Here is a 57671-nt window from a genome sequence, read left to right as displayed (position 1 = left end):
TTTCGGTAAAGGGAGGAGGCTTGACGGAGGAACATCCGTTTACACTCAGTGCCGCGCCACGCGATGACAGGTCTCTGCGTTTCACGATAAAGGATCTCGGCGACTACACCAGCCGCCTGTACCGCGAGCTGAAGGTAGGTATGGAGGCTACGGTTTCCGGTCCTTATGGCAATTTCTCGATGCCGTCTGGACGGGATCCTCAGGTCTGGATTGCCGCCGGTGTCGGAATAACTCCCTTCCTTGCGTTTGCGCAGACGCTGAAACACCGGGAGAGCGGGCCGATAAAGCTCTACTATTGTGTGCGCGAGCGTGGCGACATTCCATATGTGGCTGACCTTCAGCATTTGGCCGAAGAAACCGGCAAGCTTGAGCTGATGATCGTCAATTCGCTTGAAGGCGTCAGGCTGACGCCCGAACGGATTGTCGAAGACCTGAAGGGCGACCTACGCAATGCCCATGTCTTCTTTTGCGGGCCTGCGTCCCTTCGCAAGACACTGAAGAGCAGCCTCGTGTTGAAGGGCTTGAGAGCCAGCCGTTTTCACTTCGAGGAGTTTCAGATGCGAACCGGTATTGGCCTGGGCAGACTGACGGTCTGGCTTTGGGATCGGGGAATTTACGCCATCGAAAAACGCCGCGCCGAAAAGACACAGCCAGCAGAATAGGGCCTCCGACCTGCGAAAGCCCGCTTCGTGCGGGAAGGGCTTATTGCAGCCAGGGAGCTGTTGCACTCCAGAAGATGATGTCAACTCCAAGATAGTCGGTGGCAAACTTGATAAATTCCGAACGGGTAAAGGTCTTGCCCGTTTCCGGATTGACGTACTCCAAAGTGGGCTCCTGGATCGCCATCGCGATGACCGGCAATTTGTCCCGGTACTGGTGAAAGAAGGGGTAGGAATTCTTCATCTGTGCTTTTCGATGCGGAACGATATCGGGACCGCCCAGACCGATTCCGAGTTCGGCTGCTTTTTCGAAACTGCGCTGCATGTAGCCTTCACTGTTTTCCCACTCGCATGGCCAGAAGTTGACGTATTGAACGACATGGGATGCCTGGAACGCTTTGCGCGCATGGACCATGTTTTCCAATGTCGCGTTGAAATAGGCGTCGCAACTGAAGCCCGTCTCGTCCTTGCGTCTGTCAATGTCGATCGAGCTTTCCGGCAGGTTGAGGCCTTCGATGCGGCCATCGAACTGGTCCGCAAGGGCGGTCAATAGAGCCTGGTAACGGGAGCGAACCGCTTCATTCCATTGAACGGCTACCCAGCCTTCTGGTGTCGGGGTTTCGGCTTCACTGTCGTCCACCTGCCGGGCAAGGCCGCCTGCAGAGAGCGGATCTTTCAGCAAATAGTCCGGCACAAAGCGAGCACCTTCCCAGAAGAAGCGGTCCTGAAGTTGGAGAAAAAACGCCTTGTCGTATTTTTGGGCTACGGCGAGGTCCCGCTCGATTGCGGAAAAGTCATAACGACCTTTTTCCGGTTCAAGCATTCGCCAGTTGTAGAGGATCTGAACGCCCGAAATCGCTGGATTGTGCAATAGCTCACGTGTCTCGGAAAACGCACCTGCACTGGTGTAGAGGTAATGTTTGACGTCGGCCAGGGCGATACCGGGGAACGTCATTATCGAGGCAGCCACTACAAGCGACGGCAAGGGGCGAAGGCTGCGAGCGGAAAATACTTTGCGCAAGGCTGCAATCAGTCTGATCAATTGAAGACCCTCACTATTCAAAAACGAAAACCTGACAGAGGACTGAAGTGAGGCCCTTGTGTGTCTGGATCCGCTTTTGCCCAAGAAACGAATTGACGTGAACGTAAGATGAAATCAGATTATGGATTGAAAAAGAAAGTGGTAGGGGAGGCTACATGACACCGGTTATGACTGAGACCGAAATCATGGAAATGCTGGACAAGGAATTTCCGCAAATCCATGCAGGTGGTCGTGTTTATGCGATCGACAGCGTCTCACCCGGGAAAGCGGTCCTGCGCCTTTCCGCCAACGAGCTGCACCTGCGCCCGGGGGGCACAGTCTCCGGTCCTTCCATGATGGCGCTTGCCGACCTGGCCGCTTACGTCGTGATCCTGGCTCATATTGGCCCGGTTGCGCTTGCCGTGACCACAAATCTCAACATCAACTTTCTGCGGAAACCTGAGGCGGGAGATCTTCTCGCCACGTGCCGCCTGTTGAAACTCGGCAAGCGTCTTGCCGTTGTCGATTGCGAAATTGCAGGTGAGGGACAGGAAGAACTCGTGGCTCATGCCACGGCGACCTATTCCGTTCCTCCCCGCTGATAGTATCCGGACTGGCGGCCTTGATGTCAGGCTGATTGCCTGCCGTCATCCTGCGCAAACAAGTCTTCCAGGTCGGTCGTGTATTCGACGACCTGTCCGCGTCCACGTCTCTTGGCAGCGTAAACCGCCAGATCCGCCCGGTGGATGGCGGTTTTTTCGGTGTCCTGATCTGTGGTCAGATAGGCCCCGACGCTCAGGCTTGGAACATACGACTTGTCTTCATAGACACAGGGTGCTTTTGCCCCTTCCATGACACGACCATAGAGTTTGCGAAAATTTTCCTGCGATATGTTGGAAGCGATGACCACGAATTCGTCGCCGCCGAACCGGCCGACAATGTCGTCCTTGTTACGCGTACTGGCTTGAAGAATGCCGGCAATATGTTTCAACAGGCGGTCACCGCACACATGGCCGAACTGGTCGTTGACTTGCTTGAAGAAGTCGACGTCGACGAAAAGGACACCCAAGCCCGCCGAACTGGCTGGTGTCGCGAATTTCTCCTTCAGGATTTCTGAAATGGAGTTACGGTTAAATACACCGGTCAACTGGTCGTATCTCGTAAGATCCAGAAGCCGCTGGTCTTTTTTCCTGAGCTGGTTCGTTCGATAAACGTAGGCAGAAGCAGGTATCGCGAGCAGTACGGTCGTTCCGATGATCAGCACCCAGCTGATTTGTTGAAATGCATCTTCAAGCGCATCATTCAGCGGGCCGACGTCGACGTAGACTTCTATCGTGCCCAGCAGTCGGCCGTCAGGCGTCACGGCTGGCACATAGGATTCTATTATGGCTTCGTGCTGTTCGTTTTCTTCCTCTGTGTCGTCGTGATGGAGGAAGAATTGAGGTACTCCGGTCTGGAAGGTTTCCAGTGCGGTCTGGCTGAAAGATGTGTTTTCTTCAACGCGTCCATCTGTCGAAAGGAATGTCCGGTGACCCTCGGCATCGAATAGCTCGAAGTGTATGGTGTCGATCATCGCAAAGGAATCGGCCAATCGAGCAAGGTCCTCGGGCACAACGGTATCGGTGTTGAACATCTTTTCTGCATTCGGAATGGTGCGGAAGAAATGTTCAGACCATTTCATGGCCTTGACTTCGGCATTTTGCGTTATCGATCTGTGAACCTGCCAGTCCAGCAGAAAGTGCACCGCCGAAGCGATACCGGCAAGCAGGATCAGGCCGGCAAGAATGGCGGCACTCAGGGGTTTCGTCAGTGTCGTCCTGACTTTGGCAAACGTCATGTGCACAGCTTTTAAGTTTGGTTCTTTGCCGCCCATCATGGCGGTTCAGCTTTAAGCTGGCGTAAAATCGACTACAGAATTTCCGGGGTTTCGCCTTAACCAGCCGTATTTGGCGCGCGTTTGCCAGATCTAATTTACGGTATTATAATACCGTTTTTTTAAGTTATTGAAAAATATAAAGAAATAAGAGGAGTGGTGAAAATATCGTGCTTGACGCTTATTCTGCGTGAGCGTATAAGCGCCCCCGAACGAAATTTCGGTCCGTTCGCTGGCTTGTTACAGGCCGCGCGGGCCTTTTCTTTAACCGACCAGTACGGATCAATCTCATGAAGACCTTCTCTGCCAAGCCGGCTGAGGTCGAGAAAAAGTGGATCTTGATCGACGCAGAAGGAATGGTTGTCGGCCGTCTCGCCGCATTCATCGCCAATCACCTGCGTGGCAAGCATCTGCCGACCTTCACGCCTCACATTGACACTGGTGACAACGTCATCGTCATCAATGCCGACAAGGTTGTGTTCACCGGCCGCAAGTACGACAACAAGAAGTACTACTGGCACACCGGCCACCCGGGCGGCATCAAGGAGCGCACCGCACGTGCAATCCTCGAAGGTCGTTTCCCGGAGCGCGTCCTGGAAAAAGCCGTTCAGCGCATGATGCCGGGCGGTCCTCTGTCCAACAAGCAGCTGAAGAACCTCAAGGTCTACGCTGGTCCGACCCACCCGCATGAAGCTCAGTCGCCGGAACTCGTCGACGTCAAGGGCCTCAACGCAAAGAATGATGGCAAGAGGGCTTAACGATGGCTGAGCTGCAATCCCTGGAAGAACTGGGCGGTGCGGTCGAAACCGCTGCCCCCGAAGCTCCGGTCCATGTCCAGAAGCTGGACGCCAATGGCCGTGCATATGCAACCGGCAAGCGTAAAGACGCTATTGCCCGCGTCTGGATCAAGCCGGGCACCGGCAAGATCGTGATCAACAAGAAGGACTACACCGAGTATTTCGCTCGCCCGGTTCTTCAGATGATCCTTCAGCAGCCGATCATGCTGACCGACCGTGCAGGCCAGTACGACGTTATCGCAACGGTTACCGGTGGTGGTCTGTCCGGTCAGGCTGGCGCTGTGCGTCACGGCCTGTCCAAGGCTCTGACCCACTATGAGCCGGAACTGCGTGCGGTTCTGAAGAAGAACGGCTTCCTGACCCGCGACAGCCGCGTTGTCGAACGTAAGAAGTTCGGTAAGCGCAAGGCACGCCGGTCGTTCCAGTTCTCCAAGCGTTAATCGCTGGATCTGGACGTTACCAGTTCGAAAAACCCGCCGGAGCGATCCGGCGGGTTTTTTGTTGGCATCAATGCCTGCTAGGGCTTTGGCACGTTTGCAGCCACCCATGAGGAGGACAATCCGCTGAGTTCGAATGTGAAAGATCAGGCATCTACAACCCAGGCAAAATTTCTGTCTGGAAGTCTGTTTCGCCATGTGACCGTAATGTCCCTGACCGCGTCTATCGGTCTGATGGCGATCTTTGCTGTCGACTTTGTCGACATGATCTTTATTTCCATGCTGGGCAAGGCGGAACTGGCGGCGGCAGTCGGATACGCCGGCGCGATCCTTTTCTTCACCACCTCGTTTAACATCGGCGTTGCCATTGCCGCCGGTGCGCTGGTGGCCAGAGCACTGGGGGCAGGGGACAAAGAGGAGGCACGGCAACAGGCTTCCAACGCTCTTACGGCGGGGTTCCTTTTCAGCGCGGTCTTTGCACTGGCCGTTTGGATTTCTCTGGGGCCGCTTGTCACGTTGATCGGCGCAACCGGTCAGACCCATGATCTCGCAGTTCATTATCTAGCAATCATCGTTCCGACGTTGCCTCTCCTGTTGCTCGGCATGGCAGGTGGAGCCGTTCTGAGGGCGCATGGCGATGCCCGGTGGGCGATGATGTCGACCATTGTCGGTGGGCTGGTGAATGCAGTGCTTGATCCGATTTTAATCTTCGGCTTCGACCTGGAACTGACAGGGGCAGCAATAGCCAGCGCAGCATCCCGCGTCGCCATTGCCGTATTCGCGCTGGTACCGATCTTTCGCTACCACGGCGGCCTGACATTGCCGCGCCCGAAGGCCTTGTTCAGGGACATGTCGCCAATTGCCGCGATTGCCTGTCCAGCAATTCTCACCCAACTGGCAACACCGGTGGGGCAGGCCTGGGTAACCCGGTCAATGGCCGAATTCGGTGAAGAGGCCGTCGCAGGCATGGCGGTTGTCGCGAGAATGTCGCCATTGGCCTTTGCAACCATCTTTGCGCTGTCCGGAGCCGTGGGGCCCATCGTGGGGCAGAACTATGGGGCGGGACGGTTCGACCGGGTGCGTGACACGCTGCGCGAAGCGCTTCTGTTTACGGCACTTGTGGTCGGACTGGCCGCGTTGGTCCTGTTCATGCTTCGTGAACCGATCGCGCATCTGTTCGAGGCCGAAGGTGTTGCCCTGACCCTGATTTTCCTTTTCTGCGGTCCCTTGGCGCTGGCCTTCTTTTTCAACGGCGCCATCTTTGTTGCGAACGCCTGCTTCAACAATCTGGGCCGGCCGTTCTATTCAACCATGCTCAACTGGGGAAGGCACACGGTCGGTACGATTCCCTTCGTCTGGATCGGGGGAGCACTGTATGGGGCGCCTGGTGTCCTGATCGGTCAGGCAGCCGGAGGCGTCTTGTTCGGTGTCGCTGCCATCCTCATCGTGCGTGGTGTCATTCGCTCCGTCGAGGAGCATCATGAGAAGCCGCGAGAACCGGGGCTCTTTCAGCGTCAGGCGCGTCAGGTCATCCTGTTCTTTTCAAGAAGGTAGCCGGTCAATCACATTCGACCCGGTTTGACCGGAGGCAACTTGTGTGTGACGCGCTCACTTCGGCTTCTTCGACCACTGATACGGATCAGTTGCTGGAACTTCGGGCATTCCATGTGTGACGGTGCAGGACAGTCGGCGACGTGACGGATCATGTCGCGAAGTGCTTCCAGCGTGTGGATTTGTCTGTCGAGTTCATCTGCTCTCATGTGAAGGCCGGGCCGTGAGAGGGCAGGGCGGCCGTCGGAGCCGAACATTGACTTGATCTCTTCCAGCGAAAAGCCGCCCGTCTTGCCAAGCGTGATCAGGGCAAGCTGGTCCAGCACCTCCGGTCCGAACAGGCGCTTCAGCCCCCGGCGGCCGACGGACGTGATCAAACCCTTTTCCTCGTAGTGGCGAATTGCCGATGCAGCGATGCCCGTTTGCTTCGATACTTCGGAAATATCCATTAATTTCATCTATTGACCTCAAGTCGACTTGAATTTGTAGGCTGTGCTCCTGGCTTTCAAAAGGCAAGGAAAAACCATTATGTCTTCTCAACCTCGATCAACAGGTCGACCGCTCTGGCTGGAAACAGCAGCAATCGCGCTGCTGATGACGGCAACCTTGAAAATCATGGCGAATGCGACCATCAGCCCGGCGCTTCCGGCGCTCGAGGCAAGCTTTCCGGATGAACCCGCGGCGGCCTATCTGACCCGCTTCCTGGTCGCAGCGCCGTCGCTGTCCGTTGTTCTGATCGCACCGTTCGCCGGGCTGGCGGCAGACAGGTTCGGAAGAGGTCCGCTGCTGCTGGCTGGCGTTCTTCTTTTTGCCTTTGCCGGCAGCGCTGGAGCCTACCTGCCGGACCTGCAGTCGATCCTGGTGAGTCGTCTTTTGCTGGGTGTTGCGGTCGCCATGACCATGACTGCGCAGGTTGCGCTGGTTGGGGACCTGTTTTCCGGTCAGCGCCGAAGTGCCTTTATGGGATGGCAGACGGCGGCGATCAATTTCAGTGGCTTCCTGTTCATCGGCTTTGCCGGTTGGCTTGCAGGCCTGTCTCCACGTTTGCCGTTCCTGGTCTATATGTTGCCTGTTCTGCTGGTGCCGCTGTTGCTGCCGATCCTGCAACAGGAAAGAAACACTCGCCGCGAGAGTGCGGCCAGCACAGCCGCAAATGCAGACCTTGCCCCGCAAAAAGGATGGCTTGTTCCCGCACTGGCTGTTGGCCTGCTGACCATGGTCACCGTTATGTTCTTTTTCCTGATGCCCAGCCAGTTGCCGTATTATCTGGATGAAAACGGCATCGATAGCGCTTCTGGAACGGCAATGGGGCTAGGTGCATTGACACTGACCGGAGGCCTGGTTGCGATTGCCTACAAGAGGATCAGTTCCCTTGTCGGCCTGTCTGCGTCTTTCGGCATCGGCTTTGTGTTGATGGGGCTGGGGTTCGCCATTCTTTCGATAGACGCTCTCTGGCCGCTCATCCTCGGCGGTGCTGCGCTGGTCGGGGCGGGTTATTCTCTTGTGCAGCCGTCGTTTCTGCTGCTTGCGTTGCAAGTCGCACCGGAAGAACGGCGTGGCAGTGTTTCGGGTATCGTGACGACAGCAATGTTTCTGGGCCAGGTCGTTTCGCCGCTGGTCCTGACCATGCCAATTCAGGACTTCGGTTTTGCCACTGTCTACCGGGGAACGGCGCTGGCGTTGTTCCTGTTTGCCGCTGCGGGGTTCAGCTTGTTGCTGTTTCGCCCATTCAAGCCAAGGCACGCTGGCTGAGGCGGCCAAAAGCCGGGACATTTAGGTGTGCCCCGGCCAAGGTGTCAGGACTTCAAGGCTTTACCCGCTGCATAGGTTTCAACGACAGCACGATCATCGCCTAGGGTTTGCAGCACGAAAAGCTCTTCCGACAGACTTTCTGCAGTCTCCATTCGCAAGGCCATAGTTTGCGTTGCGCGCGCATTGAGTACGACCAGGTCTGCGTCGGTGCCCGGCTCCAGTGTGCCGATCCTGTCTTGCAGTGAAAGCGCTTCGGCGTTGCCGAGCGTTATCCAGTGGAAACAGGCGAGCGGGTGGAGGCGCTGGCGCTGGAGCTGCAGAACCTTGTAGCCTTCGTCGAGCGTGCGCAGCATGGAATAGTTTGTGCCACCGCCAACGTCGGTGGCGATGGCCGTGCGAACGCCAGCCTGCTCCAGCCCGGCCTTGTTGAAAAGACCGCTGCCAAGGAACAGGTTTGACGTTGGGCAGAAAACGGCAACGGAGCCGGTTTCCCGCATGACACCCAGTTCCCGGTCGTTCATATGGATGCAGTGACCGAGCAAGGTCTTGCGGCCGAGCAGGCCAAACCCTTCGTAAACGCCAAGATAGTCTGTCGCTTCCGGGTAGAGTTCCAGCGTGTAGGCGATTTCGTTGTGGTTTTCGTTGATGTGGGTCTGCAAATGGCAGTCCGGATATTCCCTCAACAACGTTCCGGCAGCTTCAAGCTGCCCGGGGGTCGACGTGATTGCAAAGCGCGGGGTGACGACATAATGCGCCCGTCCGCGTCCATTCCATTTTTTCAGCAAAGCCTTGCTGTCGTCATAGGCGCTTTGAGCGGTGTCGCAAAGATCGGCAGGCGCGTTCCTGTCCATCATCGTCTTGCCACCCAGCATCAACATGCCGCGCCGTTCCGCCTCCTCGAAATAGGCGTCGACCGAGGCGGGGTGGCTGGAACAATAGGCGGAGGCCGTGGTGGTGCCGTGGGCAACCAGCGCGTCATAAAAGGCCTTGGCGATCCGTTCCCCATGAGCCTTGTCCGCAAACTTCATTTCTGCCGGGAACGTATAGTCGTTCAGCCAGTCCAGAAGTTGGTCCGCCCAGGACGCAATCACCTGTGCTTGGGGGAAATGGATATGGGTATCGATGAAGCCGGGCAGGATCAGATGTGGCCGATGATCGATGATGGCCGTTCCTTCATCTGCGGAAGCAGCAACGTCCGCAAACTCGCCGCAAGCAGCAATTTTGCCGCCACGAAGCAGAAGGGCACCATTCTCGATATAGCTGTAAGCGTCCGTGTCATCCGGCCCTTTGGGGGCGGTGGAGAAAGAAAGCAACCTGCCGCGCAGGATCTTCGGGGTCATGTCTGCCAAGGCAGGAATTCCTCATGGAGATGGACCGGCAATTGCCAGTTTGTTCCTCGTTTTAGTCCCGGAGGCGCAAGGCGACAACGGTCCCGTGACGGTATCCCGTGGATCGCCGCGCAATCCAAAGAAAGACGGGAAATAATCCCGAGGACAAAATCTGTGTGTGAGGCAAGCCGACTTTATTGCCCGGATCCTGTCAGGGAAAATAGCGCTCCACCCAGGGCTGCCAGCGTGGCGAGAATGGCAAGACAGGTATAAAACGTGAAAATCGTGGCCGCACCTTCCGGAGGTGCGGTGTTTTCGTTTCTGGCGTTCCAGGCCGTTGGTGCCGAGTCCTGCGCCGAATTTTTATCATAGCCAGCCATCCTGACTTCAGGCTAACCGGCAAGAGATAATCTCGCGTAAACGGTTGGGGACTTCAAAACAGCGGCAATGATCGGGAAGGGTGTCCTCAGAAATCTCAGAAACTCAGGAGCCTTCAGTTACCTCGATCGTCACGTGGCCGATGCCATGCCTTGTCTTCAACCGCTCTCGGATTTGCTGCAAAACGGCATCCGGACTGTCTTCCGGTTTCAAGATGGCATGCATGGTGGCATTCACCTTGCCTTCGGCCAGCGACCAGAGATGGATGTGATAAACGTCGGCAAGGCCAGGGACTTCATGCAACAGATCGGTTTTCAGGGTGTCCCTGTCGATGTCTGCCGGTGCGCCTTCCAGCAGGATATGCGCGGACTGGCGCATTACCGCGACCGCAGAACGAACAATCAGCACAGCGACGAAAACCGACAGGATCGGGTCAATCGGGTACCAACCCGTGAAATAGATGACGATAGCGGCCGCGATCGCCGCAACGGAGCCGAGTAGATCGCCGAGCACGTGCAGGATCGCAGAGCGCATGTTGAGCGATCCGTCACCGCCACGCTGCAGAATGAAAAAGGCGCCGATATTCACCAGAAGGCCGATTACGGCAATGATGAACATCGGGCCTGCAAGCACGGTCTCCGGCTCCATGAAGCGCCCGGCAGCTTCCACGCAGATCCAGCCTGTCACCACCAGCAGGAATATGGAATTGGCGAAGGCAATCAATACCGGCAACCGGTCGCGGCCATATGTTAGCCGAGCATCTGCAGGTTTCTTGGATTGCTGAAAGGCCCACCAGGCCAACCCCAGCGATGCGGCATCCGTAACCATGTGGACGGCGTCCGCCATCAGCGCCAGAGACCCTGAAAGCCAGCCGCCGATCAGCTCCGCAAACATGAAGGCAGCAATCAAAAGACCTGCCCACGCAACAGCGCGGGCGTTCTTGTCCGTCACTTCAGGGGTGTGATCATGGTCATGCCCTTGACCATGATCATGGTCGTGAGAATGGCGCTGCGCACCGCCGCCGGCATGGTCGTGATGGCCGCTGTCGCTCATGGCTGTGATCCTTCCTTTACACGGAGAGGTGGGCGACCCGATCTTTCGACATATCCCCACGGTTGACAAGAAGCGGAACAGGAACAGCACCAAAGAGACGGGGGACAAGTGCTGGTTCAACACTCTGTAGCGGGCCTTGCGGCTCGGGATTGGCGGGACGATCCATCACTGGTAAAACCTGAAAGACCGTCCTCGGGTGTCCGGTAAATGACACACCCGGCAGTCCGTGCCGCTTGATCCGGAGCGGCGCAAAAATCCTGCCACACCAGACTTCAAGGAAATTGTCATGTCAGCAGAATTGCCGCGGGAAACCGACAACGCATTTCTGGGTAAATCGGTCAAGGGCGGTTCGCATGAACCGACCTATGCAGGCGCGCTGTCCTTCATGCGCCGCCGCTACAGCCGCGATCTGACCGGGATTGACCTGGCGGTTTGGGGCATCCCGTTTGATGCCTCTGTTTCCAACCGTCCGGGGGCTCGGTTCGGTCCTCAGGGGGTGCGCCGCGCATCCGCCATTTTCGACGGCGACCCGCAATATCCGTTCGAAATGGACCCTTTCGAGGTTCTTGCCTGCGTGGACTACGGCGACTGTGTTTTCGACTATGGCCGCAACGCTGATATTCCCGGACACATCCAGTCTCAGGCCTCTGATATTCTGGCTTCCGGGGCGCATCTGTTTTCCATCGGTGGCGATCATTTCGTCACCTATCCGCTTCTCAAGGCGCATGTGGCCAAACATGGCCCGCTCGCCCTGGTGCAATTCGATGCCCATCAGGACACCTGGAACGATGAAGGCGACCGGATCGACCACGGCACCTTCACTGGACGCGCCGTGCGAGAAGGCCTTATCGACCCAGACCGTTCGATCCAGATCGGCATCCGTACCCATGCTCCCGAAACTTGCGGGCTGGAAATCATTCATGGCTATGAGATGGACGAATTGGGTATCGGCGGCGTGACCGACAGGATCAAGGCCCGGGTGGGCAATGGCCCGGCCTATATGACATTCGACATCGATTGCCTTGACCCGGCGTTTGCTCCCGGTACCGGTACGCCTGTTTCCGGCGGCCTGTCCTCTCGCGAGGCATTGTCGGTCCTGCGTGGGCTGGGGTCATTGAACTTCGTCGGCGGTGATGTCGTCGAAGTCGCACCGGCTTACGACCATGCCGATATCACCTCGATTGCCGGCGCTAGCGTCGCGCTGACCTACATTGGCCTGCTTGCCGAAAAGCGGAAACAGGCAGGCTGAGGCCAGAGCAGGGGCAAGATGGAAACGAACCTCAGCTTCCGATTTGTCAAGACGCCGGGCAGCATGCCGCTGCCGCCCGGTGTCGCTAGGCAGTTCAAGGTGTTTGGCACCGGGCAAAGTCTGGAGGAAGCACCTGCCATGGTGTTCGAACTGGACAAGCCGCACATGAGAGGCGTCACAAGCATTCGCATCGGCCCACAGACTGCCTGGGCACTCGAGTGCAGATCCAGGTCCGGTACTGGCAGCTGGGAACTGAGGACCGATGCCGATGTCAGTATCGGACAAATCGGGGGACGAGGACCTTTGAAGCAGGGCTGGCAACTGGAAGTGCCTGGAAGCAATGTTCAGTTCAGCCTTGCCAACCCTGACAGTGTTGCCAAACAAGCCGTCCGCACGATGCTTGGTGGCGACACGGAAGCTCTGGTGCTGTTGGCAGACGGCAATCCAGTGGGGACGCTGGTCCGCAAACATCGGGATCAGGCAGAAGGCAAGAAAGCCGGTTTGCTGTCAGGTTTGAAGAGATTCGTGACGGGCAGGGATTGGGTGCTCGACATTCACGAGCCGGATTTGCGCAGCAAGATCGCGGGGCAGGAGCAGCAAGTTGCGCTTGCCGCACTTGGTCTGGTCGCCATCGTGAGTCTGGAGTTGAGCACAGCCGACTGAACAGCGACCCGCTTCAAGGAGACATTCAAAGGAAATCAGCCGTGTTTGCTGCGCACTGCCTTCCCGGGAAGGTTGTCGTTGTGCGGAACAGCAGTCCAGAAACGGTAGAGCGGGGTTTTGTCCTTCATGGTCTGGTAAAGCTGGATCAACTTGCCGAAGCTGACGAACTGGGCCGCATACGCAACGGCCAGACCTGTCAGCGACAGGATTGGCGATGACAGGAAGCCGCCGAGCAACGCAATCAGCCCACCCATCCAGAAAACGAGATAAAGCGTTGTAATCCGGGCACTGTCGGTGGCGGGAACGGGGAGGAACAATCTGTTGAGCCAGATCTTTTCTCCAAAGCTCACGCGTTTGGCCCAACTGGAGGCCTTGCCGGTTTCCCCGACAAGCCTGGGGACAGCGATCACGCCTGCCAGTACCGCAAAAGCGAGCAGAAGTGCGCCCCAGACACCAAGCCAGGCTTGCGTCCACAAGGCACCGGTCAACATGCCAGGTGCGAGTATCTTCATGAAAGTTGCCAGCGCAGGCGCTGGCTTGCCGGTCGCTGCTTTGGGCAGAAGAACGGGAGCTCTCAGGCCATTGGCATCTTTCAATGCCGGACGGGCAAGGGGGCTCGGGTGACGTTGCGTGGTTTGCATATGCTGAAGCCAGCCTTTCGGATATCCGGCAATCTTACCCGGCGAAACGGGGATTTGGCAAACAACATTCTGTCGCAAGCAACAGTAAAGATCGTGAAAAGTACCTAGGTCAGAGATCGGTGTCACTAAGTATTTGAATCGATATCTCCTGGAGATTTTGGTGTAGTTTCAATGTGTTTGCCCGGATTGGCTAGTTCGTTCGATGAATAATAAAATACTAATGAGTAAAAAGGCCTGCGTTCTGTTCAGTTCATTGTTTTTTAGTTTGAAATCGGCAAAAATAGCCAAATACTTGAGAGTGATAAATCCAATCAATTGGACTGGAGCATGGTCTTACAAACAAGCCAGGATGATGGGGACGCGGAAAATAGCGAAATAGTTTCGTCCCTGGCCTCCGAGCTGGATCGGCTTAACCACATCACGAAGCTGTCAAGAAGTGACGAACTTCGCCTCAGCGGCGACTGGCTTCATACACTGCTTAACGAGGTTTCCGATTATCTCTATGTGAAGGACCGCAGCTCGCGCTTCGTCATGGCGAACTTGCAGGTCGCGCTTGATGTCGGTCTCGATGATGCTTCGCAATTGATCGGCAAGACCGATCTGGAGCTGCATCCGGAAGAGACCGGGTCCAAGTTCCATGCGATCGAGCAGGAGATCATGGCCTCGAATATTCCGCGTATCGATTTCGAGGAGCCGTCAATTCTGGCGAACGGCAAGCGGAAATGGTTCTCTTCGTCCAAGTACCCGGTCACAAACAGCAAGGGTGAAGTCGTCGGCATTGTTGGCCTCTCGCGGGACATCACAGAGCGCAAACGGGCGTTACTGCTGCAGCAGGGGCAGAACAAGGTCCTTCAGGAAATTGCTGCGGGCAGACCCTTGAACGAGGTGTTGACGACACTCGTATTGACCATTGAAGACCAACTCGATGGAGTGATGGGGTCGATCATGCTTGTGGATGACACAGGCGAGCATCTTCTGGCGACTGTCGGTCCCAACCTGCCGCAAGACTACCTGGACATCACCGATGGCATACCCGTGAGCCCGAAAATGGGTTCATGCGGAACCGCTGTGTTCCGCCGCGAGAGTGTCATCGTCGAAGATATCCAGAAGGACCGACTGTGGGAGGATGTACGCGACCTTGTTGCTCCTTTCGAATTGCGGTCCTGCTGGTCGGTGCCGTTTTTCGGCAAGGACAGCAAGGTTCTGGGCACGTTTGGGCTCTACACCAAGTCAACGCGCAGCCCGACGGATCACGAGCTGAAGCTTGCACTGGAAGCTGCCCGGCTTGCGTCCGTAGCGGTCGAGCGTGACCGAGCCGAGCGCAAGATCCGCTATCTGGCCAATCATGACGTCCTGACCGGCCTGCCCAATCGGCAGGAGTTCAAGACCAAGCTGGAAGAAAAGGTGTCCGAAAGTGACAGGACCGGCGTGCCTGTTGCCGTCGTTTTTGTTGATCTCGACAATTTCAAGTTCGTCAACGACAGCTTCGGACATGCGATAGGCGACCAGGTGCTGATGATTGTCGCGGAACGGATCATGGCCGTCCACGACGGTGCACATCAGGCCATCCGTTTCGGGGGCGACGAATTTGTCCTGATTGTCGACCGTGACACGGCAGAGAAAGCCGCCCTCAACGAATTCATGGCAAGGCTCCGGGACGAGATCACCAAAACGATCCAGATCGATGACCTGTCGTTCCATGTTACCTGCAGCATTGGTGCTGCCTGTTACCCGCAGGATGCAGACAGTGCGGCACAGCTTTTACGGAATGCCGACAAGGCGATGTTCGAAGCAAAGTCCGCAGGACGTGACAGCTTCAAGGTCTATGAGCAGACCCGTCCGGAACGTTCGGTCAACAAGCTGACACTTCTGGAGGAAATGCGGACCGGCATCGAGAACGGCGAGTTTTTCCTGGAATACCAGCCGCAATACAATCTGGTCAGCGGCCGTATCGTCGGTGCGGAAGCGCTGGTGCGCTGGCAACATCCGGCACTTGGTCGCATGATGCCGGGCGAATTCATCACCCTGGCGGAAGAAAGTGGCCTGATCGTGCCTCTGGGCAGATGGGTGACACGCGAAGCCTGCCGGCAGAACAAGGAATGGCAGGAAAGTGGCCTGATGCCGATTACGGTTGGCGTCAATGTTTCCGCCCGTCAGTTCCGGGACGACGGTTTGATTTCGGATGTTCGCGATGCACTCGAGGAAACCGGACTTGCCGCGACCTACCTTGAGCTGGAGCTGACCGAAAGCCTGCTGATCAAGAATGCGGATCAGGCCGTTGGACTGATGGACGATTTTCGCCGGCTGGGCGTGAAGCTCGCCATAGATGATTTCGGCACCGGATATTCAAGTCTCGCCGCGCTGAAAAGCTTTCCGCTGACAAGGCTCAAGATCGACCGCAGCTTCATCAGCGATCTGGATTTCGACGAAAGCGACCGGTGTATCGCAAAGGCCATCATTTCCCTCGGGCGGGAACTTGGGCTTTGTGTCGTGGCTGAGGGCGTGGAAACCGCAAAGCAGCAGGCCTTTCTTGCCAGCTGCCGTTGTGAAGTCGTCCAGGGCTATCATTTCGGCCGCCCGATGGCCGCCCGCAAGTTCGGCAAGCTGCTGGCCATGACATTGACGTCTCTGGACGCACATTTCGGGTAGGAAATTTCAAGGCCTACAGAATCTGAGTGTCAAAATCGCCCGTTAATGCCCAAAAATTCGGTTAGAATGTCCGCACGAATTTCTGGCGTATGCCGGCTGCCGGTGAATACCGACCAGATTGCTTTCGCGTGATCGTGAGAGTTCTTTCGAAGACGTAGCCCGTCTCCACCACAGCGAAATTTATGCCAGCGATGCACAATTCGACTCTTACCTGGGTCGTCTGAGGATGGAGCTGCAGCATTCACATTCATCGGCCTAGGAAACCAAAGTTTGTCCAGAACGACGGTGTATCCTTCGCCAGTTTGTATCTCGGGCTCCGGGCCTGTGCTGCGTTTGTTTGGATTGAACGGATATTGAAACGCAATGACTCGGACGTCTCCTTCGGAAAAAGATCCAATAAAAGAATAGGTTATCCGGAACGATAAGGTTTGCTCAAAGTAACCGTCTTCAAGGGCGATGATTGGCCCCGCCGCAAGTAATTCGCCTCTGAACACAAACTCTGAACGCAGCACACTTCGCAGTTCTGGTCCCCGACCTGACACGCAAGCCTCGGAGGGTTCGGAAATCAACCAAGCTGCTAGAAACGCGGTCAAAAACTTGAACAAAGGCAAAGCGGTTCTCGTTGATGTCGGGATTTCTATATATTTTGAAGAACCGACTATGGTCGTTAGTTATGCATTGCACGCGCTACCAAATGAACTTCGCGCAGGAGCGCTTTTGCTAGTTAACTAGACCTTGGTCATCACATAAGAGCCGGGCGCATCCTCAAGGATCTTGACCCGGTTTGCACCCGGTTTGCGGGCCTTGACCTTGGCGTCGTCATGCGAACGGATCCACTGATCCCAGTAAGGCCACCAGGACCCAGGGTGTTCCTCGGCATTCTTGAGCCAGTTCTCCAGCGTTCCCTTGGCCTCCGCGCCTGTCCAGAACTGGTATTTCTTCTTTGCAGGCGGGTTGACCACACCGGCAATATGCCCGGAACCGGCCAGCACATAATCGACCGGGCCACCGAAACAGCCTGACCCCAGAAAGACCGATTTCGGCGGTGCGATGTGGTCTTCACGCGTTGCCAGGTTGAAGATCGGAATGGTCACCTTGGAGAGATCCAGGTGCTCGCCCGCGATTTCCATTTCGCCCTTGGACAGTTTGTTGTCCAGATAACAATTGCGCAGATAGAACGAATGGTTCGCGGCGGGCATGCGCGTGGAATCCGAGTTCCAGTAGAGCAGGTCAAACGGGAAGGGGTCCTGGCCCTTCAGGTAGTTGTTGACCACATAGGACCAGATCAGATCGTTGGAGCGCAGCATGTTGAAGGCGGACGACATCTTGGAGCCGTCCAGGTAGCCGTGCTCGGCCATCCTCTTTTCAAGGACCGAGATCTGTTCTTCATCGACGAACACCTTCAGGTCCCCTGCGAAAGTGAAGTCGACCTGTGTGGTGAAGAAGGTCGCGGTCTTGATGCGGTCGTCGCCGATCTTTGCCATATAGGCAAGCGTGACCGCCAGCAATGTGCCGCCGACGCAGTAACCGATGGAATTGACCTCTTCCTGGCGCGTTGCCCGCTTGATGACGTCGAGCGTATTGAGGATGCCTTCCTTCATATAATGCTCGAAGCTCTTTTGAGCCTGGCGTTCGTCCGGGTTGACCCAGGAAATGACAAACACCGTGTGGCCCTGGTCGACCGCCCACTTGATGAAGGATTTTTCCGGATTGAGGTCGAGAATGTAGAACTTGTTGATCCACGGCGGAACGATCAGGAGAGGACGCTTCAGGACCTCGTTGGTAGATGGCGAATACTGGATTACCTGGCAGACGTCGTTCTGCGAGATCACCTTGCCCGGCGTGGTGCCGAGGTTCTCGCCGAGCTTGAATTTTGTCGGGTCGGTCTGGCGGATCTTCAGCTCGCCCTTGCCGGTTTTCAGATCCTCGACCAGGTGCCGCATACCCTTGACCAGGTTTTCGCCGTTGCTTTCCAGTGTCAGACGTAACAGCTCGGGGTTTGTAAGCACGAAATTGGACGGGGAGACAGCATTGGCGATCTGGGTGACGTAGAATTCGGCCTTGTGGCGTGTGTGCTCATCCAGCCCCTGGGCGTCGTGGACCATGTCCTCCGCCCATTTGCTGGTGATCAGGTAGAGCTGCTTGATGAAATCGAAGAACTGGTTTTTTTCCCAGTCAGGATCGGCAAAGCGCTTGTCACGTGCCGGAGTTTCGATCGCCGGTGTAGACGGTTCGCCCATCATCCGTTTCAGCGAGGAATTCCAGAGATCGATATAGCCGCTCCACAAGCGCGACTGGGCCTCGACGGCGCGCTGCGGATCGGAAGCCCAGTATTCGCCAACCTGAGCGAGGGTCTTTACGACACCAGTCAGCTCGTCGGTCGAATCGTGGGTGATCTTGCCCTGTTCCCGGGGCTCGATATAGGCCGCCAGTGCCTTGCCTGCCTGCTCGAGCGTCTTTGCAAGATTCTGTGCAAAGGCTTCCGGGTTGTTGATGATATACTGCAACATGGGATGGTCGCGGTCATCAGCCATAGGCAGGGATTTCCTCCGGTTGTCTTGCCCCATTCAGCCCACGAAAGGCCTGTGAGCCCTTGTTGTTCAATCGCGTTATCTTGTTATTTTTTCGCCGATATTTTGAACTATCGGCTATTTATGACACAAGGTAACGTCTCCGTCGATTGGATTTCAATCCACGTTCAGGCCCTCTGGCTAGTGGAAATTTGTGACGATCGGATGGACGAGGAAACAAAGTGGTGGAGGATCGGTTGAGCTGCATGCGGAACGTGCTGGCACTGGGTGGGTGCCTGCTTCTCGCCTTTGGATTGTCGGCATGCGCCGTCGGGCCAGGGACACCCTTGCTTGATGCGCTGAAAACCGAACCCGGGCAGGGGAGAGGCAACGTCCCGGCACCGAAAGGCTATGGTGCAATCGTCAATCCCGGCGAGTCTTCCGGCCTCATCAATCCGAAGGAGAGGCAAGAGACGCAGGCCTATCTGGAAACACTTGCGTCTGAGTGACGCAGGGGACGATGCCCAATACATATGCGGATGATGTGAGGTGGCTAAAGAAGATAAAATATTGATAAATATACGGATTAAATCTTTCCTTTACGACTGGCGGTCTAGGCTGCAAGCCTTGATCGCAAGGCCTTTGTTTTCATGACGCTCGATACACCGACACTGTTTACCTGCATTATGATTGCCGAGTTTGCCGGTAGCGTCATCCTGTTCCTTTTTTACATGTTCTGGCCCGGACGGAGCGTTGCCTGTTCGAGAAGCCTCGCCCTGTGGTCTGCAGGAATGTTTCTGGCGGCTTGCGGGACGGTTCTCCTGGCATTTCGCGGGACAATTCCGGACCTTTTCAGTATCGTTGCCGCTAATTTCCTGGTCATTCTCGGGACCGGCCTGAGGCGAAGCGGCTTCGCCGTGTTCCTGGGCCGCAGCGGTCATGTCTGGGTGTTCGCAACGATAGCGTTTGCCTGGCTCGTTCTATGCCAGTTTCCCGAATTTCAGGACAACTTCCTCACCCGGGTGAATTATGTTCAGTCGGTGCTCATCCTGAGTGGTCTCTGGGTCGTTTGGATGGCGTTCTTCGAAAATCGGGAGAAACTCTATTCAGCACGTATGCTTGGCATGACAACGCTGGTCGAAACCGCGGGATTCATGTGGTTTACCTTTCACCAGAACATACTGCTGTTCCCGTCCTTCCAGTCGACGTTCACGGAAGGGTTCATGAGCACCTACCTGATCACCGTTCTGTTTTCGATCATCATGACGATCGTCCTGCCGGCTTCCATGGTCATCGAACGATCCTTGCACGGTTTCAGGGAGCAGGCTCTTCAGGACGACCTGACAGCTCTGCCGAACCGCGGGGCGTTTCTCAACGATGCGGAGGACTGGATCGCTTCGAACTCCTCCCCAAAGGGCATTTACAGCCTCATCCTGTTTGACATGGACCAGTTCAAATCGGTGAACGAGCGTTTCGGTCAGGCGATGGGAGATGCGCTCCTGCAGCTATTCGCGCGCATCTTGAAGGATACCCTGGTCGAAAACGCCATTTCAGGGCGGGTAGGCGGCGCCGGATTCGCCGTGTTCCTGCCGGAGGGCAACAAGGAACTCGCCCATTTGACTGCTCAGAGAATCTGCAGGCGTTTCGGGCTGGAATGTCAGGAAGCGTCTGGCGGCCGGCTGATGGTGACAGCGAGCGTCGGTCTGGTGAGTGCCAGCGTTTCCACGCCGCTGGAGCGTGCGATGGAAGCTGCCGAAGGTGGCCTGCACAGGGCAAAGAAACAGGGCCGCGCACAAATCGTCACGATGGATCTTGCGCCCAATGGCCGGCTTATCAAGGACGCAAAAAGAACCGGTTTTTCCGTGCTTCGGAAAAAGGCGGCCTGACTTCTTCCTTTCTTTGATCGCCGCGACACGCCCGGCACAATGGATTGATGGATCCGGCTCCGGAAGGCGGTCCGCTTACTGCTCCCTTGCCATTCACTCCTCGCCAGATTTTTGCTCCTGCACACCACGATTTGTAGGACATTTAAGCCGTTAGTGGAGCTCGGGCAGACGAGGACTACTGCCAAAGCAATCATGTTCTAAAAAACGCTACAAATTTAGTCGGCTAGCGACGCAAAGACGGGTGCGTATTTTTATCCGGACTGCTAAAAGAGCCCCGCTGCGCCGTCGCCGCGCCCGGCAAGGGAGCGCAGCTGATACTGTCAACTCGCAAGGATTCGCGTCATGGAGGAATTCCATAAGATCAAGCGGCTGCCGCCGTATGTGTTCGAACAGGTGAACCGTTTGAAGGCGAAGGCGCGCGCGGCGGGAGCGGACATTATCGATCTTGGCATGGGCAACCCTGACCTGCCGACACCGAAGCACATTGTCGACAAGCTGACCGAAGTCGTGCAGGATCCACGCACGCACCGCTATTCCGCATCCAAGGGCATCGGAGGCCTGCGCAAGGCACAAGCGGCTTATTACGGTCGCCGGTTTGGCGTGAAACTCGATCCCGATACCCAGGTGATCGCGACACTCGGCTCCAAGGAAGGCTTCGCCAACATGGCGCAGGCCATCTCCGCACCCGGGGATGTGATTCTGAGCCCCAATCCCAGCTATCCGATTCACACCTTCGGCTTCTTGATGGCTGGCGCCTCGATCCGCAACATTCCGGCGGAACCGGGCCCGGCGTTCTTCGATGCGCTTGAACGCGCGGTGATCCATTCCGTGCCGAAGCCGATCGCAATCATTCTTTGCTACCCGGCAAACCCGACGTCCTATTGCGCGGATCTCGACTTCTACAAGGACGTGGTCGCATTCGCTCGCAAGCACAACATCTTCATCCTGTCTGACCTGGCTTACTCCGAAATCTATTTCGGTGCGACACCGCCGCCATCGGTTCTGCAGGTGCCGGGTGCCATGGATGTCACCGTCGAATTCACGTCACTTTCGAAGACCTTCTCCATGCCGGGGTGGCGCATGGGTTTTGCTGTCGGCAACGAGCGGCTGATTGCTGCGTTGTCGCGGGTGAAATCCTATCTCGATTACGGCGCCTTCACACCCATTCAGGTTGCAGCAACCGCGGCCCTGAACGGATCGGATGACTGCATCCGTGAAACCCGCGAAATCTACAAGAAGCGCCGCGATGTGGTGGTCGACAGTTTCGGCAGGGCCGGCTGGGATATTCCGGCACCGGAAGCCAGCATGTTCTGCTGGGCACCGATCCCTGAGAAGTTCCGGGCGCTCGGCAGTCTGGAATACTCCAAGCTGCTACTGGAAAAGGCGGAAGTTGCCGTCGCACCAGGTATCGGTTTCGGTGAACACGGAGACGAGTACGTCCGCATCGGACTGGTGGAAAACGAACAAAGACTGCGTCAGGCAGCCAGAAATATCCGCCGCTTCCTTGAAACTGCGGATCAAAAGCTGCACAACGTCATCCCGCTCGGGACCAAAGGTTGATAAGAACTGGACTCATTTCCGTATGGCAGACGCATTGAAGGTAGGCATCGCTGGCCTTGGCACCGTGGGGGCGGCCGTGGTGCAGCTCCTTTCAAAACACGGCGGACAGATTGCAACGAAAACCGGGCGAGCAGTGACCGTGACAGCGGTCAGTGCACGTGATCGGACCCGTGACCGGGGCATCGATGTCTCGGCATTCGAATGGTTCACCGATCCGGTGGAAATGGCCCGGACGGCAGATGTCGATATTTTTGTCGAACTGATCGGCGGCGACAACGGCCCGGCTGAGGAAAGCGTGCGCGCTGCTCTGGCGCGTGGCATTCATGTCGTGACAGCAAACAAGGCGCTGCTTGCGCGCCATGGCGTTGAGCTGGCAGTGCTGGCGGAGGCCAACGACGCCTGCCTCAACTACGAGGCAGCCGTTGCCGGAGGCATTCCGATCGTCAAGACGCTGCGCGAATCCATGGCCAGCAACGATATCAGCCGCATCTACGGTATCCTGAACGGCACCTGCAATTACATCCTGACCCGGATGGAGGCAGAAGGCATCAGCTTTCAGGATTGTCTGTCGGATGCACAGCGCCTCGGTTATGCGGAGGCGGATCCGACCTTCGACATCGAAGGTAATGACACCGCCCACAAACTTGCCATCCTCACCAGTCTTGCCTTTGGCACGGAAATCTCGAGCGACGACATCTACGTCGAGGGCATCACCTCGATCACGACCGCCGATATTCAGGCCGCGGACGAACTCGGTTTTCGCATCAAGCTGCTGGGCGTTGCCCAACGCACTGATACGGGCATCGAGCAACGTGTTCATCCGACCATGGTGCCGAAGTCCTCTGCGATTGCTCGGATCGACGGCGTCCTGAATGCTGTGGCTGTCGACGGTGACTTCGTTGGTGAAATCGTGCTCGTCGGACCGGGTGCCGGCGGCAATGCGACGGCGTCATCCGTCGTGGCCGATCTCGCCGATATTGCCCGGGGCGACGAAACGCCCGTTCTTGGCATGCCCGCTGCCGAACTTAACAGCTATCAACGTGCCCGCATGCGGCTTCATGAAGGCGGATATTACATCCGCCTGTCCGTATTCGATCGGCCGGGTGCTTTCGCCGAAATCGCCAGATGCATGGGCGATGCCGGCATTTCACTGGAATCGATTGTCCAGAAACGTCATGCAAATAAGGACGTTCCTGTGAAATTTGATGCGGACCTGCCTCAACCTGTCATCCTCATCACGTATGAAACGACTGAAGTGGCAATCAAAGAGGCATTGGACGTGATCATGTCCAAGGGGGTAGTTTCCGAACAGCCTCAGATGATCCGCATTGAAAAACTGAACTGACGAGTGAGTGCCCGCCGAGGCGTCCTGCGGAGGGAGAGACTGGAGATGTTGATGTCCAATACTGATAAACAACCGTCGAGCGGCCTGGACCGTATTCTGACGCTCGAGCTGGCCCGCGTCAGTGAAAGAGCGGCTGTGTCGGCAGCCCGGTTGCGCGGTCACGGCGACGAGATGGCCGCGGACCAGGCGGCAGTGGACGCAATGCGGCGCGAACTGAACCGCCTGCCTATCGACGGTACTGTGGTTATCGGTGAGGGGGAACGCGACGAAGCTCCGATGCTCTACATCGGTGAAAACGTCGGCACGAAGCAGGGACCGAAAGTCGACATCGCTCTCGACCCGCTGGAAGGCACGACCATCTGCGCCAAGAACCTGCCGAACTCCCTGGCGGTTATCGCATTGGCGCCGGCGGGCGATCTTCTGAACGCTCCGGACAGCTATATGGACAAGATTGCCATCGGGCCGGGTTACAAGGCCGGATTGATCGATCTGGACGCACCGATTGCCGAAAATATTGCTGCTGTTGCCAAGGAAAAAGGCGTCAAGGTCAGTGAAGTCACCGCCTGCGTGCTCGACCGTCCGCGCCACGCCCGCCTGATTGAAGAAATCCGGGCGACCGGTGCTGCAATCCGCCTGATCGGAGATGGTGACGTCGCCGGCGTTATTCACACGACCGATCCGGACGAAACCGGCATCGATATCTACGCAGGTATCGGCGGTGCCCCGGAAGGTGTGCTTGCAGCGGCCGCTCTTCGTTGTATCGGTGGCCAGATGCAGTCTCGTCTTGTGATCACGCGCGACGAGCAGGTCGAGCGTGCGCATCGCATGGGCATCGAGGACATCAAGAAGAAGTACACGCTTGAAGAAATGGCCGGGCCGGACGTGCTTTTTGCCGCAACGGGTGTAACCGACGGCAACTTCCTGCAGGGCGTCCGCTTCGGCCGTCATCACATCACCACGCACACCGTTGTCATGCGGTCCTCCACTGGGACGGTGCGCTACATCAAGGCCCAGCATACGGATCTTGAGAAGTTTCATCTGGACTAAGCGCGGCTGAATGCTGGGACAATCCGGGGAAGACGAAAGGCGGCTCGTACTTGGGGTCGCCCGTTCCGCAAACGACAACGCCTGGCGCGAGCGCCTGAGTGGTGCTGACCTGCGAACCGCGATGGCGATTTCGCAGGTTCACGGACTGCCGGACGTGCTGGCGCGAGTCATGGCTGCGCGCGGCGTTCAGGCCGACGAGGCAACCGGCTTCCTGGAACCTTCACTCAAGCTGCTGATGCCCGATCCTTCCGGTCTGGTCGATATGGACGCCGCCGTGGCAAGGGTCGCGGATGCCGTCCAGGCTGGTCGAAAGATTGCGATCTTCGGCGACTATGATGTCGACGGGGCGACATCGTCGGCGATATTCGCCAAATACTTGCAGTGGCTCGGCCTTGACCCTGTGATCCATATTCCGGATCGGATCATCGAAGGATACGGACCGAACGGTCCGGCCATCGAACATCTTCGCCATGGCGGGGCTGATCTGCTGGTGACGCTCGACTGCGGCAGCACGTCGTTTGAAGCTTTTGAAACTGCCCGGCAACTCGATCTCGACGTCGTGGTCATCGATCACCACCAGGTTGGCGAAACGCTTCCGGCGGTTGCGGCGCTCGTCAACCCGAACCGGCAGGATGATCTGTCGGGGCAGGGGCATCTGGCAGCTGTCGGCGTCACGTTCCTGTTTCTTGTCGGCCTGAACCGCGAGTTGCGACGCCGCGGGGTTTTCCAGGGCAGGCAGGAGCCGGATCTCATGGCGCTGCTCGATCTGGTGGCGCTTGGTACCGTGTGCGACGTCGTTCCGTTGCAGGGCCTGAACAGGGCCTATGTGACACGTGGCCTTGCGGTGATGCACCAACGCCGCAATTACGGGCTGACTGCGCTTGCGGACACAGCGCGTGTGAGCGGAAAGCCGGCGCCTTATCATCTGGGTTTCTTGATAGGCCCGCGGATCAACGCGGGAGGACGTATTGGCGACGCTGCACTGGGCGCGCGCCTTCTGACGACGGAAGATCCGCACGAAGCACGGGCAATCGCCGAGCGGCTGGACCAGCTCAATACCGAACGTCAGTCCATGGAAGCAGTGATGCTGGAACAGGCCGGCGCAGAAGCCGCAATGGCGATCCAGGCACGTGATCCGGCGGTTCTCCTGACCGGTTCCGACGATTGGCACCCCGGGATTGTTGGACTGATTGCCTCTCGGCTCAAGGAAGCTCACCGCAGGCCTTCCTTTGCGGTCGCCTTTGATGAAACCGGCAAGGGGACAGGTTCAGGGCGCTCCATCCCCGGTGTTGACCTTGGCAAGGCCGTTCGCAGAGCGGTTGACGAAGGTTTGCTCGAAAAGGGTGGTGGGCACGCCATGGCGGCAGGGCTCACGGTTCTGCGGGAGAAGACCGCCGACCTGGAAGCGTTTTTCAACGATGTGCTGAAGGACGACGTCGAGGCGGCAAGTGCGAACCGGGAACTGAAGATTGATGCCGCGCTGACGGCAACGGGCGCAAATCTCGATCTTCTGGAATTGCTGGAAAAGGCGGGGCCCTATGGTGCCGGTCATGCTGAACCGGTGTTTGCCTTTCCCGCCCACCGGATTTCCTTCGCCGATGTGGTCGGGAAGGGACATGTCCGGGCCTCGATCACTTCTGGTGACGGGACTGCGTTAAAGGCAATCTGCTTCAAGGCGGACGACAAACCGCACGGTCAGATGCTTTTGCAGGGCCGGGGACAGTCGCTGCATGTGGCAGGTACGCTGTCAATCGACACCTGGCAGGGGACACCCAAGGTGCAACTGCGCATCCTCGATGTCGCGGATCCGCAGAAAACCCGCCTTTGATGCGGCGCAGGTAAACGTGAATTAACCAAACGCTAAGTCTCCGGGCATAAGGTTTGAACCCACGAAGGAATCGTGAGGATCAGGCATGCGTGCTCAGAATGAGCTTTCGCCCTATTTCGAAGAAATAGACAGGCGTACGGACCGGGCCCTGAAAGGGATTCGGGAAGTCAGACGTTCAGCAAAACTCACCGCCCTGCCGCAAGAGCCGAAAGCAGCCCTTGTCGGAACAGGATTTCTGATGGTTCTGGTAGCATTTCTCGGACTGTTCATCGATTGAACCTTCCGGAAATACCGGACGAGCCACGTTCAGGTGAACGAAAGACAGACAAGGGCTTGAAACGCTCTGCGTGCTGCCTTTAAGTCTTGCGTCTTAGTTATCGAGACGTCGGGCACCATGACAGATTATCCCATTGCACTTTGGTCCTTTAACCTGAGCCGCGCTCCAGCTTCGGTGGCAGCTTTTGCTGCACAGATAGAAGAGGGAATGCAGCGCGCCGCGGGAGAGGGTGCAAAGCTCCTGATGCTTCCTGAATATCTTGTGGAATGTTGCCTGGCGTTCAAACCCGAAGGTCTGCTGCCTGACCAGGAAATGGCGTTCCTGGCGGACGTGGGCACCGACTTGCTCGCGATACTTGCTCCACTACCTGCCAGGTATGGTGTGTCGCTGTTGGCTGGATCGATGCCTGTTCAGGCGCCTGCGGGTTTCACCAACACAGCCGTTTTGCTGACAGCCGACGGGCGCGAGATCCGTCAGGACAAATTGTGCCTCACACCGTTTGAGCAGGATCCGGAGATCTGGCATCTGGTGCCGGGAGCTGATCTGAAGACGTTCGAGCTCGACGGATTGAAGATGGCGATCCTGATCTGTCTGGATGTCGAAATGCCGGCGCTCAGCAGCCTGCTGGCGAAGCTGGATCTCGATCTTCTGCTAGTGCCTTCAATGACGGAAAAACTCTCCGGCTATCACCGTGTCTTCGGCTGTGCCAAGGCACGTGCGGTTGAGCTCATGTGCGCGGTCGCCGTTTGCGGTCTTGTCGGCACATCAAAGGGCACAACGCAGAACGACACCAACGTTTCCGGGGCGGCGCTGTATTTGCCGTGTGAAGAGGAATTCGGTTTTACAGGTGTTGCCGCAGAGGTAGCCGCGACCTCCGGAAGCAACGGAGAAGAACCGTTCCTTGTCGTTTCGGTGCCCCTCAACGAACTTCGAGACCTGAAGTCCGGCAAGGCGGAAGTTTGGCCGGGAGCCTGGACTGCCGATCACGTTTCCGTTTCGGCGGCCTGAAGCGGACTTGTAATATTTGTAATAAAAATGTGCGCGCACCGAGTGCACTTTTCTCTAGACGTCCCTAAGGGAACTCCCTATACACCTGCTGTTCCAGAACAACAGGTGTGGAGATGGGATTCGCTAAGGCACTGACAGCGCGGGATGCATCGTGGCTGCACGGTATTGCAGGTTTGTTTGTCAAACCGCTCCGTCTGCAGATCGCGGCTCTTTGCGTGCGTCCGGGCGAGGCGGAGCCTGAAATTCTCCTGGTCTCGACCCGCGAGACCGGCCGGTTGATCTTGCCGAAAGGCTGGCCTGAAAAGGACAAGCCCGCGTTTGAAACGGCGTTGATCGAAGCCTATGAGGAAGCGGGTATTGTCGGCACGGCCGACCCGCGGGCCATTGGCAGCTTCCGGTCCTACAAGGGCCTTGCGGACGGATTGAAGATCCGTACCAAGGTGATTGTCTTCAAGATCCGTTTTGAAAAACAGTTGAAAGACTTTCCTGAACTCGGGCAACGCAAAAGGGTCTGGCTGCCCTTCTCGAAGGCAATCGAGGCCGCCGAAGAGCCGGCGCTGAGACGGTTTTTGCGGCAGCACAAATCGCAAATTTGCTAGACATTTCCTGAGGGATAGCGAGGCGTGTTCGGGTGCTCACCAACAAGGACCTGAAAAAGAAGGCTCTGGACAAGGATCTCGACAAGTTCAGCTTTGTCAGTGAGGCGGCGGAGGCTATGGGCCGGCGTCTTGTCGGACCGGGTCTTGCCCTGGTGTTCCTGGTGATCTGCGCCTGCGTGGCCGCATTCCAGGTGTCTTCCAGCGGTTTTTCCAACATGCTCATCCTTGTGGCCGCCAGTGCAATTGGCGGCTACATGGCGCTCAATATCGGCGCTAACGACGTTGCCAACAATGTCGGTCCTGCCGTGGGCGCGCGTGTCGTCAGCCTCACCGGCGCCTTGCTGATTGCGGCCGTTTGCGAAAGCGCGGGCGCATTGCTTGCCGGAGCGGATGTCGTCTCGACCGTTTCCGGAGATATCCTGAGCCCCAGCGATGTCCGAAACAGTTCGGAATTCACGCTGGCAATGCTGACGGCCATGGCAGCCTCAGCTTTGTGGATCAATTTCGCGACTGTGATCGGCGCACCTGTTTCGACCACCCATTCGATCATTGGCGGTGTTGTCGGCGCCGGGATCGCGGCAAGCGGCTTTGCAGCCATCAACTGGACAACCATTTCGACAATTGCTGCTTCCTGGGTTCTGTCTCCGGTGCTCGGCGGTCTTGTCGGGGCCGGGATCATGGCCTTTATCAATTCAAGGGTCGTCTATACGCCGGACCGGCTGAAAGCTGCCAGATATTGGTTGCCGATACTGCTGGGCCTCATGGGGGCGACCTTCACCGGCTACATTCTGCTGAAAACGTCCGATCGGCTCATCTCTGTTCCTGAATGGCTTGCGATCGTGCTGTCGCTCACCGTCGGCTTCGTTGTCTGGCGGATCTATTGCCGGGTAATCCACGCCCAAACGCTTACGCTGGAAAACAGTGCGCGCGCCTTGCGCAACCTTTTTGCAGTACCGCTCATGGTCGCGGCAGGTTTGCTGTCATTTGCCCATGGCGCCAACGACGTTGCAAACGCCATCGGGCCGCTGGCAGCCATCGTTCTCAGCCAATCGAATGATTTTCCGGATCTCGTATTTTGGTATCTGGGGGCGCTCAATCCCGAAGTGCCGATCTGGGTGAGCGCAGTCGGCGCATGCGGGATTTCCGCCGGCCTTCTGCTGTTCGGCAGACGGCTTGTCACTGTAGTCGGCAAGAAGATCACCAAACTTAGCCCCGTACGTGCCTTTTGCATCACCCTGGCAACCGCCGCGACCGTGCTGACGGCTTCTGGTGCGGGGCTGCCGGTATCGTCCACCCATATTGCGGTTGGTGCGCTGTTCGGTGTGGGTTTTTACCGGGAATGGTATCGCAACAAGTATGTTGCGGAAGGCGGGGTCATGAAACCGCGCAAGATGATGAAAAACAGGGAAGAGCGTCGCAGACGCCTCCTGGTGCGTCGATCAAGCCTGATCACCATCATCGCAGCCTGGGTTGTCACTGTTCCCGCCTCAGCCTTGCTGGCCGCCGGCCTATTCACGGCGCTCAAGCTCGTTCTCTCCTGAGAACTCCGTTCTACCCTAACAAGTTCGACGGATAACAAACAGCACACAGTGCGCATTTTCTGGACAAGCCCGAGTTCCGGCCTTATCTTCCGAGTGTCACCAACATTTCGGAAAGGGCACCATGGCGCAGCTTTATTCAGCAATCGACACCCGGACTTCCTGGTTTCAGAACCTGCTTCTGTTGTTCCGGCGCCCTTCGAGATTGCAGATCGCAGCGTTGTGCCATCGTTTGCGCGACGGGGAGCGGGAAGTCCTGCTTGTGACGACCAAATCCACGCATCGCTGGATTCTTCCCAAAGGCTGGCCGATCATGTCGTTGAAAGCACACCACACCGCAGCGGTGGAGGCTTTCGAAGAGGCAGGCGTTATTGGAAATGCGCAGAAGAAACCCTTTGCCAGTTTTCAGTCACACAAAGGCGGCGAAGGCGGCTTACAGCTCAGGACGGAAGTTCTTGTGTTCCTTGTCGACGTGGAAAGCACGACAAGCAGTTTTCCCGACAAGGACGAGCGCGACGTCCGGTGGCTTCCGATACAGGAAGCCATGCGGCTTGCCGGCGATCCGGGCCTCGTGAAGGTGCTTCGCAAACTGGAAAATTTACCCAACTAAGAAATTTTGGCCAATGAGGGCCGTTTTGGTTGACCTTTTCGGACGATTGTTTAAGGCAGGCGCCAGATGACGCTTGGCTTGCAAGACTTGCCTTCAAAGGACTTCCCGACAGGAACGCCCATGCCGAATTTGAAAAAGCCGACCCTCGACAAGGATCTCGACAAGCTGAGCTACATGGAAGAGGCCGCCGGGTCTCTTGGACGTGGCTTGATTGCGCCGGGCATCGCGCTGGTCTTTATTGTCTTGTGTGCCCTTGGCGCCGGTGCCTCCATGTCGGGAGCACCGGGAACGGTCATCATCGTCGCTGCGGCAGCCATCGGCGCCTATATGGCACTCAATATTGGTGCCAACGATGTTGCCAACAATGTTGGCCCCGCCGTCGGTTCGCGGGCGATGACACTGCTGACGGCGCTGATCATTGCGGCCGTCTTTGAAAGTGCAGGGGCCCTGATCGCAGGTGGGGACGTCGTCAGCACCATCTCCAAGGGCATCATTGATCCCGCTTCGGTGGCCGATGCCAATGTCTTCATGGCAGCGATGATGGCGGCTCTGGTGTCGTCAGCACTCTGGATCAACCTTGCCACCTGGATCGGTGCGCCGGTTTCGACAACGCATTCCATCGTTGGCGGCGTCATGGGAGCTGGCATTGCGGCGGCAGGCTTCAGCGCGGTCAATTGGGCGACAATGGGCGGTATCGCAGCAAGCTGGGTCATCTCGCCGTTCCTCGGCGGTCTGGTTGCTGCAGGTTTCCTGGCCTTCATCAAGACCTTCATCATCTATCAGGACGACAAAATCGCCGCTGCCCGCAAATGGGTTCCGGTTCTGATCGGTGTCATGTCGGGAACCTTTGCCAGCTACCTGGCACTGAAGGGCCTGAAGAAGATCGTGCATATCGACATGCCGATGTCATTGTTGCTTGGGGTTGTTGTCGGGCTTGGGGTCTGGGCGATCGTGCGACCGCTGATCAGGCGTCAGTCTGAAGGGCTGGAAAATCGCAACCAGTCTCTCCGTATCCTGTTTTCCGTGCCGCTTGTCTGCTCGGCGGCTCTTCTGTCCTTCGCCCACGGAGCGAACGACGTTGCAAATGCTGTGGGCCCACTTGCCGCCATCGTTCACACGGCGGAACTCGGAGACGTCGCCGCCAAGGTGAGCATTCCGCTCTGGGTCATGGCAGTCGGTGCCTTCGGCATTTCATTCGGCCTATTGTTGTTCGGCCCGCGCCTGATCGAAATGGTCGGCCAACAGATTACCAAGCTCAACCCGATGCGGGCCTACTGCGTTTCGCTGTCAGCTGCCATCACGGTGATTGTTGCCTCGGGTTTCGGACTGCCCGTGAGTTCCACGCACATAGCCGTGGGAGCTGTCTTCGGTGTTGGGTTCTTCCGGGAGTGGTATACGGAACGTTCAAAGCGCCGCCTGGATTTCGTGAACCAGAAACAAGGCAATGGCAACGTGGTACGGCCTGTCCGCAATCGCGAGGAGCAGGCACGCCGTCACTTGGTACGCCGGGCGCATTTCATGACCATCGTTGCCGCATGGGTCGTCACCGTTCCGGCTGCTGCCGTCCTGTCCGCCGGGCTTTACTTCGTCATGGTCAAGCTGATTGCCTGATAAAGGCGATTTCTAACCGGCTAGATGTCCGGCCGGCTCCAGGGTGAGGTTGGCCCAGACCGGCAAATGGTCCGAAGCAACGCGTGCCGTCTTCGATTTATGGACGCCTGCCTGCCTGACGACGAATTCCGGGCTGGTTATGATCCGGTCCAAGCTGCCGACGGGAAGGGGACTGGGAAAGCTCCGTCCCGGCGTCGTCACCTCATAGCGTTCTTCAAACAGCTTGATGCTGCCTGCCGTGTCTCGCCATTCGTTCAGGTCTCCGATCAGCACTGTCGGCAGATAATCCAGATGCTCGTGCAGCTGATGCATCAGCGAGGTTATCTGCTTTTTTCGAAAGTGACCGATCAGGCTCAGGTGCATGGCTGCCACACGAATTTTTTCACCGGCAACTTCAAGGTCGACAGCAACCGCACCACGCGGTTCCAGCGTCGGCAGATCTAGCCGGCGATGGTCGAGAATTCCGATCGAGTTTCGAACAAGAATAGCGTTGCCGTGCCAGCCCAGGCTCTTGTCGCCCGTCGCGAACGGAACGGGGCGGTAATCCGTTTCCTGAAGAATCGTGTCTCTGTCGAGAGTACTTTCCCGTGGTCCGAAGCGCTTGTCTGCTTCCTGCAAGGCTAGGATGTCGCAGTCCAGTTCCTGGATAACCTTGAGTGTCCGGTCAGGCCGCCTGCGCGCATCGACGCCTATTGATTTTTGTATGTTGTAAGAACCGATTTTCAGCATGGGCGCAGAGTGAAGGCCTCACGTTAAAAGTTGCAAGGGGAATAGGTTGATTTGGCCGCCTTTGCGACCAATTTAGGCAGCCTTGGTCTGCTCCATGCGCTCCGTCGCCCGTTTGAGCGCAGCAAGACATTTTGCATCCAGGGCTGTGCCGGCTTCGCTTTCCATGATGCCGAGTGCCTTGGGCAACGGCATCGGTCCACGATAAGGCCGTTCTGCGGTCAATGCGTCGAAAATATCCGCCGTCGTGACAATGCGCGTTTCCATCGAAATCCTGCTTGTGGTCAGCCCGTCCGGATATCCGCGGCCGTCCAGTTTTTCATGATGCCCCCTCGCGATCGGCGACAGGTCCTTGAACGTATCGATCCTGGAGAGGATCTCGTCGGAGTAAACGGGATGCATGCGGATTTGTTCCCACTCCAGGTCATCGAGCTTTCCGGGCTTGTCGAGGACTGAGTTGCTGACGCCGAGTTTGCCGATGTCGTGCAGGAGAGCCGCCCGTCTCAGCAGCTGCCGGTCACGCATTCCGTAACCCAACTCTTCTGCGATCATGTCGGTGTAAAGCGTTACGCGCTCGCTGTGTCCGGCGGTGTAGGGACTTTTGGAGTCGATCACGAGCGCAAAGCCGTGGGCTATGTCGTCGAGCTGCTCCTCATCTGCAAAACGAATGTTCTGCGCGGGCTCGAGGCCGTAGACGATCTTGTCGAGGTTGTCCGATTTCAAGGCGTTCCAGAACTGGGGACTACTTGCGACGGTTTCTGCTGCGGCCACCAAGGCGGGGTCGAACCAGCTGCCGGCCCGTTCCTTCAATTCCTGCAAGGCCCCCTGTACGCCTGCATTGATCTGAAAGACATCCATGACCTGTGCCAGCAAGGCGATTTGGGAAAATACCGGGATGGTGGAGCCCACGATGCCATGCGGCCGTCCTTTGCCGTCCCAATGTTCATCCAGACTGTAAATTCCGGATACGACAGTTTCCGAGAAATGCATCTGGCGGGCAATGTCGCCACCGCGTGTGCAGCGTGTTTCGATCATCTCGTTTGCAATGTCGCCACCATTTTGAAGAATGTTGACGATGGCGCGCACACGTTCTGCAAAGCCGTGCTTCAACCCGGTGTGAGAAAGCACGAAACGCAGGGCCGCAGGCAGGCTGTCGCTGATCGTCTTGAAGTCGTGTTTGAAAGTCAGGTCGTCGGTGAGATAAAGCTCGCAGATCCTCGCTGCATTGCTTGAACAGCCAAGGTCCTTCAAAAGCAGCGTGTAATAGAGATCGCTGAGTTGCGCTTCAGTCAGCCCGACTTGTCGTCCGATATGAATGCCGATCCAGCAACAGCGAACGCAGTGACCACGCGGCTGGCCTTCCGTGATGTCCAAAGCGTGACTGAGTGCGCCGAGCAGCTCCGCCAGCCGGAGTTTTCTGGAAACCTGTTCGGACATAAAAGCGAGCCTCGCGCAACGATGTGTTCCGCGAGGCTCGCAAAGTTTCGTTAAAATCAGGTGTTTTCACCGACCCCGGTCAGGCTGCTTCCAGCTCTTTAGCCGATTGGACAAGCAGACCTGCCACGTAGTCCATGAAGGAAACCCAGGCTTCCACCACAAATGTGTCCGCACCTGTCCGCCAGATCATCACCGGAGACTTGTGAAACAGGGTCCTTGTCACTGTGCCGACCGGAAAGACCTCAAGCGAGAAATCGATGAAGACCCCGGTGTTGAGCAACCAGGCAGCCTTGTCGCCACTGACGATGATCGCTTCCGACCGGTCGGAGATATCAACCAGGGCATGAGGATGCGTTGAGAGCTTTTCTTCGATGTCGTCGAACACCGCCCTGAGGTCTTCTTCAGGTGCAAGCAATGTCCACTCGTCCGGCCCCATCCAGAGCGCTGCCCGCTTGGCGGAAGTGGAGTTCGACAAGGGAGAAAGCGGCAGTGAGGCGCCAAATGCCGTGCCGGCTTCCTTTTGCGCAGCTTCACGGCAACGCAGGGAAAGTCGCGTCATGGGCGCAGCTTTCAGGATGGAGACCGACGGTAGGCTCAGGAGCGGTGTTTCACCCGCGTCCGGCGTGATCAGATCGCTTGCCAGAAGTTCAGACATTGATCCGTGCTCCTTCCTTGTCATAGAACACCGTGCTCGTCACCTCGACCGGAATGCTTCCGGTCGGCATCGGCACATAGAGCGTTTTGCCTTCCAGCGCGTGGCCGTTCTTCACGATCGCGAGGGCAATCGTACGGTCGAGCGCCGGACTGTAGTAGGACGAGGTGACATGACCTTCCGCAGGCGTGCCGGTGGCGGGGTTCTCGGCTGTCGTGATCTGGGCACCTTCTTCCAGCTTCACTTTCGGGTCCTTCGTCAGAAGGCCCACGAATTGCTTCCGACCGTCAGCAACAAGGTCAGTACGGGCCAGGCCACGCTTCCCGACGAAGTCAAACTTGTTCTTGCCGATCGCCCAGCTCATGCCGGCATCCTGCGGGGTAACGGTACCGTCCGTGTCCTGACCGACGATGATGTAACCCTTCTCGGCACGCAGAACGTGCATGGATTCCGTTCCGTAAACGGTGCCGTTGTGCTTCTCGATTTCCTTGGCGAGCGTTTCCCACATCATCTTGCCATGACGACGGGGAACGTTGATTTCGAAGCCGAGTTCACCGGTGAAGGAAATCCGGAAAAGCCTGCAGGGAACGCCGCAGAAGGTCGCTTCCTTCACGCTCATGTGCGGGAAGGCATCGGCGGAAAGATCGACACCTTCGATAAAGGGCGCAATCACTTCCCGAGCCTTCGGTCCCTGAACCGCGGCGACCGCAAACTGTTCGGTGGTTGACGTGATCCAAACATCGAGGTCCGGCCATTCTGTTTGCAGGTAGTCTTCCATGGTCGCAAACACACTCGGCGCGCCGCCGGTCGTGGTGGTTACATGGAAACGGTCTTCCGCAAGGCGTCCGATAACACCATCGTCGGTGATGAAACCGGCGTCATTGAGCAGCAGGCCATAGCGGCAGCGGCCGGGCGCCAGCTTCTTCCACGGGTTGGTGTACATCCGCTCCAGGAATTCGGCCGCATCCGGTCCGACAATTTCGATCTTGCCGAGCGTGGAGGCATCGAACAGCCCGACACTTTCGCGGACGGTCTTGCATTCGCGAGCAACCGCCGCATGCATGTCTTCACCGTTCTTCGGGAAGTACCAAGTGCGCTTCCACTGGCTAACGTCCTCATAGACGCCGCCGTTCTCCACCACCCAGTCATGGGAAGGTGTCTTGCGAACCGGGTCGAAGAAGTCGCCACGCGATACACCGGCAAAGAGACCGAATGTCGTTGGAGTGTAGGGCTGGCGGAATGTGGTGAGCCCGACATCCGTTACCGGCTTCTGCAAGGCCCCTGATGCGATCTCCAGGGCGTTCATGTTCGAAAGACGACCCTGGTCGGTGGCCATGCCGGTGGTGGTATAGCGCTTGATATGCTCGATGGACTGCATGCCTTCGCGTACGGCCAGCTTGACGTCCTTGGCGGTAACGTCGTTCTGATAATCGACGAACGCCTTGACCCGTGAAGCGTTCCGATCGTGGGGCAGGGCGCCGAGGATGCCGCCTGATCCGGCTTCTCCACCTGTTGCCGTGACATAGGTCACCTTGGCGGACTTGCCGGTTGCAGCCCTGGCTGCTTCTTCACCGGCCGCATAGCCGTCGTGAAGCGTTGCCTGCAGGCCGTAGAGGCCTTTGGAGCCGCCTGCCGAACGTTCCTTCTGAACGGAAATACCGGGAACATAGGCCCCCTTGTCCGCGTCCCAGACGACCTTGCCGCGAGACTGGGAATACAGGCTGACGGTCGGAGTCCAGCCGCCTGACATCAAAAGCGCATCGCACGCAATCTGGCCACCGGAGGCAACCTGTCCCGATGTCATCATCCGGCCGAGCAAGGCGCCTTTGACACGCTTGCGACCGAGAGTTCCTGTTACAACGCATCCTGCCTCGACACGAATGCCCCTGGCTTCAGCGATTGCAACCAGGCTTTCAGGCGGTGTTTCGCGCATGTCCACGATGGCAGCTACGTCGACACCATGGTCTGCAAGGTCGAATGCCGCCTGCCACGCACTGTCGCAGGCTGTTGCCGCCAGAACCTTGTGGCCGACTTTGACTCCATAGCGGTTGAGGTAGGTTCTTCCAGCTTCCGCGAGCAGAATGCCCGGTCGGTCATTCTCCGGAAACACCATCGGACGTTCGATCGCACCGGCTGCAATCACCACTTCCTTGGCGCGCACCTGCCACAGTCGTTCACGCGGCAGTTTGGGATCCGGGTTGGGCAAATGTTCGGTGATGCGCTCTGCCAGCGAAATGAAGTTATGCGCAAAATAACCGAAGGCCGTTGTCCGCGGCAGGAGAGTGACATTGTCCATCGCGGCAAGCTTGGCGATGGTTTCCGAAACGAACTCCGCAGGATCCTTTCCGTCGATGCTTGCGCTGACTTCAGAAAGCAGCGAACCGCCGAATTCAGCCTGCTCGTCGACCAACATCACCTTCGCACCGGTCTCTGCCGCAGCCAGAGCCGCTGCAAGTCCGGTTGGTCCGGAGCCGACGACAAGAACGTCGCAGTGGGCGTAAATGTTACCGTAGAAGTCGTGATCCGGGTTTTTCGGCGGTTTGCCGAGGCCGGCCGCCGAACGGATGATCGGCTCGTAGACCTTGTCCCAGAAGGCATGCGGCCACATGAAGGTCTTGTAGTAGAACCCGGCCGGAAACAGCGGCGAAAGCAGATCGTTCACGGCGCCGATGTCAAACCCGAGCGAGGGAAAACGATTCTGTGAAACGGCTTCAAGGCCCTGATAGAGCTCAACCTGTGTAGCGCGCAGGTTCGGCGTCTGATCGCCGTTGCGGTAAACCCCGACCAGCGCGTTCGGTTCTTCCGAACCGGCAGTCAGAATGCCGCGCGGACGGTGATACTTGAACGAACGACCGACCAGGTGAACACCATTGGCAAGCAGCGCGGAGGCAAGGGTATCGCCCTTGTGGCCTTGCATTTCCTCGCCGTCAAAGGTGAAGGTGAGTTGCTCGGCGCGGTCGATCCGGCCGCCTTTTTCAGTACGGAATGGCTGGCTCATTTGCCGGCCTCCTTGGCAAGCGCTTCAAGATCCGGTTTCGGTTCGCCGGTCTTGTAGATTTTCAGGAACTTGTCGCTGACGGTATCGCGGACAGCGTTGAAGAACCGTCCGCAGCCGTGGATATGGCGCCAGCGCTCGGCGGCTACACCCTTGGTATTGTCGCGCATATACAAAAACTCCACCCAGTCCTCGTCCGTGGCCTGGCTCGGATCGGCCGGTCGGGCGATATGGGCTTCACCGCGGCAGGCAAATTCCGTTTCTGCACGCTCGACATGGCAGTAGGGGCAATAAATCAGCAGCATTCTTGTGATCTCCCCTAGTGGGCCACGGCCGCTGCAGCGGCTTCGTCGATGAGGCGGCCGGTCCGGAACCGGTCGATGGTGAAAGGTGCGTTGATCGGGTGCGGCTCATCCTTGGCAATCGTATGCGCGAAGACATGGCCGGATCCGGGTGTCGCCTTGAAGCCGCCTGTGCCCCAGCCACAGTTGACGTAGAGCCCCTGAACCGGGGTTTTCGACAGGATGGGCGAACGGTCAGGCGTCGTGTCGACGATACCACCCCAGTTGCGAAGCATGCGCATGCGCCGGAAATGCGGGAAAAGTTCGCAGATCGCGTCGATTGTGTGGTTGGTGATGTGAATGCCGCCAGCCTGCGAATAGGACACGAACTGGTCAGTGCCCGCACCGATCACAAGCTCACCCTTGTCGGACTGCGAAATGTAGGCATGGATCGTGTTTGACATGACCACGCACGGGAAGGCGGGTTTCACGGGTTCGGAGACCAGTGCCTGCAGGGGGAAGGATTCCAGTGGCAGCCGGACGCCGGCCATGTCCATGACGACAGACGTGTGACCGGCTGCGACGACACCGACCTTCTTGGCCTTGATGAAACCTTTGACCGTTTCCACACCCTCGACGGCCCCATTCTGGCCGCGGCGGATGCCGGTGACGGCGCAGTTCTGGATAATGTCGACACCCAGGGCATCGGCACCGCGGGCATAGCCCCAGGCGACCGCATCGTGACGGGCGGTGCCGCCAACGCGCTGCAAGGCTGCGCCCATGACCGGATAACGGATGTTCTTTGAAATGTTCAGAGGCGGGCAATATTCCTTTGCCTCTTCCGGCGTCAGCCACTCATTTTGAACGCCTGCCAGACGGTTGGCGTGAATATGGCGTTGTGCCACCTGAACGTCGTGAACCGTGTGCGCGAGCATCATCACGCCACGTGCAGAATACATGACGTTGTAGTTCAGTTCCTGGGACAGGTTCTGCCACAAGCCCATTGCGTGATTGTAGAGCCCGGCGCTTTCCTCCCACAGATAGTTGGAGCGCACGATGGTCGTATTGCGACCGGTGTTGCCACCGCCGAGCCAACCTTTTTCGATGACCGCGACGTTGCGGATGCCGTGTTCCTTGGCAAGGTAATAGGCAGTTGCCAGACCGTGCCCGCCGGCGCCGACAATCACGACGTCATATTCGGCCTTGGGTTCCGGAGCGCGCCACTGGCGGCCCCAGTTCTGGTGCGCGGAAAAGGCGTTTTTCGCCAGTTCCAGAAAGGAATATCGCTTCATGAAGCAGCGGCTCCGCACGTTGCCGGCAAGCAAATCGGATAAATCCGCTCGGCCGGCCGTCAGGGTCAATACGCAATTGAACGACGACTTTAGCGACACGGCCGGAGTCTCGTCCATTGGGAGGCATATTCGCGATTGGGGTCGAGGTTGCGTATAAGGTTTCAGTCGCATGCTTGTCTGAATGCGACATGGGTGTCTTACGGCCTGCGATGAATTGTGCCAGACTAACCAAACCCTCGGAGAAACAATGGATTTCAGCGCTTCCTGCAAGGTGTCAGGCGGGGTAGATTTCATCGAATAGCGCAATCCCGACAGCGGATGCCGCATCGGTTCTTGCATTTGCAGATATGGACGTTAACTCTCCCCGGGAAACACACATCAGGAGATCCTTCATGGAAGTTCGCGCCGCTGTGGCCGTTGGGGCCGGAAAACCGCTTGAAGTCACCACTGTAAGGCTTGAAGGCCCGCGCGCTTTTGAAGTGCTGGTGGAAATCAAGGCAACCGGCATCTGCCATACCGATGAATTCACCCTGTCGGGTGCGGATCCGGAAGGTCTGTTTCCCGCGATTCTGGGTCACGAAGGGGCAGGTGTCGTTGTCGAGGTTGGCCCGGGTGTGACTACCCTGAAGCCGGGCGACCATGTCATTCCGCTCTACACGCCGGAGTGCCGGACCTGCGAATATTGCCTCAATCCGAAAACAAACCTCTGCCAGTCGATCCGCGCGACACAGGGGCAGGGCCTGATGCCGGACGGCTCGTCCCGATTCTCGACCCTCGATGGTGACCCGATCCTGCACTACATGGGCACATCGACGTTCTCCAACTACACGGTCGTACCGGAAATCGCTCTGGCGAAGATCCGTCCGGACGCGCCATTCGACAAGGTCTGCTACATCGGCTGTGGTGTTACGACCGGCATCGGTGCGGTGATCAACACCGCAAAGGTGGAAATCGGTTCGCGTGCGATTGTCTTCGGCCTCGGCGGCATCGGTCTGAACGTTCTCCAGGGTCTGCGTCTTGCCGGTGCCGACCAGATTGTCGGCGTTGACCTGAACCCGGAAAAGAAAGAGATGGCCGAGCGTTTCGGCATGACCGATTTCGTCAATCCGAGTGAAGTAGACGGCGACCTTGTTCCGTATCTTGTGAACCTCACCAAAGGTGGGGCCGACTATACCTTCGATGCGACCGGCAACGTGAATGTCATGCGTACGGCGCTTGAATCAGCCCACAAGGGCTGGGGCGAGAGCATCATCATCGGTGTTGCTCCGGCTGGTGCTGAGATCTCGACCCGTCCGTTCCAGCTTGTGACCGGCCGCGTCTGGAAAGGCACCGCATTTGGTGGCGCGCGTGGCCGCACGGACGTTCCGAAGATCGTTGACTGGTACATGGACGGCAAGATCGAGATCGATCCAATGATCACCCACACGATGCCTCTCGAAGACATCAACAAGGGGTTCGATCTGATGCACTCCGGTGAATCGATCCGCTCTGTGGTGGTTTACTGATCGAACGTCTGGCGTAACCCGCCGACATTTTGCCAAGGCGTCGTCCCTGCGAAAGCGGGGACGCGCATGCTGCGTCTCTCCGGTCTGGCAAGGCAAGGCCGGAGAAGTCCTTTTGGATAGGCGGCTATTCAGAGATTGGAATTGACTGACAATGAAAACCCTTTCCGAAAACAAGTCTTTTGGCGGCACCCAAGGTGTCTATAGCCACATGTCGGAAGCCTGTGGTTGTGAAATGACTTTTGCGGTCTACATTCCGCCGCAGGCCAAGGACGGCCCCGTGCCATGTCTTTGGTATTTGTCGGGTCTGACGTGCACCCATGAAAACGCCATGACCAAAGCCGGGCTGCAGGCCCATGCCGCAGAGTTTGGTATTGCCGTCGTCTTTCCGGACACCAGCCCGCGTGGCGAGGGCATTGCCAATGATGAGGCTTATGATCTGGGGCAAGGGGCGGGCTTCTACGTCAACGCGACAGAGATTCCATGGGCGCCGCATTTCCAGATGGAGACCTACATTGCCAGCGAATTGCGCGATCTGGTAACCGAGAACTTCCCAGTCTCCGTGCATCACGGGATCACCGGGCATTCCATGGGCGGGCACGGCGCGTTGACGCTGGCAATGAAATATCCCGGGCATTATCAGTCCTTGTCAGCCTTTGCGCCGATCGCAAACCCCACGGCTTCCGACTGGGGCCGCAAACAGCTTGGGGCCTATCTCGGAGCTGATGAGACACTCTGGACAGCGCATGACGCGACGGTTCTGGTCAAGGAAAAGGGCTGGGCCGGTGATGTTCTGATTGATCAGGGTGCAGGCGATCAATTCTACGAACTGCTCAAACCCGCTGCGCTCATCGATGCATTGACCGAAACGAAGACGGCTCATACCTACCGCTTGCAGGCAGGCTACGACCATTCCTATTATTTCGTGTCAACGTTCGCGCGCGACCACGTCTCCTGGCATGCCGAGCGACTGAAGGGTTAATCTACCACTTTCGGACTTGGTTCTTTTCGCTCAAGGCTTTCGCGTAGGCGCTTTGGGCGAATTTTCTGGGCAATCTCAATTCGCCCAACATGTACCATTCTTCGATGTGTTCGAGCACGATCGGTTCGAACACATCGTTCATGGCCCGGATTGTTTCGTGTAGATCATAGCCGGTGGTTTCTTCAGGTCTTTCCAGAGGCGGCAGAAGGACCATCCTGAAACGGGCCGGTCCCAGTCGCACAAGATATGTCGGGATAATTGTGCCGCCGCAGGAATTGGCGATCTTCACCGCGACGGTCGCATTTCCTTTTTTCGGTAATGGTCGACCGAAACTGGGCAGATGGACCTGCTTGTCGCGAACTTCGTCCACGAAAATGGTCATGGAATACTGCCCGTTGTTCATCAACCGGTGCAGCCGATACGCGCTTCTTTGACCCGGTGGGAAAAGATACTGGTTTCGCTCCTTGCGGATCGCATGAACAATGCGGTTCTTGAACCGGTTGGGTTCAGGTTGAAATGGACCGATGCTCGGTCCGGCGAGCCCCTCGTGTATCGCCACGAAAAGTGCTTCCCAGGTGCCAAGATGCATGGATGTGAAGATCACTGGTGCGCCTTTGGCCTGCGCCGCTTTCAGATGTCCCAGCCCTTCAACTTCAATACGAGCACTTTTCCATAACTTGTTGACGATGCAGAACTCGGACATCGTTCGGCCGATGTTGTGCCACCATCGTTTCAGTCCCGCTTTCTGGCCCGTGTCGGTGTTCCAGCGGTTGACGGTCAGCGTTTCAAAATTACGGCTGATGCGCTGCGGAAACAGTTTGTCTCGATATGACCAGCGCATTACCGGCACGAGCAAATTGCCGAAACCTGATGCGAATGCTGGTGGGCACAGCTTCAGCGAATGATGAAAAAGGGTGTTCAGGACACCGTCCTTGACGTGAACGAACCAGTGAAGCCGAGCTGCCTCCCGCTCTGCCCCCTGTTGAGAAAAGAGATTCCGTAGACGAGGAGCGGCGGGCTCTACTGCAAGAGTTTCAGCGAAGGGAATATCTTCCAGCCGCGTCTGTTTGGTCATGAATGGCGCGGGTGCAGCGTCATTGGCAGGTTTTCACCAGGGCGCAAGGTCAACCGCGCTACCGGCTGGACGTCCGTACCGTCTTTCAGCTTGAGTTCGAAATCCTGGGCGAGAATGGCCAGGCTGAGAATTGCTTCTGTCATGCCGAATTGCAGTCCGGCGCAAATGCGCGGGCCGATGCTGAAGGGGACATACCCGTATTTATTGGGTTTCTTCGATTTTGGATTGAGAAAACGGCCGGGATCAAAAACGTCCGGTTTCGACCATAGCACCGGATTGCGATGCATAAGCCATGGCACCACCATAACCAGCGAACCTTTTGGCACTGACTTGCCACCGATGCTTGTGTCCGCCATTGCCTCTCGCGCAAGGATCGGGACCGGCGGATACAGCCGCAAGGTTTCCTCGATGACAGCCTTGGTGTAGGGCAAGTTGGGAACGTCCTGGAATGTCGGTGACCGGCCGGCGAGGACCGTGTCGAGTTCGGCCTGCAATTTAGCCCTGCTCTTGTCGCATTGGGACAGCAGGAACCAGGCCCAGGCCAGTGTGTTGGCGGTTGTTTCATGGCCGGCCATGAAAATCACGGCAGCTTCGCTGATGATTGCCTCACGGCTCAGTGGTTCGCCGTTCTCGTCTCTCGCTTCCAGCAAACCGCCAATGACGGATGCTTCGCCTTTTTCCTTCTGCGCTTCGTAGTTGGCGATGATCTTGTCGAGCACCGTCATAATGCGCTCGACAGGTTTCTTGATCGCACGGCCACGAAAACGTGGCAGCCATTCGGGCAGTCCGAAGAGGGAGAGGATGTCGACCTGGTCGATATGGCGCTGATAATCCGAAAAACCCTGAACGACTTCGGCAGCATGATCCTTGCCCAGCTGGCGCCCAAAAATGGTCCGGCAAATGATCTCTGCTGTCAGGTGTGCCATATCGGCGAGCGCATCGACCTCAGCGCCTTCGCCCTGCGATGCCCAGTCGGCTCGCTGTTCCTCGATGGTTTCGATCATGATCGGCGCGAATCCTTTGACGCGCGAGCCGTGTATGATCGGTGCTACCACCTTGCGGCGTTTCGCCCAGGTTTCGGTATCACTGATAAAAAGACCGTCGCCGAGAAGAGGCTGCAAGGCATGACGCATTTGCGGGCTTTTGCGCTGCAAGACCTCGTGATTGGTCTGGAACGCTTCACGAACCACGTCTGGCCGGTTGCAGATCACCAGTTCACGAGTGAAGATCTTTTTGCTTCTGAGGCGGCTTTGAAAATCATCAACGCCCCAAATAGATAGAAAATTGCGCTTGGCCATGCCGATCAGGCTCCAGACCGGCGGCATCTTTTCATAGCGGAACGGGTAGGGCGGCACGAAGTCTTCAGCCTTGGTGGCTGTCGGTTCGGCCTTTTGGGTGTCGCCTGAAATTTGTGCGGAAACAGTCACTAAAAATAATCCGAATTGGTTCTGGTTTTACCGGAATAACCTGTCAGATGGCTTTTAGTCACTTGGGCCGAACACGTAAAGCACAGAGCGCGAGCATCAGCCATCCGAGGATCACCATCATGCCTCCGATTGGCGCCGACATCGCAAACAGGCGCCTTTCCAGAAAAGCCCGCATCAACAGGTCACCACAGAACAGGGACAGTCCTGCGGCAAGGAATATCAAAACGACGGGAAGGAGCGGCACTCTCCGCAATTGGGCGAGAAGGCCGATGCCCAGGAACACAGGCGCGTGAAACAAAAGCATGTGTGCAGCGGTTTCTATCAGGCTTGACGCGCTGGCGTGCGCGGACAATGCCAGACTTACGACGCCGGCTGCACCTGAGACACCGGCCATGGCCATGCCCGTTCTGAGAAGAGGAGCGGTCGGGGTCGCCTGAGGCTGCATGTGGGTCATCCGGTTGTCCTGGAAACGTTTGACCCGCCGGCGCAAGCCGGCAGGCCTGGAGAAGGGGTCGGATCAGGCAGCAAAGCCGCGCTTTTCAAGAAGAGCATCGATCCGTGGCGCACGCCCCCGGAATGCGAGATACGCGGCTTCCGGGTCCTGCCGGCCACCGGCTGAATAGATGTAGGTCAACAGTTTTCCAGCCGTTTCCGGATCAAATACGTTGCCCTTCTCTTCAAATGCCTCAAACGCGTCCGCATCCATCACTTCCGACCACATGTAGCTGTAATATCCAGCCGCGTAGCCGTCGCCCGAAAAGACATGCTGGAAATGCGGGATACGGTGACGCATCGTGATGGCTTGCGGCATGCCGATCTTGCCGAGTTCTTCCTTTTCGAAGGCTGCAACATCTAGTTCTGCCGGATCTTCCAATTGATGGAGTTCGAGATCGATCAGTGCGGAAGCCGTATACTCTACCGTCGCAAATCCCTGATTGAAATTGGCGGCAGCAAGCAGCTTGTCGAGAAGTGCCTCGGGCATCGGTTCGCCGGTCTTGTAGTGAACGGCGTATTTAGAAAGCACTTCGGGTTGAGACAACCAGTGCTCATACAGCTGAGAGGGCAACTCGACGAAGTCACGCGAGACGCTGGTGCCCGAGATCATGGGGTAGGTCACATTCGAAAGAAGACCGTGCAGGCCATGGCCAAACTCGTGGAACAGGGTCCGGGCATCGTCGAACGTCAGCAGCGTGGCCTCACCCTTGGCACCCTTGGAGAAATTCATCACATTGACGATGATAGGCGTTACGTCGCCTTCCAGCCTGTGTTGCGACCGGAATGCACTCATCCAGGCGCCGGATCTTTTTGACGACCGTGCGAAATAGTCTCCCAGAAAGAGACCGACGTGATTGCCATCCTTGCCGAGTACTTCAAACACCCGGACATCCGGATGGTAGACCGGCATGTCCTTGAGTTCTTTGAAAGTTAGCCCGAAGAGACGTGTTGCCGTGTCAAAGGCAGCCTGGATGATGTTTTCAAGCTGCAGGTAAGGCTTCAGCTCCGTTTCATCCAGATCGTGTTCGGCCTTGCGGACTTTTTCGGAATAAAAGCGCCAATCCCATGCCTCGATAGAATGGTTCTCGCCGGCATTGCGCGCCATGTCCGCCAGCTTGGCTTCTTCTTCCCGCGCCTGAGCGACCGCCGGTTCCCAGACCTTCACAAGCAGGCCTCTGACGTTGTCAGGCGTCTTGGCCATCGTGTCGTCGAGCTTGAATTCCGCAAAGTTCTTGAAACCGAGCATCCGGGCTTTCTCGTCCCGCAGTTTGAGGGTTTCGCTGATGATTGCCCGGTTGTCTGTCTGGTCGCCGTTTTCTCCCCGGGCGGACCATGCCTTGAAGGCTTCTTCACGCAAGCGCCGGTTCGTGGAAAATTGAAGGAAAGGCTCAATCGAGGAACGGGAAAGCGTGATGACGTGCTTTCCGTCAAGCCCTCGTTCGTTTGCAGCTTCGGCAGCCGAGGTCAGCAGGAAGTCAGGCAGGCCGGCACGGTCTTCCTCGGTTTCCAGAACAAGCTGATAATCCGACTCATCCTTGAGTACGTTCTGGGAAAAGCTGGTGCCGAGGGTGGCAAGTCTTTGCGAAATATCAGCCATCCGCGCCTTGCCGGCATCGTCAAGGCCTGCACCGGCCCGCTGGAACATTTTCTGATACCGTTCGAGCACGCGTGCGTCTTCGGAATTGAGATCAAGGGAATCCCTTTGATCCCACAACGCAGCAATCCTGCCGTAAAGCTTGGAATTCAGCAGCATTTCCGAGGAATGTTTTGCAAGCTTCGGCGCCACGTCGCGCTCGATCTTTTGCAGGGCCTCATTGGTATGGGCACCGGTCAGGTTGAAAAACGTCCTTGCAACCTTGGTGAGCGTCTTTCCTGACGTCTCCAGGGCAACAATCGTGTTTTCAAAAGTCGGCGCCACCTCTTGATCGGCGATCCTGTCAGTGTCCGCCTTGGCTTCCGCCATGGCGGCGTCGAATGCTTCCTCGAAATGCTCGGGAGAGATCGTCTCGAAGGGAGGCAGGTCGAACGGCGTGGTCCAGTCGGAAAGAAGCGGATTGACGGTCATTTGTGCCTCGGAAGGTATCTTGAAGTATGTCAGCGACATATGGCGCAGATTGGGATCGGTTCCAAGCACTCTGCGGCTAAATAGCGCCTTGAAGCCGGTCAGGCCGCAGAGCGCGATATGGCAACCGGTGTTTCTGTTTGGCGGGTAAGGAAGGCAACGGCAATCGCTTGCCTCATGATGTCTTGTATCGGTCGTTCGATGTCATTGGCATCCCTTGGAGGCCGCTTACCACATCGAAGTCTTGGCACGCTCCGGCCATTCGCGGTCATAGGTTTCACCATCGAAACTTGCCTTGATTTCCTTCATGATTTCACCTGGTGACGGCAAGTCGCCCTTGCCGGTCCTGTTCTCGGTTTCCCAGAGGCCGGCACGCATGATGGCGCGCGCGCACTGGAAGTAGACCGAACCGATCGTGACCACGATCACCGAACGAGGCAAATGCCCCTCTTTCTCGAAGCTGGCAATAAGGTCCTGCTCGACGGAAAGTACTGCCTTGCCGTTGATCCTCAGAACGTTGTTCCAGCCGGGAATCATGAACATGAGCGAGACACGCGGGTCGCGAACAATATTGCGCAGCGAGTCGATCCTGTTGTTGCCCCGCCGGTCGGGCATCAGCAACGTCTGGTCATCCTGTATCCTGACAACCATGCCGTCGTCGCCGCGTGGAGAGCAGTCGAGCCCTTCTGGTCCGCAGGTTGCAAGTGTGCAGAAGTTGGAAGCCTCGACAATCCTGCGATACGCAGGGCTCAGATGATCGATTTCCTTGATCAAGGACGCTTCTCCGGCAGTGCCGTAGTGTGCGTGAAGGTCCTCAAGGGAAGTGAGGATGCTCATTGAAATGATTCCGGGCGGGTGTACGGGGACGAAGGCGAGAGCCGCAGCTTATCCGCCCGTATCCGTCTCCGTCAATTTCGCCGCGGACGTCCTTTGAGCTCCGTCCGATCTTGCACTTTGGTCTAACGCTTTGAAATTCCGGATTTTTGAACCTTTACGTCAAGGTAACTTCGCGTTGCGGTATACGTGAGAAGTAAGTGACTGAAAATCAAAAAGAAACAAAATGACGCAACGCAATAAAAATCGCGAGAAAATTCGAAGATTAGCCGTGATTACTTCGAAAGTATAATGAGTTGGTGAGGGTGAGCGATCCGATAGTCGTATTGCTGTTTTGCAGATGATTTTTTTACAGTCGTTGCAGCTTGCAGTTTTGGTGCGGAGGAGCCGGGATCCCGGACGGGGAACAAGCCGGAATTGCTTGCAGCTGTACAGCTATTGCAGGCGTGCCCGAGGTGGGTACGCGACGCCTTTCTGGGAGGAAAGTATGAGCTTAATTCGTAAACCCCTCAATCGTCGTTCCATTTTGCGCGCTGGCGCATTGGGCGGTGCCGCATTGGCAACGCCGACCATTTTCACCAGCCGCGCATGGTCTGCCGGTTATCTCAACGAACCGACAGGCGCTGAAGTCGTTCTGGGCTTCAACGTGCCGCAGACCGGCGCATATGCCGACGAAGGGGCAGACGAACTGCGCGCCTATCAGCTTGCCGTCAAGCACCTGAACGGTGAAGGCGACGGCGGTCTGTTGAACACCTTCTCGTCGAAGGAACTCAAGGGCAACGGCGTCAACGGCAAGAAGGTCGCCTTCGTGACCGGTGACACGCAGACCAAGTCTGATGCAGCCCGTGCATCCGCAAAGCGCATGATCGAAAAAGACGGCGCTATCATGATTACCGGTGGTTCGTCCTCCGGTGTGGCGATCGCCGTGCAGTCGCTCTGCCAGGAAGCCGGCGTCATCTTCATGGCGGGTCTGACCCACTCCAACGACACCACCGGCAAGGACAAGCGCAAGAACGGTTTCCGTCACTTCTTCAACACCGAAATGTCCGGCGCTGCGCTGGCTCCGGTTCTGAAGAACAACTACGGCACCGATCGCAAGGCCTATCACCTTACCGCCGACTACACCTGGGGCTGGTCTCAGGAAGAATCCATCAAGAAGTACACCGAAGGCATGGGCTGGGAGACAACAGCTGCTGTTCGTACGCCGCTTGGCGCTGGTGACTTCTCGCAGTACATCACGCCGGTTCTGAACTCCGGTGCTGACGTTCTTGTTCTGAACCACTATGGCAAGGACATGGTGAACTCCCTGACCCAGGCTGTTCAGTTCGGTCTGCGCGACAAGCAGGTCAACGGCAAGGACTTCGTGATCGTCGTTCCGCTGTATTCTCGTCTGATGGCACAGGGTGCCGGTGAGAACGTGAAGGGTATCTTCGGCTCCACCAACTGGCACTGGTCGCTGCAGGACGAAGGCTCCAAGGCTTTCGTCAAGTCCTTCGGTCAGGAATACGGCTTCCCGCCGAGCCAGGCTGCGCACACCTGCTACGTCCAGACCCTGCTTTATGCTGATGCCGCACAGCGGGCTGGCACGTTCGATCCTTGCGCGATCGCCGCAGCTCTCGAAGGCTTCGAGTTCGACGGCATGGGCAATGGTCCAACCCTCTATCGTGCAGATGACCACCAGTGCTTCAAGGACGTTCTGGTCGTGAAGGGTAAAGAAAACCCGAGCTCCCAGTTCGACCTTCTCGAAGTGGTGGAAGTCACTCCGCGTTCGCAGGTCGAATACCCGGCAGACATGCTGGGTGGCGAACTCGGCGCGTGCAACAACGGCGCATAAGCTCTTGAACGTCGGCAGCCGCCGGAGGATCTCCGCCGGCGGCTGCTGCTTATCAGGACGCAAGTGACGCAGCAAATAGCGGCAAGACCATGGATGTGATTATTCTTCAACTGCTGAACGGGTTGGACAAGGGCGGAGCTTACGCGCTGATCGCCTTGGGACTGACCCTGATTTTCGGGACCCTTGGGGTCGTCAACTTCGCGCATGGTGCCTTGTTCATGCTCGGTGCGTTCTGCGCGGTGTCGTTCAACAAGCTTCTCAGCCTGGAGATCGTGACGACGGATCCGACCAAGACGACGGCGTGGGGAACTCCCCTCGAAATCCGTACACCCTACATCGAGGCATACCTCGGAGACTTCGGTCACTGGGTGCTCAACTATTCGGTGCCGGTTTCCATCCTGCTTGCCATTCCGGTCATGCTGCTTTTCGGTTTCATCATGGAACGCGGCCTGATCAAGCACTTCTACAACCGGGCGCACGCCGACCAGATCCTCGTCACCTTCGGCCTCGCTATCGTTCTTCAGGAAATCATCAAGTCGATCTTCGGCGCCAACCCGATCCCGCAAACCGCGCCAGATGCCGTACGCGGAGCAGCCGACATCGGAGCTGCCCTCGGCTTGGATCCTGGCGTGATCGTCTATCCGTACTGGCGCATGGTCTACCTTGCCTTCGCAGGCGCCATCATCGCAGCCGTCTTCGCCTTCCTGCAATTCACCACCTTCGGCATGGTTGTTCGGGCCGGCATGGCAGACCGTCATACGGTCGGGCTGCTGGGCATCAACATCGAGCGCCGTTTCACCATCGTTTTCGCGATCGCCGCAGTGGTCGCCGGTCTAGCCGGGGTCATGTACACGCCGATCCTGCCACCCGACTATCACATGGGCATGGACTTCCTCGTGCTCAGCTTCGTCGTGGTGGTTGTTGGCGGCATGGGGTCGCTGCCTGGAGCCGTCGCGGCAGGTTTCCTGCTCGGCATCCTGCAGTCCTTCGCATCGATGAATGAAATCAAGGCCATTCTTCCAGGCATCGACCAGATCATCATCTATCTCGTTGCTGTGGTCATCCTTCTCGTGCGTCCGCGCGGGCTGATGGGCCGCAAGGGCGTCATGGAGAACTAAAAAAATGTCTACAAAAACATCTCCTGCACGCGACTACATCTTCTTCGCGATCTTTGCTGTCGCGGTGCTTACGATGCCGATCTGGCTTGAGCCGATTGGTGCCGGTTATCCCGACCTTCTGCAGAAGTTTGCAATCTTTGGTCTCTTTGCGACCGGTTTCAACATTCTGTTCGGTCTGACTGGATACCTGTCATTCGGACATGCCGCGTTTCTGGGTGTCGGTTCCTACACCGCAGTCTGGACGTTCAAGCTGCTTGGCATGAACCCGATCCCCGCCGCGATCATGGCAATCATCGCCTCCGGCATCTTCGCGCTTGCCATCGGCTATGTGTCGCTGCGCCGGTCGGGCATCTATTTCTCGATCCTGACGCTCGCTTTCGCTCAGATGTCCTATAACCTGGCCTATTCGGTTCTGACGCCAATCACCAACGGGGAGACCGGCTTGCGTGTTCTGCGCAGCGACCCGCGTCTGTTCGATGGCAATGGTGGTCAGGAAGGCCCGCTGATCGCGAACCTGTTCGGCATTGAAATGACCGGGTGGGGCGGGTTCTACTTCTGTGCGGTCATCCTTCTGATCGGCTTCTTCGTTGCACAGCGGATCTTCCGGTCGCCTTTCGGCATCATGTTGCGCGCCGTCAAGACCAACCAGAACCGTATGACCTACACCGGCCTCAATCCGCGTCCCTACACACTGGCGGCGTTCGTGATCTCGGGCATGTATGCAGGTCTGGCTGGTGCTTTGATGTGCATCACCGATCCGCTGGCAGGTGCGGAGCGCATGCAATGGACTGCATCGGGAGAGGTCGTTCTCATGACCATTCTCGGCGGCGCAGGCACCTTGCTCGGCCCGATCTTCGGTGCGGCGCTGATCAAGTATTTCGAGAACATCTTCTCTGCCTTCAATGAGCAGACCCTGCATGAGATTTTCGGTTTCCTTCCGGACTTTATCGAAGGCCCCGTCATCTCCGTTGCCGGCCTGTTCGTCGGTGAAGGCTGGCATCTTACGCTGGGTGTTCTCTTCATGCTGATCGTTATCTTCCTGCCTGGTGGCATCATGGAAGGCGTGTCCCGGATCGGTAAGCTGTTCAAGCGGTCGTCCGGCAAGTCTGAACCGAACCGTGCAACTGCCCCTGCAGAGTAAGGAACAAGAATATGGAAATCCTACGTGTAGAGGGCGTCAACAAGTCGTTCGGCGGTCTGAGAGCCCTCAACAATGTCAACTTCTCGGTGGAGCAGGGCACTGTTCACGCGATCATCGGGCCTAACGGAGCGGGCAAGTCGACCTTCCTGAACTGCATGATCGGCCGGTTGATCCCGGATACCGGCACGGTGAAGTTCGGTGATATCTCGCTCACAGGCATGAAGCCTTACGAGATCAACCAGGTCGGCGTTTCTCGGGTGTTCCAGACCCCTGAAATTTTCGCAGAACTCACCCTGCTGGAAAACGTCATCATCCCCACCATGGCAAAGCGCGACGGACAGTTCTCACTGCGTCCGTTCAAGCGGCTCGATAGGGATGCAGAAATCCAGGACAAGGCACTTCACATGCTGGAGGACGTCGGCCTGGCGGAGAAAAAAGACGTTATTTCCGGTTCCCTGTCACGTGGTGACAAGCGCCGGCTTGAGCTGGCCATGTGCCTCTCGCAGGATCCGAAGCTGCTGCTTCTCGATGAACCGACCGCGGGCATGTCCCGCGCCGATACCAACAACACGATCGATCTTCTGAAACGGATTGCCGGACGCGGTATCACCAAGGTGGTCATCGAACATGACATGCATGTCGTGTTCTCGCTTGCCGACAAGGTCACCGTGCTCGCACAGGGAACGATCATCGCGGAAGGCAAGCCCGAAGAGATCAAGGGCGACCCACGCGTACAGGAAGCTTATCTCGGAGGAGCGCATCTGTGACCCTACTTGACGATCAGTTCAGCGGCCGGTCCGCTCCCGGCGTCCCGCCGCGCAAATCTCAAGGCGGCGCTCCCGCATTTTTCTCTGCGTGGGACCTGCATGCCTATTACGGCGAAAGCTATATCGTTCAGGGTGTCAGTTTTGACATTCGTGAAGGCGAGATCCTTGCACTTCTGGGCCGCAATGGCGCAGGCAAGACATCGACGTTGCGGGCAATCGCCCGAATGGAAGATCCGCAGCTGAAACATGGCGAGGTGTGGCTCGATCACAAGCCGCTTCACACCATGAAGAGCTTTCAGGCAGCCCGTCAGGGCGTCGGCCTCGTTCCGGAAGACAGACGCATCATTCCGGGACTGACGGTTCAGGAGAACCTGGAGCTTTCGCAGATTGCCGAGCCGGTCGGATGGTCGATCGAGCGTATCTACGAGCATTTCCCGAGGTTGGCCGAACGACGGTCGCAGGACGCCATCACCATGTCCGGCGGCGAACAGCAGATGCTGGCTGTTGCACGTATCCTCGCGCGCGACATCAAACTGCTGTTGCTGGACGAGCCCTATGAAGGCCTCGCACCAGTGATCGTTCAGGAGATCGAGCGCATCCTCGAAGGCGTGAAGGATCTCGGCATCACGACCATCATTGTTGAACAGAACGCAATCGCGGCGCTTCACCTTGCCGACAGGGCGGTCATTCTGGACATGGGAGAGGTCGTGTTCGACGGATCGGCACAGGAAGTCCTCGACAATCCGCAACTGCGTCAGGAATACTTGGCGATCTGACCCTGCGGACATTTCAGAAGCTGAAGGCCGGTGCCAAGCACCGGCCTTTTTTGTCTGCCGGCATTGGTTGAAGGCGGCGGCGGCGGCCTATAGTCTGTCCAGACTGTTTTCATTTTTTATCGGGTTTCTTTGTGACCAGCCTCAAATCGGAATTGCCGAGCTTTACTGGATTTGCGGTCTTTGCCGCCTTCACCTTCGCGGGTGATGCCTTGAAACCGGAAACGATCGGGATTGTCCCGTCGCTGTTGCTACTGGCAGTCATATTCGTCACGGTTATGTGGTGCGCCTTTTCGGTCGTCCGGCACGCGGAATGCCTGGCAACCCTGCTTGGCGAACCCTTCGGTACCTTGATCCTGACCCTGGCGGTCATCGGGATCGAAGTTGCGCTGATTGTTGCGATCATGCTGTCGGGCGACGCCATTCCGACGATGGCACGTAACACGATGTTCTCGGTCGTGATGATTGTCCTGAACGGGCTGGTTGGCCTGTGTCTTTTGGCTGGCGGACTGCGCCACAAGAACCAGACCTATAATCTGCAAGGCGCGAATGCGTTCCTGTCGGTGCTTGTGCCTCTGGCAATCTTTGCACTCGTGTTGCCGCGCATCACCCATTCGGCTCCAGGCGGAGAGCTGTCTCCGCTACAGTCGGCGTTCGATGTCGTTATGTGCCTGCTGCTGTATGGCGTGTTTCTGGCGATTCAGACGGTAACGCACAGTGATATCTTTCGTCAGCCCGATGACGACGGCCATGACGACGGGCATCATGGTGTGGTCGTCCGGTCGATGCCGTTTCACATCATCGGCCTGTTTGGGGCACTTCTTCCGATCATTCTCCTGTCGAAGAAGCTCGCGCTCTATGTGGAATTCGGTATCGAGGGGCTGGGAGCACCGCTGGCCTTGAGCGGGTTCATTGTTGCGGCACTTGTGCTGATGCCCGAGGGGCTCAGCGCTTTGCAGGCCGCACGTGATAACAAGCTTCAGCGCGCTGTAAATATTTGCCTTGGATCTGCGGTGGCGACCATAGGTCTGACAGTGCCGGCCGTCCTTCTCGTAAGTTGGGTGACGGGACTCAAGATTGAACTCGGCCTGGAACCTGCCGACATCATCATGCTCGTGCTGACCCTGTTCATAAGCCTGTTGACGTTCGGCAGCAGGGCGACGAACTATCTCCAGGGCGCAGTTCATCTGGCACTGTTCGCCGCCTATGTAATGATGATCTTCGACTTGTCCTGAAAATTACGCTCTCCTGGAATTTTTCGTCCGAGCAAATGCTTGGACTGCTCCGGGGAATATGATTTGTATCAATAAAGTTAACACTTAACAGATTGGCCCAACATGCTGCTTTTGACCGAAGACCAGACCCGCGATGCATTGCCATATCCTGATCTGATAGACGCTTTGGCAAAGATGTTCCGGTCTGGCTGCGTGATGCCAACCCGCCACCATCATGACATGGAAATACCCGGTGAGCCCGATGCGACTGTGCTGCTGATGCCGGCCTGGGTGCCGGGCGGATATGCGGGCGTGAAGGTGGTCAATGTGGTTCCGGGCAATTCGGAGCGCAATCTTCCCGCAATTTCTGCGCAATACCTTTTGTCGGATGCACGAACCGGAGAGATGCTCGCGCTAATCGACGGTGGCGAATTGACAGCCAGGCGCACCGCAGCGGCCTCCGCACTTGCGGCCAGCTACCTGGCTCGCTCCGACGCGCGGCATCTGCTGGTACTCGGCACCGGGCGCCTTGCTCCCAATCTGATCGCCGCGCATATGGCCGTTCGTTCCATTGACGAAGTCACCATCTGGGGGCGGTCCAGGGAAAAGACGGAAGAAGTCGTGCGCTCGCTTGCCGACCAGTTTCCGGTGAAACTGAAGTCAGCAACAAGTTTGAAGGAAGCGCTTGGGGAAGCGGATATCGTCAGCGCCGCAACTCTCTCTTCCGAACCCTTGATCAAGGGTGCCTTGCTGAAGCCGGGAACGCATGTGGATCTTGTGGGGGCCTTCAAGCCCAGCATGCGCGAGAGTGACGACGATCTTGTCAAGCGGGCAGAGATCTTCGTGGACACCCGCGACGGGTGCCTTTCCGAAGGTGGAGATATCGTTCAGCCAATCAAGGCCGGGGTATTGTCGCCAGGCGAAATCAAGGCAGATCTTTATGAGCTTTGCCGGGGCGAACATCCCGGCCGGCAGAGTGAGGAAGCCATCACCATGTTCAAGTCGGTGGGGGCTGCGTTGGAAGACCTTGCCGGCGCCATTCTTGCCTACCAGTCAGTCGAGCATTGATTGGAAACACACAGGGCGCGGGGCGGTCTGCCGCCTCAGCCCAATTCGAATGTTGTGATGCCGTAGAGCTGGTCCAAAGGCAGATCGGGTGCCAGGCCGCGATACATGCGGAAGGTTTCGAATTCCGGTGACAGCTCGTATTTTTCCGCCATTAGCAATGCTGCCGCATTTGGTTCGGGCGTGTCGAGGATAATGGTCTGCCCTTTGACCTGTCCGGCAAGTGTGCGGAACAAGGTATCGGCAATTTCCGGCTCATCCGCGAAAAGGGGCCCGATCTTGTAGCCTTCGTGGCACTGGCGGATAATGCCGTAGCCCCTGACATGACCATCTTCGACAAAGGCAAAGCCGCGGCGTGTTTCCAGCATGGGGGCGGCCCAGGTCTTCAGGAATTGCGTGCGTTCAGCCGGAAAGAAGCGCTGGTCATAGTCACGTATGCCGGGAAAAAGGCCATGACCAAGTGGTGCAAGGCGCGGGTCCATGGGCGTATCGCACATTGAGATGCCGGCATGCCGGATGTTCCGGTAGACTGATTTGAACCCGTGCTGGGCATAACTCGCAGTCTGCTCATTTACCGCATCCAGACCGATGACCCGAGACCCCAGATATGCCATTGCATGGTCCCAGATCCGGTGGCCGTATCCCATGGTCCGGAATTCGGGCTTGCAGATATAGAGTCCGATGAAGCCGAATGTATCGCCGTAGCGGACTGCCGAAATAACGTTGATCAACTTTCCGTCTATTTCGCCGGCAAAATACCCGTTCGGATCGGCTGTGAAGAATGCTGGGCCGTCTTCAATCCCGGGGTTCCAACCTTCCTCCATCGCCAATTCGAGTGGAATGTGAATCTCACTTTCCTTCAGCTGGCGAATCCTGAACGCGTCTGTCATCTGACCTCCCGAGCATTTGCAGGCTTTTCAGCAGCGTAGGATGACTCGAAATGAAAAGAAACACTTGCCTGAGATGGCATTCCCCCGGCTTTACCTGAACAGCTGACGGTTGCTGATGTCGTCTCCCTTGCGTCGGAACCACAAGTGTGCATCACTTTCCCTAAGGGTATTTGATCGAAGGGGGCGCCGGACGCTTTGGAGCCGGAAGTGCCTCCGTGTGAGTTCCATCACAGACAGGCAGCAGCTCTAGCGCGATAGTTACACGCGGATTTAAGCGCTGAGGACGTTATGCAGAATCGGGATTATCGACCTCTTGCCACACGAGTTGGCAAATCTATGACCTCCACCAAGCCTGTTGGCCGGTTGAGGAAAGCTGTCAGGATGGGCCTTCTGAGCCTGCCGGTGGGTGCTGCTCTTGCTTTGCCTTCCGCCCAGGTGATGGCACAGACCGAGGACGGGCGCAGGGTTGCGCTGGTCATCGGCAACCAGGAATACCAGTATGTGACCCCGCTGGAAAATCCCGTTACGGACACGACGGAAATCGCCAGGATCCTTCGGGAGGCCGATTTTGATGTGACGATCGGCACGGACCTCAACAAGAAGGATCTGGAGCAGGTCGTACGCCGGTTCCTGCGGGAACTGAACGACGGCGACACGGCGCTGTTCTACTATTCCGGTCATGCGCTTCAGGTTGGCGAATCCAATTTCATTCTTCCTGTCGACGCCAAACTGTCCTCTCAATACGACCTGGAATTCGAAAGCCTCAAGGTGTCCCATCTGTTGGACTACATGAAGGCCGCTTCCAGCCTGCAGATCGTCATGCTTGACGCCTGCCGGGACAACCCGTTTGAAATCGCAAGCCTTTTTTGGGGCGAGGAAGAATATTCGCTCGGAAAGACCAGAGGGCTCCGCAGGATTCCGAACAAGCTCGGCACATTCATCTCCTATGCCACGCGTCCTGGTCAGGTTGCCTATGACGGCAAGGGGCCGATGAGCCCGTTCACCTCTTCTGTGGTCGAAAATGCTCTTGATCCGGCGCTCGAGATCAAGGACCTGATGACCAAGGTTCGCGATGACGTGGTTCGCAAGACCGGCGGCCAGCAGATCCCATATGAGGATTCAACGCTCGTCACCAGCTTCTATTTCGTACCGCCCAAACCGGCTCCGATCGTGACTGCCCATCACAGGGTCAGTGTATCGGCATCGGCTGAATCCGTCCCGATCAGCATCCCCGAACCG

The 57671-nt window shown here is 57.3% G+C and carries 52 protein-coding genes (2 of these 52 cut by a window edge); 31 read left to right on the top strand and 21 right to left on the bottom strand.

The features are described from left to right. Window positions 1-662: the 3' portion of a ferredoxin reductase family protein gene (locus tag Q666_RS52650; protein WP_022999430.1), read on the top strand. It extends 682 nt beyond the left edge of the window; the window shows 662 of its 1344 coding nt (coding positions 683-1344); its start codon lies beyond the left edge, outside the window; the stop codon is at window positions 660-662. A gap of 40 nt (window positions 663-702) precedes the next feature. Here the strand turns inward: Q666_RS52650 and Q666_RS52645 are convergent, their stop codons facing one another. Next, window positions 703-1701 (bottom strand): hypothetical protein, encoded by a 999-nt coding sequence (locus Q666_RS52645; RefSeq protein WP_152533380.1) that lies wholly within the window; start codon window positions 1699-1701, stop codon window positions 703-705. Between the two features lie 155 nt (window positions 1702-1856). Here Q666_RS52645 and Q666_RS52640 point away from each other — a divergent pair, with 155 nt between their 5' ends. Continuing rightward, on the top strand, window positions 1857-2282 hold the full coding sequence (locus tag Q666_RS52640; protein ID WP_022999428.1) for a PaaI family thioesterase: 426 nt from the start codon (window positions 1857-1859) through the stop codon (window positions 2280-2282). 26 nt (window positions 2283-2308) lie between these two features. Here Q666_RS52640 and Q666_RS52635 read toward each other — a convergent pair whose 3' ends face one another. Continuing rightward, window positions 2309-3517 carry a GGDEF domain-containing protein gene (locus Q666_RS52635; RefSeq protein WP_161633222.1) on the bottom strand — a complete coding sequence of 403 codons (1209 nt, stop codon included), beginning with the start codon at window positions 3515-3517 and terminating at the stop codon, window positions 2309-2311. Between the two features lie 326 nt (window positions 3518-3843). Here Q666_RS52635 and rplM point away from each other — a divergent pair, with 326 nt between their 5' ends. From rplM to Q666_RS52620, 3 genes are all read left to right on the top strand, one after another. After that, a complete protein-coding gene (rplM, locus tag Q666_RS52630) occupies window positions 3844-4311 on the top strand; it encodes a 50S ribosomal protein L13 (RefSeq protein WP_006935155.1) in 468 nt (155 codons plus the stop codon). A 2-nt stretch (window positions 4312-4313) separates the two neighbouring features. Beyond that, window positions 4314-4790 carry a 30S ribosomal protein S9 gene (gene rpsI / locus Q666_RS52625; RefSeq protein WP_022999426.1) on the top strand — a complete coding sequence of 159 codons (477 nt, stop codon included), beginning with the start codon at window positions 4314-4316 and terminating at the stop codon, window positions 4788-4790. Between the two features lie 204 nt (window positions 4791-4994). After that, window positions 4995-6341 carry an MATE family efflux transporter gene (locus Q666_RS52620; protein ID WP_022999425.1) on the top strand — a complete coding sequence of 449 codons (1347 nt, stop codon included), beginning with the start codon at window positions 4995-4997 and terminating at the stop codon, window positions 6339-6341. 8 nt (window positions 6342-6349) lie between these two features. Here Q666_RS52620 and Q666_RS52615 read toward each other — a convergent pair whose 3' ends face one another. Continuing rightward, window positions 6350-6796, bottom strand: coding sequence for a helix-turn-helix domain-containing protein (locus tag Q666_RS52615; protein ID WP_051990147.1), 447 nt, complete (start codon window positions 6794-6796; stop codon window positions 6350-6352). A gap of 70 nt (window positions 6797-6866) precedes the next feature. Here Q666_RS52615 and Q666_RS52610 point away from each other — a divergent pair, with 70 nt between their 5' ends. Beyond that, window positions 6867-8090, top strand: coding sequence for an MFS transporter (locus tag Q666_RS52610; protein ID WP_022999423.1), 1224 nt, complete (start codon window positions 6867-6869; stop codon window positions 8088-8090). 44 nt (window positions 8091-8134) lie between these two features. On the opposite strand, the gene guaD is transcribed toward Q666_RS52610, so the two are convergent. From guaD to Q666_RS52595, 3 genes are all read right to left on the bottom strand, one after another. After that, window positions 8135-9430 carry a guanine deaminase gene (gene guaD / locus Q666_RS52605; protein ID WP_022999422.1) on the bottom strand — a complete coding sequence of 432 codons (1296 nt, stop codon included), beginning with the start codon at window positions 9428-9430 and terminating at the stop codon, window positions 8135-8137. Window positions 9431-9612: 182 nt separating this feature from the next. Beyond that, window positions 9613-9798: a hypothetical protein gene (locus Q666_RS52600; protein ID WP_022999421.1), complete on the bottom strand. Its 186-nt coding sequence runs from the start codon at window positions 9796-9798 to the stop codon at window positions 9613-9615. 103 nt (window positions 9799-9901) lie between these two features. After that, window positions 9902-10849, bottom strand: coding sequence for a cation diffusion facilitator family transporter (locus Q666_RS52595; protein ID WP_022999420.1), 948 nt, complete (start codon window positions 10847-10849; stop codon window positions 9902-9904). 286 nt (window positions 10850-11135) lie between these two features. Between Q666_RS52595 and speB the strand changes: the two genes are divergently transcribed. After that, complete coding sequence (gene speB, locus Q666_RS52590; protein ID WP_031268792.1) at window positions 11136-12098, top strand: agmatinase; 963 nt, start codon at window positions 11136-11138, stop codon at window positions 12096-12098. Window positions 12099-12116: 18 nt separating this feature from the next. Then, on the top strand, window positions 12117-12761 hold the full coding sequence (locus Q666_RS52585; RefSeq protein WP_022999418.1) for a hypothetical protein: 645 nt from the start codon (window positions 12117-12119) through the stop codon (window positions 12759-12761). A gap of 35 nt (window positions 12762-12796) precedes the next feature. Here Q666_RS52585 and Q666_RS52580 read toward each other — a convergent pair whose 3' ends face one another. Beyond that, the gene (locus Q666_RS52580; protein WP_077293012.1) at window positions 12797-13402 is read right to left on the bottom strand and encodes a DUF6653 family protein; all 606 of its coding nucleotides are present in this window, start codon (window positions 13400-13402) and stop codon (window positions 12797-12799) included. Window positions 13403-13729: 327 nt separating this feature from the next. On the opposite strand from Q666_RS52580, the gene Q666_RS52575 reads away from it, so the two are divergent. Continuing rightward, the gene (locus tag Q666_RS52575) at window positions 13730-16051 is read left to right on the top strand and encodes an EAL domain-containing protein (protein WP_022999416.1); all 2322 of its coding nucleotides are present in this window, start codon (window positions 13730-13732) and stop codon (window positions 16049-16051) included. 29 nt (window positions 16052-16080) lie between these two features. Here Q666_RS52575 and Q666_RS65980 read toward each other — a convergent pair whose 3' ends face one another. Next, entirely contained in the window at window positions 16081-16662 is a 582-nt protein-coding gene (locus tag Q666_RS65980; RefSeq protein ID WP_152506739.1) for a hypothetical protein, read from the bottom strand. A 117-nt stretch (window positions 16663-16779) separates the two neighbouring features. After that, window positions 16780-18585 carry a class I poly(R)-hydroxyalkanoic acid synthase gene (gene phaC, locus Q666_RS52565; RefSeq protein WP_022999414.1) on the bottom strand — a complete coding sequence of 602 codons (1806 nt, stop codon included), beginning with the start codon at window positions 18583-18585 and terminating at the stop codon, window positions 16780-16782. A 233-nt stretch (window positions 18586-18818) separates the two neighbouring features. On the opposite strand from phaC, the gene Q666_RS52560 reads away from it, so the two are divergent. From Q666_RS52560 to Q666_RS52505, 12 genes are all read left to right on the top strand, one after another. Continuing rightward, on the top strand, window positions 18819-19070 hold the full coding sequence (locus Q666_RS52560) for a hypothetical protein (RefSeq protein WP_152506738.1): 252 nt from the start codon (window positions 18819-18821) through the stop codon (window positions 19068-19070). A gap of 141 nt (window positions 19071-19211) precedes the next feature. After that, the gene (locus Q666_RS52555) at window positions 19212-20447 is read left to right on the top strand and encodes a GGDEF domain-containing protein (protein ID WP_022999412.1); all 1236 of its coding nucleotides are present in this window, start codon (window positions 19212-19214) and stop codon (window positions 20445-20447) included. A gap of 342 nt (window positions 20448-20789) precedes the next feature. Beyond that, a complete protein-coding gene (locus Q666_RS52550) occupies window positions 20790-22007 on the top strand; it encodes an LL-diaminopimelate aminotransferase (protein WP_022999411.1) in 1218 nt (405 codons plus the stop codon). Window positions 22008-22029: 22 nt separating this feature from the next. Continuing rightward, window positions 22030-23352 carry a homoserine dehydrogenase gene (locus Q666_RS52545; protein ID WP_022999410.1) on the top strand — a complete coding sequence of 441 codons (1323 nt, stop codon included), beginning with the start codon at window positions 22030-22032 and terminating at the stop codon, window positions 23350-23352. 51 nt (window positions 23353-23403) lie between these two features. Then, window positions 23404-24399 carry a class II fructose-bisphosphatase gene (gene glpX, locus Q666_RS52540; protein WP_022999409.1) on the top strand — a complete coding sequence of 332 codons (996 nt, stop codon included), beginning with the start codon at window positions 23404-23406 and terminating at the stop codon, window positions 24397-24399. Between the two features lie 10 nt (window positions 24400-24409). After that, window positions 24410-26227: a single-stranded-DNA-specific exonuclease RecJ gene (gene recJ / locus Q666_RS52535; protein ID WP_022999408.1), complete on the top strand. Its 1818-nt coding sequence runs from the start codon at window positions 24410-24412 to the stop codon at window positions 26225-26227. Between the two features lie 85 nt (window positions 26228-26312). Next, complete coding sequence (locus Q666_RS52530; RefSeq protein WP_022999407.1) at window positions 26313-26504, top strand: hypothetical protein; 192 nt, start codon at window positions 26313-26315, stop codon at window positions 26502-26504. Between the two features lie 117 nt (window positions 26505-26621). Beyond that, a complete protein-coding gene (locus Q666_RS52525; protein WP_022999406.1) occupies window positions 26622-27512 on the top strand; it encodes a nitrilase-related carbon-nitrogen hydrolase in 891 nt (296 codons plus the stop codon). Window positions 27513-27625: 113 nt separating this feature from the next. Further along, the gene (locus Q666_RS52520) at window positions 27626-28111 is read left to right on the top strand and encodes an NUDIX hydrolase (RefSeq protein WP_022999405.1); all 486 of its coding nucleotides are present in this window, start codon (window positions 27626-27628) and stop codon (window positions 28109-28111) included. 32 nt (window positions 28112-28143) lie between these two features. After that, a complete protein-coding gene (locus Q666_RS52515) occupies window positions 28144-29652 on the top strand; it encodes an inorganic phosphate transporter (RefSeq protein WP_022999404.1) in 1509 nt (502 codons plus the stop codon). 121 nt (window positions 29653-29773) lie between these two features. Continuing rightward, window positions 29774-30259, top strand: a complete 486-nt coding sequence (locus Q666_RS52510) for an NUDIX hydrolase (RefSeq protein ID WP_022999403.1) — start codon at window positions 29774-29776, stop codon at window positions 30257-30259. A gap of 120 nt (window positions 30260-30379) precedes the next feature. Next, window positions 30380-31870: an inorganic phosphate transporter gene (locus Q666_RS52505; protein WP_031268789.1), complete on the top strand. Its 1491-nt coding sequence runs from the start codon at window positions 30380-30382 to the stop codon at window positions 31868-31870. A 12-nt stretch (window positions 31871-31882) separates the two neighbouring features. On the opposite strand, the gene Q666_RS52500 is transcribed toward Q666_RS52505, so the two are convergent. From Q666_RS52500 to Q666_RS52475, 6 genes are all read right to left on the bottom strand, one after another. After that, window positions 31883-32599 carry an endonuclease/exonuclease/phosphatase family protein gene (locus Q666_RS52500; protein WP_022999401.1) on the bottom strand — a complete coding sequence of 239 codons (717 nt, stop codon included), beginning with the start codon at window positions 32597-32599 and terminating at the stop codon, window positions 31883-31885. A gap of 72 nt (window positions 32600-32671) precedes the next feature. After that, window positions 32672-34033 (bottom strand): HD-GYP domain-containing protein, encoded by a 1362-nt coding sequence (locus Q666_RS52495; RefSeq protein WP_022999400.1) that lies wholly within the window; start codon window positions 34031-34033, stop codon window positions 32672-32674. A gap of 79 nt (window positions 34034-34112) precedes the next feature. Beyond that, entirely contained in the window at window positions 34113-34688 is a 576-nt protein-coding gene (locus tag Q666_RS52490) for a sarcosine oxidase subunit gamma family protein (RefSeq protein WP_022999399.1), read from the bottom strand. Further along, the gene (locus Q666_RS52485; RefSeq protein WP_022999398.1) at window positions 34681-37683 is read right to left on the bottom strand and encodes a sarcosine oxidase subunit alpha family protein; all 3003 of its coding nucleotides are present in this window, start codon (window positions 37681-37683) and stop codon (window positions 34681-34683) included. The genes Q666_RS52490 and Q666_RS52485 overlap by 8 nt, the downstream gene beginning before the upstream one ends. Further along, on the bottom strand, window positions 37680-37985 hold the full coding sequence (locus Q666_RS52480) for a sarcosine oxidase subunit delta (protein ID WP_022999397.1): 306 nt from the start codon (window positions 37983-37985) through the stop codon (window positions 37680-37682). Before Q666_RS52480 ends, Q666_RS52485 begins: the two co-directional genes overlap by 4 nt. A 14-nt stretch (window positions 37986-37999) precedes the next feature. After that, on the bottom strand, window positions 38000-39253 hold the full coding sequence (locus tag Q666_RS52475; RefSeq protein ID WP_031268788.1) for a sarcosine oxidase subunit beta family protein: 1254 nt from the start codon (window positions 39251-39253) through the stop codon (window positions 38000-38002). Window positions 39254-39645: 392 nt separating this feature from the next. Between Q666_RS52475 and Q666_RS52470 the strand changes: the two genes are divergently transcribed. After that, window positions 39646-40758, top strand: coding sequence for an S-(hydroxymethyl)glutathione dehydrogenase/class III alcohol dehydrogenase (locus tag Q666_RS52470; protein WP_022999395.1), 1113 nt, complete (start codon window positions 39646-39648; stop codon window positions 40756-40758). Window positions 40759-40909: 151 nt separating this feature from the next. After that, window positions 40910-41737 (top strand): S-formylglutathione hydrolase, encoded by an 828-nt coding sequence (gene fghA / locus Q666_RS52465; RefSeq protein WP_022999394.1) that lies wholly within the window; start codon window positions 40910-40912, stop codon window positions 41735-41737. A 1-nt stretch (window position 41738) separates the two neighbouring features. Here the strand turns inward: fghA and Q666_RS52460 are convergent, their stop codons facing one another. The 5 genes from Q666_RS52460 to Q666_RS52440 form a co-directional block, all read right to left on the bottom strand. Then, window positions 41739-42812 carry a lysophospholipid acyltransferase family protein gene (locus Q666_RS52460; protein ID WP_022999393.1) on the bottom strand — a complete coding sequence of 358 codons (1074 nt, stop codon included), beginning with the start codon at window positions 42810-42812 and terminating at the stop codon, window positions 41739-41741. Beyond that, on the bottom strand, window positions 42809-44239 hold the full coding sequence (locus tag Q666_RS52455) for a cytochrome P450 (RefSeq protein WP_022999392.1): 1431 nt from the start codon (window positions 44237-44239) through the stop codon (window positions 42809-42811). Before Q666_RS52455 ends, Q666_RS52460 begins: the two co-directional genes overlap by 4 nt. Before the next feature lie 58 nt (window positions 44240-44297). Continuing rightward, window positions 44298-44693 (bottom strand): DUF423 domain-containing protein, encoded by a 396-nt coding sequence (locus tag Q666_RS52450; protein ID WP_031268787.1) that lies wholly within the window; start codon window positions 44691-44693, stop codon window positions 44298-44300. A 63-nt stretch (window positions 44694-44756) separates the two neighbouring features. Next, on the bottom strand, window positions 44757-46799 hold the full coding sequence (locus Q666_RS52445; RefSeq protein ID WP_031268786.1) for a M3 family metallopeptidase: 2043 nt from the start codon (window positions 46797-46799) through the stop codon (window positions 44757-44759). A gap of 225 nt (window positions 46800-47024) precedes the next feature. After that, the gene (locus Q666_RS52440; RefSeq protein WP_022999389.1) at window positions 47025-47633 is read right to left on the bottom strand and encodes a pyridoxamine 5'-phosphate oxidase family protein; all 609 of its coding nucleotides are present in this window, start codon (window positions 47631-47633) and stop codon (window positions 47025-47027) included. Window positions 47634-48117: 484 nt separating this feature from the next. Here Q666_RS52440 and Q666_RS52435 point away from each other — a divergent pair, with 484 nt between their 5' ends. From Q666_RS52435 to Q666_RS52405, 7 genes are all read left to right on the top strand, one after another. After that, window positions 48118-49464 carry a substrate-binding protein gene (locus Q666_RS52435; protein WP_031268785.1) on the top strand — a complete coding sequence of 449 codons (1347 nt, stop codon included), beginning with the start codon at window positions 48118-48120 and terminating at the stop codon, window positions 49462-49464. Between the two features lie 89 nt (window positions 49465-49553). Further along, complete coding sequence (locus Q666_RS52430) at window positions 49554-50582, top strand: branched-chain amino acid ABC transporter permease (protein ID WP_022999387.1); 1029 nt, start codon at window positions 49554-49556, stop codon at window positions 50580-50582. Between the two features lie 73 nt (window positions 50583-50655). Then, complete coding sequence (locus tag Q666_RS52425) at window positions 50656-51723, top strand: branched-chain amino acid ABC transporter permease (protein WP_286133757.1); 1068 nt, start codon at window positions 50656-50658, stop codon at window positions 51721-51723. A gap of 11 nt (window positions 51724-51734) precedes the next feature. Further along, window positions 51735-52490 (top strand): ABC transporter ATP-binding protein, encoded by a 756-nt coding sequence (locus tag Q666_RS52420; RefSeq protein WP_022999385.1) that lies wholly within the window; start codon window positions 51735-51737, stop codon window positions 52488-52490. Continuing rightward, entirely contained in the window at window positions 52487-53266 is a 780-nt protein-coding gene (locus Q666_RS52415) for an ABC transporter ATP-binding protein (protein WP_022999384.1), read from the top strand. Before Q666_RS52420 ends, Q666_RS52415 begins: the two co-directional genes overlap by 4 nt. 131 nt (window positions 53267-53397) lie before the next feature. Beyond that, window positions 53398-54498: a calcium:proton antiporter gene (locus tag Q666_RS52410; RefSeq protein WP_022999383.1), complete on the top strand. Its 1101-nt coding sequence runs from the start codon at window positions 53398-53400 to the stop codon at window positions 54496-54498. Between the two features lie 102 nt (window positions 54499-54600). Beyond that, entirely contained in the window at window positions 54601-55545 is a 945-nt protein-coding gene (locus Q666_RS52405) for an ornithine cyclodeaminase family protein (protein WP_022999382.1), read from the top strand. Between the two features lie 35 nt (window positions 55546-55580). On the opposite strand, the gene Q666_RS52400 is transcribed toward Q666_RS52405, so the two are convergent. Beyond that, complete coding sequence (locus Q666_RS52400) at window positions 55581-56432, bottom strand: GNAT family N-acetyltransferase (protein ID WP_022999381.1); 852 nt, start codon at window positions 56430-56432, stop codon at window positions 55581-55583. A gap of 381 nt (window positions 56433-56813) precedes the next feature. Here Q666_RS52400 and Q666_RS52395 point away from each other — a divergent pair, with 381 nt between their 5' ends. Beyond that, window positions 56814-57671, top strand: the 5' portion of a protein-coding gene (locus Q666_RS52395) for a caspase family protein (RefSeq protein WP_022999380.1). The gene runs 1767 nt beyond the window's last position; 858 of the gene's 2625 nt are visible here — the first part of the coding sequence; the start codon lies at window positions 56814-56816; the stop codon falls past the right edge of the window.

Origin of the sequence: Labrenzia sp. C1B70 (genome assembly GCF_000475395.1) — a bacterium.
Lineage (GTDB): Bacteria > Pseudomonadota > Alphaproteobacteria > Rhizobiales > Stappiaceae > Roseibium > Roseibium algicola.
Note: the sequence above shows the minus strand (reverse complement) of the source record. Positions and strands in the feature narration are given on the sequence as shown.

What these genes read in the sequence shown, in the direction of transcription:
- Q666_RS52440 (WP_022999389.1), bottom strand. Translation starts at nt 47,633, where the DNA reads ATGAGCATCCTCACTTCCCTTGAGGACCTTCACGCACACTACGGCACT.
- Q666_RS52495 (WP_022999400.1), bottom strand. Translation starts at nt 34,033, where the DNA reads ATGTCCGAACAGGTTTCCAGAAAACTCCGGCTGGCGGAGCTGCTCGGC.
- Q666_RS52425 (WP_286133757.1), top strand. Translation starts at nt 50,656, where the DNA reads ATGCCGATCTGGCTTGAGCCGATTGGTGCCGGTTATCCCGACCTTCTG.
- Q666_RS52585 (WP_022999418.1), top strand. Translation starts at nt 12,117, where the DNA reads ATGGAAACGAACCTCAGCTTCCGATTTGTCAAGACGCCGGGCAGCATG.
- glpX (WP_022999409.1), top strand. Translation starts at nt 23,404, where the DNA reads ATGTCCAATACTGATAAACAACCGTCGAGCGGCCTGGACCGTATTCTG.
- Q666_RS52485 (WP_022999398.1), bottom strand. Translation starts at nt 37,683, where the DNA reads ATGAGCCAGCCATTCCGTACTGAAAAAGGCGGCCGGATCGACCGCGCC.
- Q666_RS52595 (WP_022999420.1), bottom strand. Translation starts at nt 10,849, where the DNA reads ATGAGCGACAGCGGCCATCACGACCATGCCGGCGGCGGTGCGCAGCGC.
- Q666_RS52445 (WP_031268786.1), bottom strand. Translation starts at nt 46,799, where the DNA reads ATGACCGTCAATCCGCTTCTTTCCGACTGGACCACGCCGTTCGACCTG.
- Q666_RS52420 (WP_022999385.1), top strand. Translation starts at nt 51,735, where the DNA reads ATGGAAATCCTACGTGTAGAGGGCGTCAACAAGTCGTTCGGCGGTCTG.
- Q666_RS52470 (WP_022999395.1), top strand. Translation starts at nt 39,646, where the DNA reads ATGGAAGTTCGCGCCGCTGTGGCCGTTGGGGCCGGAAAACCGCTTGAA.
- Q666_RS52450 (WP_031268787.1), bottom strand. Translation starts at nt 44,693, where the DNA reads ATGACCCACATGCAGCCTCAGGCGACCCCGACCGCTCCTCTTCTCAGA.
- speB (WP_031268792.1), top strand. Translation starts at nt 11,136, where the DNA reads ATGTCAGCAGAATTGCCGCGGGAAACCGACAACGCATTTCTGGGTAAA.
- Q666_RS52480 (WP_022999397.1), bottom strand. Translation starts at nt 37,985, where the DNA reads ATGCTGCTGATTTATTGCCCCTACTGCCATGTCGAGCGTGCAGAAACG.
- Q666_RS52575 (WP_022999416.1), top strand. Translation starts at nt 13,730, where the DNA reads ATGGTCTTACAAACAAGCCAGGATGATGGGGACGCGGAAAATAGCGAA.
- Q666_RS52530 (WP_022999407.1), top strand. Translation starts at nt 26,313, where the DNA reads ATGCGTGCTCAGAATGAGCTTTCGCCCTATTTCGAAGAAATAGACAGG.
- Q666_RS52580 (WP_077293012.1), bottom strand. Translation starts at nt 13,402, where the DNA reads ATGCAAACCACGCAACGTCACCCGAGCCCCCTTGCCCGTCCGGCATTG.
- Q666_RS52550 (WP_022999411.1), top strand. Translation starts at nt 20,790, where the DNA reads ATGGAGGAATTCCATAAGATCAAGCGGCTGCCGCCGTATGTGTTCGAA.
- rpsI (WP_022999426.1), top strand. Translation starts at nt 4,314, where the DNA reads ATGGCTGAGCTGCAATCCCTGGAAGAACTGGGCGGTGCGGTCGAAACC.
- Q666_RS52620 (WP_022999425.1), top strand. Translation starts at nt 4,995, where the DNA reads ATGTCCCTGACCGCGTCTATCGGTCTGATGGCGATCTTTGCTGTCGAC.
- Q666_RS52555 (WP_022999412.1), top strand. Translation starts at nt 19,212, where the DNA reads ATGACGCTCGATACACCGACACTGTTTACCTGCATTATGATTGCCGAG.
- Q666_RS52500 (WP_022999401.1), bottom strand. Translation starts at nt 32,599, where the DNA reads ATGCTGAAAATCGGTTCTTACAACATACAAAAATCAATAGGCGTCGAT.
- Q666_RS52510 (WP_022999403.1), top strand. Translation starts at nt 29,774, where the DNA reads ATGGCGCAGCTTTATTCAGCAATCGACACCCGGACTTCCTGGTTTCAG.
- Q666_RS52505 (WP_031268789.1), top strand. Translation starts at nt 30,380, where the DNA reads ATGCCGAATTTGAAAAAGCCGACCCTCGACAAGGATCTCGACAAGCTG.
- Q666_RS52460 (WP_022999393.1), bottom strand. Translation starts at nt 42,812, where the DNA reads ATGACCAAACAGACGCGGCTGGAAGATATTCCCTTCGCTGAAACTCTT.
- Q666_RS52545 (WP_022999410.1), top strand. Translation starts at nt 22,030, where the DNA reads ATGGCAGACGCATTGAAGGTAGGCATCGCTGGCCTTGGCACCGTGGGG.
- Q666_RS52615 (WP_051990147.1), bottom strand. Translation starts at nt 6,796, where the DNA reads ATGAAATTAATGGATATTTCCGAAGTATCGAAGCAAACGGGCATCGCT.
- phaC (WP_022999414.1), bottom strand. Translation starts at nt 18,585, where the DNA reads ATGGCTGATGACCGCGACCATCCCATGTTGCAGTATATCATCAACAAC.
- Q666_RS52400 (WP_022999381.1), bottom strand. Translation starts at nt 56,432, where the DNA reads ATGACAGACGCGTTCAGGATTCGCCAGCTGAAGGAAAGTGAGATTCAC.
- Q666_RS52600 (WP_022999421.1), bottom strand. Translation starts at nt 9,798, where the DNA reads ATGGCTGGCTATGATAAAAATTCGGCGCAGGACTCGGCACCAACGGCC.
- Q666_RS52635 (WP_161633222.1), bottom strand. Translation starts at nt 3,517, where the DNA reads ATGACGTTTGCCAAAGTCAGGACGACACTGACGAAACCCCTGAGTGCC.
- Q666_RS52405 (WP_022999382.1), top strand. Translation starts at nt 54,601, where the DNA reads ATGCTGCTTTTGACCGAAGACCAGACCCGCGATGCATTGCCATATCCT.
- guaD (WP_022999422.1), bottom strand. Translation starts at nt 9,430, where the DNA reads ATGACCCCGAAGATCCTGCGCGGCAGGTTGCTTTCTTTCTCCACCGCC.
- recJ (WP_022999408.1), top strand. Translation starts at nt 24,410, where the DNA reads ATGCTGGGACAATCCGGGGAAGACGAAAGGCGGCTCGTACTTGGGGTC.
- Q666_RS52640 (WP_022999428.1), top strand. Translation starts at nt 1,857, where the DNA reads ATGACACCGGTTATGACTGAGACCGAAATCATGGAAATGCTGGACAAG.
- Q666_RS52435 (WP_031268785.1), top strand. Translation starts at nt 48,118, where the DNA reads ATGAGCTTAATTCGTAAACCCCTCAATCGTCGTTCCATTTTGCGCGCT.
- Q666_RS52490 (WP_022999399.1), bottom strand. Translation starts at nt 34,688, where the DNA reads ATGTCTGAACTTCTGGCAAGCGATCTGATCACGCCGGACGCGGGTGAA.
- Q666_RS52520 (WP_022999405.1), top strand. Translation starts at nt 27,626, where the DNA reads ATGGGATTCGCTAAGGCACTGACAGCGCGGGATGCATCGTGGCTGCAC.
- rplM (WP_006935155.1), top strand. Translation starts at nt 3,844, where the DNA reads ATGAAGACCTTCTCTGCCAAGCCGGCTGAGGTCGAGAAAAAGTGGATC.
- Q666_RS52610 (WP_022999423.1), top strand. Translation starts at nt 6,867, where the DNA reads ATGTCTTCTCAACCTCGATCAACAGGTCGACCGCTCTGGCTGGAAACA.
- Q666_RS52475 (WP_031268788.1), bottom strand. Translation starts at nt 39,253, where the DNA reads ATGAAGCGATATTCCTTTCTGGAACTGGCGAAAAACGCCTTTTCCGCG.
- Q666_RS52525 (WP_022999406.1), top strand. Translation starts at nt 26,622, where the DNA reads ATGACAGATTATCCCATTGCACTTTGGTCCTTTAACCTGAGCCGCGCT.
- fghA (WP_022999394.1), top strand. Translation starts at nt 40,910, where the DNA reads ATGAAAACCCTTTCCGAAAACAAGTCTTTTGGCGGCACCCAAGGTGTC.
- Q666_RS52430 (WP_022999387.1), top strand. Translation starts at nt 49,554, where the DNA reads ATGGATGTGATTATTCTTCAACTGCTGAACGGGTTGGACAAGGGCGGA.